Source organism: Streptomyces sp. NPDC005820, from assembly GCF_040630255.1.
Lineage (GTDB): Bacteria > Actinomycetota > Actinomycetes > Streptomycetales > Streptomycetaceae > Streptomyces.
Genome location: NZ_JBEXXE010000011.1, coordinates 13,791 through 68,844, shown reverse-complemented (window position 1 = coordinate 68,844; position 55,054 = coordinate 13,791). Strand labels below are relative to the sequence as shown.

54 protein-coding genes, 1 pseudogene and 1 riboswitch (1 of these 56 running past the window's edge) are annotated in these 55,054 nt (G+C 73.0%); of the genes and pseudogenes, 27 read left to right on the top strand and 28 right to left on the bottom strand.

Features of this window, described 5'->3' with window-relative positions:
- Window positions 1-532, bottom strand: partial view of a helix-turn-helix transcriptional regulator gene (locus ABZ464_RS15510; RefSeq protein WP_359276384.1) — the 5' portion only. Its footprint begins 329 nt before the window's first position; the window shows 532 of its 861 coding nt (coding positions 1-532); its start codon is at window positions 530-532; its stop codon lies beyond the left edge, outside the window.
- Window positions 533-747: 215 nt separating this feature from the next.
- On the opposite strand from ABZ464_RS15510, the gene ABZ464_RS15505 reads away from it, so the two are divergent.
- On the top strand, window positions 748-1,227 hold the full coding sequence (locus tag ABZ464_RS15505; protein WP_359276381.1) for an ATP-binding protein: 480 nt from the start codon (window positions 748-750) through the stop codon (window positions 1,225-1,227).
- Window positions 1,228-1,281: 54 nt separating this feature from the next.
- Here the strand turns inward: ABZ464_RS15505 and ABZ464_RS15500 are convergent, their stop codons facing one another.
- From ABZ464_RS15500 to ABZ464_RS15490, 3 genes are all read right to left on the bottom strand, one after another.
- Window positions 1,282-1,755, bottom strand: a complete 474-nt coding sequence (locus ABZ464_RS15500; RefSeq protein ID WP_359276378.1) for a C40 family peptidase — start codon at window positions 1,753-1,755, stop codon at window positions 1,282-1,284.
- A 3-nt stretch (window positions 1,756-1,758) separates the two neighbouring features.
- A riboswitch (cyclic di-AMP (ydaO/yuaA leader) is annotated at window positions 1,759-1,941 on the bottom strand.
- Window positions 1,942-2,310: 369 nt separating this feature from the next.
- Window positions 2,311-2,616, bottom strand: coding sequence for a hypothetical protein (locus ABZ464_RS15495; protein ID WP_359276376.1), 306 nt, complete (start codon window positions 2,614-2,616; stop codon window positions 2,311-2,313).
- Between the two features lie 6 nt (window positions 2,617-2,622).
- Window positions 2,623-3,246, bottom strand: a complete 624-nt coding sequence (locus tag ABZ464_RS15490; RefSeq protein ID WP_359276374.1) for an ATP-dependent Clp protease proteolytic subunit — start codon at window positions 3,244-3,246, stop codon at window positions 2,623-2,625.
- 73 nt (window positions 3,247-3,319) lie between these two features.
- On the opposite strand from ABZ464_RS15490, the gene ABZ464_RS15485 reads away from it, so the two are divergent.
- Window positions 3,320-3,619 carry a type II toxin-antitoxin system Phd/YefM family antitoxin gene (locus ABZ464_RS15485; RefSeq protein WP_359276372.1) on the top strand — a complete coding sequence of 100 codons (300 nt, stop codon included), beginning with the start codon at window positions 3,320-3,322 and terminating at the stop codon, window positions 3,617-3,619.
- A gap of 60 nt (window positions 3,620-3,679) precedes the next feature.
- Here ABZ464_RS15485 and ABZ464_RS15480 read toward each other — a convergent pair whose 3' ends face one another.
- Window positions 3,680-4,669 (bottom strand): ABC transporter permease, encoded by a 990-nt coding sequence (locus tag ABZ464_RS15480; RefSeq protein ID WP_359276370.1) that lies wholly within the window; start codon window positions 4,667-4,669, stop codon window positions 3,680-3,682.
- Between the two features lie 148 nt (window positions 4,670-4,817).
- Here ABZ464_RS15480 and ABZ464_RS15475 point away from each other — a divergent pair, with 148 nt between their 5' ends.
- The 8 genes from ABZ464_RS15475 to ABZ464_RS15440 all read left to right on the top strand — a co-directional run bounded on the left by ABZ464_RS15475 (window position 4,818) and on the right by ABZ464_RS15440 (window position 11,830).
- Window positions 4,818-5,465, top strand: coding sequence for a TetR/AcrR family transcriptional regulator (locus ABZ464_RS15475; RefSeq protein WP_359276367.1), 648 nt, complete (start codon window positions 4,818-4,820; stop codon window positions 5,463-5,465).
- Between the two features lie 111 nt (window positions 5,466-5,576).
- Window positions 5,577-5,879, top strand: a complete 303-nt coding sequence (locus ABZ464_RS15470; RefSeq protein ID WP_010355509.1) for an urease subunit gamma — start codon at window positions 5,577-5,579, stop codon at window positions 5,877-5,879.
- Between the two features lie 14 nt (window positions 5,880-5,893).
- On the top strand, window positions 5,894-6,205 hold the full coding sequence (locus ABZ464_RS15465) for an urease subunit beta (protein ID WP_359276364.1): 312 nt from the start codon (window positions 5,894-5,896) through the stop codon (window positions 6,203-6,205).
- Complete coding sequence (locus ABZ464_RS15460; RefSeq protein WP_359276361.1) at window positions 6,198-7,919, top strand: urease subunit alpha; 1,722 nt, start codon at window positions 6,198-6,200, stop codon at window positions 7,917-7,919. Before ABZ464_RS15465 ends, ABZ464_RS15460 begins: the two co-directional genes overlap by 8 nt.
- 13 nt (window positions 7,920-7,932) lie before the next feature.
- Window positions 7,933-8,607, top strand: coding sequence for an urease accessory UreF family protein (locus ABZ464_RS15455; protein ID WP_359276358.1), 675 nt, complete (start codon window positions 7,933-7,935; stop codon window positions 8,605-8,607).
- Between the two features lie 51 nt (window positions 8,608-8,658).
- Window positions 8,659-9,336: an urease accessory protein UreG gene (gene ureG, locus ABZ464_RS15450; RefSeq protein WP_359276355.1), complete on the top strand. Its 678-nt coding sequence runs from the start codon at window positions 8,659-8,661 to the stop codon at window positions 9,334-9,336.
- A gap of 2 nt (window positions 9,337-9,338) precedes the next feature.
- Window positions 9,339-10,097: an urease accessory protein UreD gene (locus ABZ464_RS15445; RefSeq protein ID WP_359276825.1), complete on the top strand. Its 759-nt coding sequence runs from the start codon at window positions 9,339-9,341 to the stop codon at window positions 10,095-10,097.
- Between the two features lie 134 nt (window positions 10,098-10,231).
- Window positions 10,232-11,830, top strand: coding sequence for an alpha/beta hydrolase (locus ABZ464_RS15440; protein ID WP_359276352.1), 1,599 nt, complete (start codon window positions 10,232-10,234; stop codon window positions 11,828-11,830).
- Window positions 11,831-11,895: 65 nt separating this feature from the next.
- On the opposite strand, the gene ABZ464_RS15435 is transcribed toward ABZ464_RS15440, so the two are convergent.
- From ABZ464_RS15435 to ABZ464_RS15410, 6 genes are all read right to left on the bottom strand, one after another.
- A complete protein-coding gene (locus tag ABZ464_RS15435) occupies window positions 11,896-12,618 on the bottom strand; it encodes a lysophospholipid acyltransferase family protein (protein ID WP_359276349.1) in 723 nt (240 codons plus the stop codon).
- A gap of 106 nt (window positions 12,619-12,724) precedes the next feature.
- Window positions 12,725-13,984, bottom strand: coding sequence for a SpoIIE family protein phosphatase (locus tag ABZ464_RS15430; protein WP_359276346.1), 1,260 nt, complete (start codon window positions 13,982-13,984; stop codon window positions 12,725-12,727).
- A 66-nt stretch (window positions 13,985-14,050) separates the two neighbouring features.
- Window positions 14,051-16,531: a SpoIIE family protein phosphatase gene (locus ABZ464_RS15425; protein ID WP_359276344.1), complete on the bottom strand. Its 2,481-nt coding sequence runs from the start codon at window positions 16,529-16,531 to the stop codon at window positions 14,051-14,053.
- Between the two features lie 121 nt (window positions 16,532-16,652).
- Window positions 16,653-17,936, bottom strand: coding sequence for an ornithine--oxo-acid transaminase (gene rocD / locus ABZ464_RS15420; protein ID WP_359276337.1), 1,284 nt, complete (start codon window positions 17,934-17,936; stop codon window positions 16,653-16,655).
- Window positions 17,933-18,757, bottom strand: a complete 825-nt coding sequence (ddaH, locus tag ABZ464_RS15415; RefSeq protein ID WP_359276334.1) for a dimethylargininase — start codon at window positions 18,755-18,757, stop codon at window positions 17,933-17,935. The genes rocD and ddaH overlap by 4 nt, the downstream gene beginning before the upstream one ends.
- 75 nt (window positions 18,758-18,832) lie before the next feature.
- The gene (locus ABZ464_RS15410; RefSeq protein ID WP_359276331.1) at window positions 18,833-19,345 is read right to left on the bottom strand and encodes an Lrp/AsnC family transcriptional regulator; all 513 of its coding nucleotides are present in this window, start codon (window positions 19,343-19,345) and stop codon (window positions 18,833-18,835) included.
- Between the two features lie 78 nt (window positions 19,346-19,423).
- On the opposite strand from ABZ464_RS15410, the gene ABZ464_RS15405 reads away from it, so the two are divergent.
- From ABZ464_RS15405 to ABZ464_RS15390, 4 genes are read left to right on the top strand one after another with little or no spacing between them, the layout of a single operon-like run.
- Complete coding sequence (locus ABZ464_RS15405; protein ID WP_359276328.1) at window positions 19,424-20,173, top strand: LytTR family DNA-binding domain-containing protein; 750 nt, start codon at window positions 19,424-19,426, stop codon at window positions 20,171-20,173.
- A gap of 2 nt (window positions 20,174-20,175) precedes the next feature.
- Window positions 20,176-20,538 carry a hypothetical protein gene (locus ABZ464_RS15400; protein WP_359276325.1) on the top strand — a complete coding sequence of 121 codons (363 nt, stop codon included), beginning with the start codon at window positions 20,176-20,178 and terminating at the stop codon, window positions 20,536-20,538.
- Window positions 20,539-20,549: 11 nt separating this feature from the next.
- Window positions 20,550-22,298 (top strand): cation acetate symporter, encoded by a 1,749-nt coding sequence (locus tag ABZ464_RS15395; protein ID WP_359276322.1) that lies wholly within the window; start codon window positions 20,550-20,552, stop codon window positions 22,296-22,298.
- Window positions 22,299-22,320: 22 nt separating this feature from the next.
- Complete coding sequence (locus ABZ464_RS15390) at window positions 22,321-23,526, top strand: histidine kinase (protein WP_359276320.1); 1,206 nt, start codon at window positions 22,321-22,323, stop codon at window positions 23,524-23,526.
- Here ABZ464_RS15390 and ABZ464_RS15385 read toward each other — a convergent pair whose 3' ends face one another.
- From ABZ464_RS15385 to ABZ464_RS15365, 5 genes are all read right to left on the bottom strand, one after another.
- The gene (locus ABZ464_RS15385; RefSeq protein WP_359276317.1) at window positions 23,527-23,697 is read right to left on the bottom strand and encodes a hypothetical protein; all 171 of its coding nucleotides are present in this window, start codon (window positions 23,695-23,697) and stop codon (window positions 23,527-23,529) included.
- 113 nt (window positions 23,698-23,810) lie between these two features.
- On the bottom strand, window positions 23,811-24,761 hold the full coding sequence (locus ABZ464_RS15380) for a cytochrome c oxidase assembly protein (RefSeq protein WP_359276314.1): 951 nt from the start codon (window positions 24,759-24,761) through the stop codon (window positions 23,811-23,813).
- 159 nt (window positions 24,762-24,920) lie between these two features.
- Window positions 24,921-25,946 carry a 6-phosphofructokinase gene (locus ABZ464_RS15375; protein ID WP_359276311.1) on the bottom strand — a complete coding sequence of 342 codons (1,026 nt, stop codon included), beginning with the start codon at window positions 25,944-25,946 and terminating at the stop codon, window positions 24,921-24,923.
- A gap of 189 nt (window positions 25,947-26,135) precedes the next feature.
- Entirely contained in the window at window positions 26,136-26,864 is a 729-nt protein-coding gene (locus tag ABZ464_RS15370; RefSeq protein ID WP_359276308.1) for a glutamine amidotransferase, read from the bottom strand.
- Between the two features lie 20 nt (window positions 26,865-26,884).
- Window positions 26,885-28,123, bottom strand: coding sequence for a MurT ligase domain-containing protein (locus tag ABZ464_RS15365; protein ID WP_359276305.1), 1,239 nt, complete (start codon window positions 28,121-28,123; stop codon window positions 26,885-26,887).
- 156 nt (window positions 28,124-28,279) lie between these two features.
- Between ABZ464_RS15365 and def the strand changes: the two genes are divergently transcribed.
- On the top strand, window positions 28,280-28,819 hold the full coding sequence (gene def / locus ABZ464_RS15360) for a peptide deformylase (protein WP_359276302.1): 540 nt from the start codon (window positions 28,280-28,282) through the stop codon (window positions 28,817-28,819).
- Between the two features lie 95 nt (window positions 28,820-28,914).
- Here def and ABZ464_RS15355 read toward each other — a convergent pair whose 3' ends face one another.
- Complete coding sequence (locus ABZ464_RS15355; RefSeq protein ID WP_359002054.1) at window positions 28,915-29,559, bottom strand: TetR family transcriptional regulator; 645 nt, start codon at window positions 29,557-29,559, stop codon at window positions 28,915-28,917.
- A 178-nt stretch (window positions 29,560-29,737) separates the two neighbouring features.
- Between ABZ464_RS15355 and ABZ464_RS15350 the strand changes: the two genes are divergently transcribed.
- On the top strand, window positions 29,738-30,964 hold the full coding sequence (locus ABZ464_RS15350) for an acyl-CoA dehydrogenase family protein (protein ID WP_359276299.1): 1,227 nt from the start codon (window positions 29,738-29,740) through the stop codon (window positions 30,962-30,964).
- 71 nt (window positions 30,965-31,035) lie between these two features.
- Here ABZ464_RS15350 and ABZ464_RS15345 read toward each other — a convergent pair whose 3' ends face one another.
- From ABZ464_RS15345 to ABZ464_RS15325, 5 genes are all read right to left on the bottom strand, one after another.
- Window positions 31,036-31,272, bottom strand: coding sequence for a DUF6213 family protein (locus ABZ464_RS15345; RefSeq protein WP_359002050.1), 237 nt, complete (start codon window positions 31,270-31,272; stop codon window positions 31,036-31,038).
- A 25-nt stretch (window positions 31,273-31,297) separates the two neighbouring features.
- Complete coding sequence (locus ABZ464_RS15340) at window positions 31,298-32,683, bottom strand: NADP-dependent succinic semialdehyde dehydrogenase (protein ID WP_359276296.1); 1,386 nt, start codon at window positions 32,681-32,683, stop codon at window positions 31,298-31,300.
- Between the two features lie 69 nt (window positions 32,684-32,752).
- Window positions 32,753-33,214: an NUDIX domain-containing protein gene (locus ABZ464_RS15335; RefSeq protein WP_359276295.1), complete on the bottom strand. Its 462-nt coding sequence runs from the start codon at window positions 33,212-33,214 to the stop codon at window positions 32,753-32,755.
- A complete protein-coding gene (locus tag ABZ464_RS15330) occupies window positions 33,214-34,752 on the bottom strand; it encodes an ATP-dependent DNA ligase (RefSeq protein ID WP_359276292.1) in 1,539 nt (512 codons plus the stop codon). Before ABZ464_RS15330 ends, ABZ464_RS15335 begins: the two co-directional genes overlap by 1 nt.
- A 29-nt stretch (window positions 34,753-34,781) precedes the next feature.
- On the bottom strand, window positions 34,782-35,708 hold the full coding sequence (locus tag ABZ464_RS15325; RefSeq protein WP_359276289.1) for an NAD(P)/FAD-dependent oxidoreductase: 927 nt from the start codon (window positions 35,706-35,708) through the stop codon (window positions 34,782-34,784).
- 78 nt (window positions 35,709-35,786) lie between these two features.
- Here ABZ464_RS15325 and ABZ464_RS15320 point away from each other — a divergent pair, with 78 nt between their 5' ends.
- The 6 genes from ABZ464_RS15320 to ABZ464_RS15295 all read left to right on the top strand — a co-directional run bounded on the left by ABZ464_RS15320 (window position 35,787) and on the right by ABZ464_RS15295 (window position 41,116).
- The gene (locus tag ABZ464_RS15320) at window positions 35,787-36,359 is read left to right on the top strand and encodes an XRE family transcriptional regulator (RefSeq protein ID WP_359276287.1); all 573 of its coding nucleotides are present in this window, start codon (window positions 35,787-35,789) and stop codon (window positions 36,357-36,359) included.
- Window positions 36,360-36,449: 90 nt separating this feature from the next.
- Window positions 36,450-37,427 carry an NADPH:quinone oxidoreductase family protein gene (locus ABZ464_RS15315; RefSeq protein WP_359276284.1) on the top strand — a complete coding sequence of 326 codons (978 nt, stop codon included), beginning with the start codon at window positions 36,450-36,452 and terminating at the stop codon, window positions 37,425-37,427.
- Window positions 37,424-38,605, top strand: coding sequence for an acyl-CoA dehydrogenase family protein (locus tag ABZ464_RS15310; RefSeq protein ID WP_359276281.1), 1,182 nt, complete (start codon window positions 37,424-37,426; stop codon window positions 38,603-38,605). The genes ABZ464_RS15315 and ABZ464_RS15310 overlap by 4 nt, the downstream gene beginning before the upstream one ends.
- The gene (locus ABZ464_RS15305; protein ID WP_359276278.1) at window positions 38,602-39,693 is read left to right on the top strand and encodes an acyl-CoA dehydrogenase family protein; all 1,092 of its coding nucleotides are present in this window, start codon (window positions 38,602-38,604) and stop codon (window positions 39,691-39,693) included. The genes ABZ464_RS15310 and ABZ464_RS15305 overlap by 4 nt, the downstream gene beginning before the upstream one ends.
- 182 nt (window positions 39,694-39,875) lie before the next feature.
- Window positions 39,876-40,730 (top strand): phosphatidylinositol-specific phospholipase C/glycerophosphodiester phosphodiesterase family protein, encoded by an 855-nt coding sequence (locus tag ABZ464_RS15300; RefSeq protein ID WP_359276275.1) that lies wholly within the window; start codon window positions 39,876-39,878, stop codon window positions 40,728-40,730.
- Between the two features lie 191 nt (window positions 40,731-40,921).
- A complete protein-coding gene (locus ABZ464_RS15295; protein WP_055632977.1) occupies window positions 40,922-41,116 on the top strand; it encodes a hypothetical protein in 195 nt (64 codons plus the stop codon).
- A gap of 30 nt (window positions 41,117-41,146) precedes the next feature.
- On the opposite strand, the gene ABZ464_RS15290 is transcribed toward ABZ464_RS15295, so the two are convergent.
- The 3 genes from ABZ464_RS15290 to ABZ464_RS15280 form a co-directional block, all read right to left on the bottom strand.
- On the bottom strand, window positions 41,147-42,376 hold the full coding sequence (locus tag ABZ464_RS15290) for a phosphodiester glycosidase family protein (RefSeq protein ID WP_359276272.1): 1,230 nt from the start codon (window positions 42,374-42,376) through the stop codon (window positions 41,147-41,149).
- 153 nt (window positions 42,377-42,529) lie between these two features.
- A complete protein-coding gene (locus tag ABZ464_RS15285) occupies window positions 42,530-44,875 on the bottom strand; it encodes an ABC transporter permease (protein WP_359276270.1) in 2,346 nt (781 codons plus the stop codon).
- Window positions 44,872-45,588 (bottom strand): ABC transporter ATP-binding protein, encoded by a 717-nt coding sequence (locus tag ABZ464_RS15280; protein WP_359276267.1) that lies wholly within the window; start codon window positions 45,586-45,588, stop codon window positions 44,872-44,874. The genes ABZ464_RS15285 and ABZ464_RS15280 overlap by 4 nt, the downstream gene beginning before the upstream one ends.
- A gap of 229 nt (window positions 45,589-45,817) precedes the next feature.
- Here ABZ464_RS15280 and ABZ464_RS15275 point away from each other — a divergent pair, with 229 nt between their 5' ends.
- Both ABZ464_RS15275 and ABZ464_RS15270 read left to right on the top strand, forming a co-directional pair.
- Window positions 45,818-47,185 (top strand): histidine kinase, encoded by a 1,368-nt coding sequence (locus ABZ464_RS15275; protein ID WP_359276822.1) that lies wholly within the window; start codon window positions 45,818-45,820, stop codon window positions 47,183-47,185.
- Window positions 47,182-47,880 carry a response regulator transcription factor gene (locus tag ABZ464_RS15270; protein WP_359276264.1) on the top strand — a complete coding sequence of 233 codons (699 nt, stop codon included), beginning with the start codon at window positions 47,182-47,184 and terminating at the stop codon, window positions 47,878-47,880. Before ABZ464_RS15275 ends, ABZ464_RS15270 begins: the two co-directional genes overlap by 4 nt.
- On the opposite strand, the gene ABZ464_RS15265 is transcribed toward ABZ464_RS15270, so the two are convergent.
- Complete coding sequence (locus tag ABZ464_RS15265; protein ID WP_359276261.1) at window positions 47,855-49,057, bottom strand: bifunctional class I SAM-dependent methyltransferase/NUDIX hydrolase; 1,203 nt, start codon at window positions 49,055-49,057, stop codon at window positions 47,855-47,857. The genes ABZ464_RS15270 and ABZ464_RS15265 overlap by 26 nt on opposite strands.
- A 240-nt stretch (window positions 49,058-49,297) precedes the next feature.
- On the opposite strand from ABZ464_RS15265, the gene ABZ464_RS15260 reads away from it, so the two are divergent.
- Window positions 49,298-50,653, top strand: coding sequence for an NAD(P)/FAD-dependent oxidoreductase (locus ABZ464_RS15260; protein WP_359276259.1), 1,356 nt, complete (start codon window positions 49,298-49,300; stop codon window positions 50,651-50,653).
- Window positions 50,654-50,663: 10 nt separating this feature from the next.
- On the opposite strand, the gene ABZ464_RS15255 is transcribed toward ABZ464_RS15260, so the two are convergent.
- Complete coding sequence (locus ABZ464_RS15255) at window positions 50,664-51,113, bottom strand: carboxymuconolactone decarboxylase family protein (protein WP_359276257.1); 450 nt, start codon at window positions 51,111-51,113, stop codon at window positions 50,664-50,666.
- A 6-nt stretch (window positions 51,114-51,119) separates the two neighbouring features.
- Between ABZ464_RS15255 and ABZ464_RS15250 the strand changes: the two are divergent.
- Window positions 51,120-51,383, top strand: a pseudogene (locus tag ABZ464_RS15250) (pirin family protein); the annotation flags it as partial.
- Window positions 51,384-51,702: 319 nt separating this feature from the next.
- Here the strand turns inward: ABZ464_RS15250 and ABZ464_RS15245 are convergent.
- Window positions 51,703-54,030: an MMPL family transporter gene (locus ABZ464_RS15245; protein ID WP_359276255.1), complete on the bottom strand. Its 2,328-nt coding sequence runs from the start codon at window positions 54,028-54,030 to the stop codon at window positions 51,703-51,705.
- A gap of 103 nt (window positions 54,031-54,133) precedes the next feature.
- Here ABZ464_RS15245 and ABZ464_RS15240 point away from each other — a divergent pair, with 103 nt between their 5' ends.
- The gene (locus ABZ464_RS15240) at window positions 54,134-54,772 is read left to right on the top strand and encodes a helix-turn-helix domain-containing protein (protein ID WP_359276252.1); all 639 of its coding nucleotides are present in this window, start codon (window positions 54,134-54,136) and stop codon (window positions 54,770-54,772) included.
- Window positions 54,773-55,054 lie beyond the last annotated feature (282 nt).

Here is a 55,054-nt window from a genome sequence, read left to right as displayed (position 1 = left end):
CCGCCTCGTCCAGCACCGCGCTCAGCCTCAGCGGCGGCTGCCGGCGCAGCACGTCCTGGCGGGCGAGCCGCACCTCCACCAGCGTGTCCAACTGGTCCTCGTCGGCCCCCTCCACCGCCGCCCGGGTCACCGCGCGTGCGTACTCGGCCGTCTGGAGCAGTCCCGGGACCACCGTCGTCTCCAGCGTGCGCATCGCCCCGGCCTGCGACTCCAGGCTGATGAAGTCCCGGTACGCGGCCGGCAGGACCCCGCGATAGGCGTGCCACCAGTGGTCCCGGCCACCGCTCTCCTCCGAGCCGGCCAACGCCGTCATCAGCTCCCGCAGTTGCGGGTCGGTCACGCCGTAGGCGTCGAGAAGTAACCGCACATCGGCCGGTTTCGTACCGCTGGTGCCGGTCTCGATGCGGCTCACCTTGGACTGGTGCCAGCCGACGAGCCGGGCCGCCTCACCGCTCGTGAGCCCCGCCCCGGCGCGCAGACTGCGCAGTTCGGCACCCAGCTTCCGGCGGCGCACCGCGGGACCGTGCTGCATGGGCCCTCCTCCTTATTCCTGACGGGCCGTCCAAAAACGCTCTGCCGTGGCAGAGTTCACCGCATTGGGCGACAGATATATGCATATCTTGGTGGATCGCCACCCGTGACCGGTGTGCTGATGGCAGTCTGGCGAAGAAGCACCAGTCCGGGACCGTACTCGAACCATCCGCAGCGTGTCGGACTCCGGTCCCGTGGGAAAGGGACGAGGTCGCCATGGCAGACCATCTGGAAGCATCCGTCACTCTGCCGAGCGATCCCGCCTCGGTCTCCACGGCCCGCGGATTCGTGGCCGACACGCTCGGTGAATGGGGATTGCCGGCGGACTCGGAGGCGGCCGACACCATCCGGCTGATCGTCTCCGAACTCGCCACCAACGCCGTGCAGCACACCCTCGGTCAGTCGCCCACCTTCACGGTGGCCCTGGCGCTCGACCGCGACGAGCGGCTGCGCATCGGCGTCACCGACAGCCATCCGCGCTTCCCCAGACGACTGCCGGCCGCCGTCCAGCAGGACAACGGCCGAGGCATGGTGATCATTCGCTGGCTGACCGCCGAGCGCGGCGGCAGGCTCGGAGTACGCCCCACACGGGAGGGCGGCAAGACGGTCACGGTCGAGCTGCCGTGGACCGTCCCGGCGGAGCAGGCGGCCCGCGCCGCGGTGCCCCCGCGGGCGGGAGAGCTCCCGGGGCGGTGAGGGCGCGTCAGGGACGCCGCCACCACCCCGGGAAGCGGTGCTCGGGCCGGGGCCCTAGCGGACCCGGCCGTACCAGACGCTCTTGGTCCAGATCTTCTCCAGCTTGACCCAGCTGCCGGTCTTCGGCGAGTGCCAGATCTTGCCGTGCCCGGCGTAGATCCCGACGTGGTACACGTTCGACCCCGAGTGGAAGAACACCAGGTCGCCGGCCTTACGGCTGGAGGCCGAGATGTGGCGGGTCTTGTTGTACTGCTGCGCCGCCGTGCGCGGCAGGGTCTTGCCCGCCTTCTTGAACGAGTACATCGTGAGACCTGAGCAGTCGAACCTCTTCGGTCCGGCGGCCCCGTACTTGTACGGTGCACCCTTCTTGGACGCCGCGACCTGGAGCGCCTTCGTCGCCGGCGTGGCGGCCGCGGCGTCGGCGGCGACACCGGGGATCACGATCGAGCCGCCCACGGCGGCGATGGCGAACGCGGAGGCCGTACCGGCCCGGGCCATGAGCGACGGGACACGATTGAGCGCAGTCATGCGCAACCCTTCGTCAACCGCCTGTGAAGGATGACCTGTCGGATTCGGGCTGACAAAGGTGCCCGGCCGCTCTCGCGGCTTCACCCCAAGGGCTGCTCGGCCCGGTCATGGCGTGACCGTTCCGGCGACCCGTCGTGCTTGGGTCCTCCACTCCTGCCGATGCACTCCTGTCGACGGGTCAATCCGGGCAGCGGCAGGACTCGGCGTCCGCCCGGACCGCCCCGCCGCTTGTGGCGGGGACTTGTCGTCAGACACGGATCTTGACTCACCGTTGACCGAAAATCCCAATGGAACCGGTGATTTGTGGGGTTACTCACCACTCACCCGTTCGGGTGGACACCCTGATGGGGGATCAGGTGTCAAGGGCGCCAAAGGCCCCCCGACCTGCGCCGCTACCCCTTGTGCCGCCCCGGAAAACAGCGCCTTCGGCACAATGCGCGCGCTCGCAAGAGGAGCCGCCGCTACGCCGAACGGGGGTAACCCGTCTGGTGCGTTTCAGGTCCGGCCGGGACGTCGCGGTCGCCGCGGCGGCGCTCCGGACCGGACGAGCGTGCGTCAACTGTCGGAGAGCGGCGGGACCGTGACCCGCGCGGTGCGGCGCTCCCCGTCCAGGACGCGCAGCGCCCGCGCGAGGGTCGGCGCGTGCAGCTCGCTCTCGCCCCGCTGATGCATCAGCGTCAGCGCGTCGCGCAGCTCCGCCGCCCTCGCCACCAGCGCCTGGGCGGCCCTGAGGCCCCGGTAGGTGTCACCGTCGTGCGCGGGATTGATCCGCCCGAGCAGATCCACGACGTCCAGGTAACGGTCGATCAACTCGGCCTCGGCGCGGGTGAGCGCGGGCAGCGGCGGCAGATCGGGAACCATCGTCGCTCACCTCGTCCCGGAGAGGTCGCGCCGGCTCGGGACCACCCCGTCCACCAGGCCGTACTCCTTGGCCTGCGGCGCGGTCAGGATCAGATCCCGCTCGATGTCCTCGGTCACCTGTTCGGGGCTGCGCCCGGTGTGCCGTACGAGCATCTCCTCCAGCAGATCCCGGGTGCGCGCCAGCTCCTCGGCCTGGATCGCCAGGTCGCTGGCCTGGCCTTCGACAGGCTCCAGGGCCGGCTGCCGGATGATCATCCGCGCGCCCGGCAGCGCGAACCGCTTGCCGGGGGTGCCCGCCGCCAGCAGTACCGCCGCCGACGAGCCGGCCTGGCCGAGGCAGGTCGTCTCCACGTCACAGGTGACGTACCGGACGGTGTCGTAGATCGCGGTCATCGCCTGGAACGAGCCGCCGGGGGAGTTGATGTACAGCGCGATGTCCCGGTCCGGGTCCTTGTGCTCCAGGTACATGAACTGGGCCATCACGTCGTTCGCCGCGATGTCGTCGATCGGCGTCCCGAGGAAGACGATCCGCTCCTCCAGCAGCTTCGAGTACGGATCCATCGTGCGGTGTCCGAAGCTCGTGCGCTCCGTGAACTCGGGCAGGACGTGGCGGGCGGACGGTCGGGTCATCGGGAACCCCTCCTCGGGCGTCTGGCGCATCTGTAAAAAATGTACAGGACGTACGTGACGTTAGAATGGGGTCATGGCCTACGAGATTCCGGTGACGCAAGCCAGGGCTGAACTCGCCGACCTGATCAACCGGGTGGTGTACGGCGGTGAGCGTGTCGTCGTGACGCGGCACGGCAAGCCCCTCGTCGCCCTTGTCTCCGCCGCCGACCTGGAGCGACTCGATGAACTGGACCGGTCGCCGGAGGAGCTGGAGCGGCCCGTCGAGGAGCCGGTGATCGGCTCGGTCTCCGCCGTGCGCGAGGTCGCGTCCGCTCGCCGCGAACAGCACCGGTTCGGGATCGTGGCGGAACACCGCGGGCCGAACCCGTCGTAGACACGGCGAAGGCCGCGCACCACCGGGGTGCACGGCCTTCCAGGGGGCGGAGGGCTCCGGTCAGGCGACCAGGGCCGGCTCCCACTGCTCGGCGGCCGGCCCGGCTGGCGTCCTGCGCGCCTTCAGCCGGGTGCCCAGCAGCACCGCGCCGAGACCGAGGGCGGCCCACCACACCAGGGTGAGGGCGGGGCCGGTCGCCGCCGCGCCGTCGAAGAACGACACCGAGCGCAGCAGGGTCGTGCCCGCGCCCGGCGGCAGCCACTGGCCGATCGCCCCGGCCGGCTCGGGCAGCATCCGCGGGGCCGAGGGCGCCCCGGAGAACGGGTTGCCGAGGAACATCACCAGGAACGACACGAGACCGATGCCCGCCGGGCCGGCCAGGGCGGCGCAGCCGGCCACCGCCGCGGCCACCGCGAGCGTCGACAGCGCGAACACCGAGGCCTCCGCCCACCAGTCGCCGGTGAGCACGCCCAGCCAGCTGTCCGCCAGCGCCGCCGCGACCAGGCCGACCAGGGCCGCCGCGCCGACCAGGGCGAGCGCCGCGCGCAGGCCGCGCAGCCCCAGGACGGTCACCACCGCGCCCGCGACGATCCCGGCCAGCGCCAGCGGCAGCACACTCGCGTTCAACGCCGCGCCGCGCGGGTCGGTCGACGGGGCCGGCACCACGTCAACCGTCTTCACCCCGGTGCCCTCGGCGGCCGTCCGCCCGGCCACCGCCTGCTGGAGCAGCTGGGCCACGACCGGGCTCGCGGCCGAGGCGGTCAGCAGCTCGGCACCCCGGGCGGTGACGACCACCGCGCCGTATACGGTCCGGTCCTCGATCGCGTCGCGGGCGGCGGCCTCGTCCCGGTAGCGGTGGATCTCGAAGGCGCCCTCGTGCCGGGCGAGCTCCTTCTCCACCTGGGCCGTCGCGGCGGCCGGGCCCGCCACGCCGAGCGGCAGATCGCGGGGCGCGGTGCGGGCGGCGGGCCAGGCGAAGGCCCACAGTGCCACGGCGGCGAGGGTCGGGACGAGCAGGACGACGGCGATCAGACGCCGGGTGGCGGACATGGCTTCCCCCTGGGGGAGTAGACGAGAGAGCAGTGGGATCTAAAGAGTGGGATCTAAAAAAGAAGGATCGTTCGTTTTACTTGCGTTCCGAGCGTGCGCCTGTCGGTCGCGCCTTGTCAAGAAGGAATGTTCGTTTTACGTTTGCGGCATGGCACGCGTATCCCAGGCCCACCTCGACGCACGCCGCCGGCAGATTCTCGACGGCGCCGCGGTCTGCTTCGCCCGCAACGGCTTCCACGCCACGTCCATGCAGGACGTGCTGAAGGAGGTCGACCTGTCGGCCGGCGCGGTGTACCGCTACTTCAGCGGCAAGGAGGAGCTGATCGCCGCGATCGTCTCCGAGGTGCTCGGCCAGGTCCGGACCTCCTTCGAGGAGGCGGCCCGGCTCGACCCGCCGCCGCCCCCGGACGTCCTGGTGACCGAGGTCCTAGGCCGCACCCTCGCGGCCCGCGCCTCCCTGACCGTCGACGGGAAGCCGGCCTTTCCCCGTCTGGTCGTCCAGGTGTGGACGGAGACCCTCCGCAACGACGAGCTGGCGGCGATCCTGCGGGAGGGGTACTGCGCGGTGCGCGCGGCGTGGGGGCGGATCGTCGAGGTGTACCAGGCCGCCGGGACGATGCGCGCGGACGTCCCCCCGGACCATGTGGCGCGCACGATGATCGCGGTCGTCCTGGGCTTCCTCGCCCAGCAGTCGCTGTTCGGGCCCGCGCCGGTGGAGGTGCTGGGCGACGGCCTGCGCGCCCTGATGAGCGTGTCGGAGGCCGAGGGGCGGCCGGTTCGGTCACAGCTCGGTTAACGTGCTCGAAATGCACCCCAACTAGCCTGCCCCTCCACGCCACCAGGGCTTTTCCTCGTGGCTGCGGCAACCGGGCCCCGCACGGTCCGGAGCGAGGATGTGAGGTGGGACGTGCAACTGACCCCGCACGAGCAGGAGAGGCTGCTGATCCATGTCGCGGCCGACGTCGCCGAGAAGCGCCGGGCCCGCGGACTGAAGCTCAACCACCCCGAGGCCGTCGCCCTCATCACCTCGCACATTCTCGAGGGCGCGCGGGACGGACGCACGGTCGCCGAGCTGATGGCCTCCGGACGCAAGCTGCTCACCCGGGACGACGTCATGGAGGGCATCCCCGAGATGATCCACGACGTCCAGGTCGAGGCCACCTTCCCCGACGGCACCAAGCTCGTCACCGTCCACGACCCGATCGTCTGACGGGGGAGGCCGCCATGATTCCCGGAGAGATCCTCTTCGCCGAGGACCCGATCGTCTGCAACGAGGGCCGCGAGATCACCCGGCTCACCGTCCTCAACGCCGCCGACCGGCCCGTCCAGGTCGGTTCCCACTACCACTTCGCCGAGGCCAACCCCGGTCTGGAGTTCGACCGCGCCGCCGCCCGCGGCAAGCGGCTGAACGTCGCCGCCGGTACCGCCGTGCGCTTCGAGCCCGGCATCCCCGCCGAGGTGGAACTCGTCCCGCTGGCCGGTGCCCGGGTGGTGCCCGGACTGCGCGGGGAGACCGGAGGTGCCCTCGATGCCTGAGATCTCGCGTGCCGCGTACGCCGACCTGTTCGGCCCGACCACCGGCGACCGCATCCGCCTCGCCGACACCGATCTGCTGATCGAGATCGAGGAGGACCGCTCCGGCGGCCCCGGGCTCGCCGGTGACGAGGCGGTCTTCGGCGGCGGCAAGGTCATCCGGGAGTCCATGGGCCAGTCGCGTGCCACGCGCGCCGACGGCACCCCGGACACCGTCATCACCGGCGCCGTCGTCGTCGACCACTGGGGGATCGTCAAGGCCGACGTCGGCATCCGCGACGGGCGCATCACCGCGCTCGGCAAGGCGGGCAACCCCGACACCATGGACGGCGTCCACCCCGATCTGGTGCTGGGCCCCGAGACCGAGGTCATCGCGGGCAACGGACGCATCCTCACGGCCGGCGCGGTCGACGCGCACGTCCACTTCATCTGCCCGCAGATCGCCGACGAGGCGCTGGCGGCGGGCGTGACGACACTGGTCGGCGGCGGTACCGGCCCCGCCGAGGGCTCCAAGGCCACCACCGTCACCCCGGGCCCCTGGCACCTCGCCCGCATGCTGGAGGCGATGGAGCAGTACCCGCTCAACATCGGCTTCCTCGGCAAGGGCAACACCGTCTCCCAGGAGGCGATGCTCTCCCAGATCCGGGGCGGCGCGCTGGGCCTGAAGCTGCACGAGGACTGGGGCTCGACCCCGGCCGTCATCGACGCCTCGCTGACCGTCGCGGAGCGCACCGGCATCCAGGTCGCCATCCACACGGACACCCTGAACGAGGCCGGGTTCGTGGGCGACACGCTCGCCGCGATCGCCGGGCGGGGCATCCACGCCTACCACACCGAGGGTGCGGGCGGCGGGCACGCGCCGGACATCATGACGGTGGTCTCCGAGCCGCACGTCCTGCCCAGCTCCACCAACCCGACCCGCCCGTACACGGTGAACACCGCCGAGGAACACCTCGACATGCTCATGGTGTGCCACCACCTCAACCCGGCGGTCCCCGAGGACCTGGCCTTCGCCGAGTCCCGGATCCGGCCGTCCACCATCGGCGCCGAGGACATACTCCACGACCTCGGCGCCATCTCGATCATCTCCTCCGACTCCCAGGCCATGGGCCGGGTCGGCGAGGTGATCCTGCGGACCTGGCAGACCGCGCACGTCATGAAGCGCCGGCGGGGCGCCCTGCCCGGCGACGGCCGGGCCGACAACCGTCGCGTACGGCGCTATGTCGCCAAGTACACGATCAACCCGGCGCTGGCCCAGGGGCTGGCCAGGGAGATCGGGTCCGTCGAGACGGGCAAGCTCGCCGACCTCGTCCTGTGGGAGCCGGCGTTCTTCGGTGTCAAACCGCACCTCGTGCTCAAGGGGGGCCAGATCGCCTACGCCCAGATGGGTGATGCGAACGCGTCCATCCCGACCCCGCAGCCGATCCTGCCGCGGCCGATGTACGGGGCGATCGGCCGGGCCCCTGCCTCGAACTCCTTCAACTTCGTGGCACCGCTCGCCATCGAGGACGGGCTGCCGGAGCGGCTCCAGCTCGGCAAGAGGTTCGTCGCCATCGAGTCCACCCGTGCGGTCACCAAGGCGGACATGCGGGAGAACGACGCCCGGCCGCGCGTCGAGGTCGACCCCGACAGCTTCGCCGTGCACATCGACGGCGAACTGGTCGAGGCGACCCCGGCGGCCGAGCTGCCCATGGCCCAGCGTTACTTCCTGTTCTGATGGGCGGGACGTGATGGGCACGGCAGCACTGCTGGTCCTCGCCGACGGCCGCTTCCCCGCCGGAGGGCACGCGCACTCCGGCGGGGCGGAGGAGGCGGTCAAGGCGGGGCGGATCACCGGAGCGGCGGACCTGGAGGCATTCTGCCGGGGCCGGCTGCACACGGCCGGACTCGTCGCCGCCGCCCTCGCCGCCGCGGCGGCGGACGGCGCGGACCCGGCCGCGCTGGACGCGGCGGCGGACGCCCGCACCCCGTCCCCTGCGCTGCGGCTGGCCGCGCGCAGGCTGGGCCGCCAGCTGATGCGGGCCGCCCGCGCGACCTGGCCGAGCCCCGAGCTGGACGCCCTGGCCCGGGAGTTCCCCAAGGGCGCCCACCAGCCGGTGGTGCTGGGACTGACGGCGCGCGCGGCCGGACTGGGGCCCGAGGACGCGGCGTACTGCGCGGCGTACGAGAGCATGAGCGGCCCGGCGACGGCCGTGGTACGGCTCCTGAGCCTCGACCCGTTCGAGGCGACGGCGGTCCTGGCCCGGCTGGCACCGGAACTGGACCGGGTCGTCGACCGGGCGACGGTCGCCGGGGCCGCCGTACGGACCGCCGGCGTCGACGCCCTGCCGTCGGCGTCCGCGCCGCTGCTGGAGATCGGCGCGCAGGCGCACGCGGCCTGGCCGGTGCGGCTGTTCGCCTCGTAGGGCTCAAACGCCGGACGCGCTGAAAGACTTCCACTGAAGGAGAGTTGTCCCATGCACCTCGACCACTCCCACCCCGGTCCCGCCGCCGTCGGCGCCGATGCGCGTCGGCCCGACGGTGCGCGGCGGGCCCTGCGGATCGGGCTCGGCGGGCCCGTCGGCTCGGGCAAGACCGCCACCGTCGCCGCGCTCTGCCGGGCGCTGCGCGACGAGCTGTCCCTCGCCGTCGTCACCAACGACATCTACACCCGCGAGGACGCCGAGTTCCTGCTGCGGGAGGCCGTGCTGCCGCCCGAGCGGATCACGGCCGTGGAGACCGGGGCCTGCCCGCACACCGCGATCCGGGACGACATCTCCGCCAACCTCGAAGCCGTGGAGGACCTCGAGGACGCCGTCGGGCCGCTGGACCTCGTGCTCGTCGAGTCCGGCGGGGACAACCTCACCGCCACCTTCTCCAAGGGGCTCGTCGACGCGCAGATCTTCGTCATCGACGTCGCGGGCGGCGACGACATCCCGAGGAAGGGCGGCCCGGGCGTCACCACCGCCGACCTGCTCGTCGTCAACAAGACCGACCTCGCCCCGTACGTCGGCTCCGACCTCGCCCGGATGGCCGCCGACGCCAAGGCGCAGCGCGCCGAACTGCCGGTGGTGTTCCAGTCGTTGCGCGGCGGGAGCGGGGTGGCGGACGTCGCCGCCTGGGTGCGGGCGCAGCTCGGCGCCTGGACGGCGTGACGATGGGCGGAGTGCGGGCCGTCGCGCGGATCGGGGCGACGGCCGACGGGCGCGGCGGCACCGCCCTGCCCGTCCTGGAGAGCGACGGGCCGCTCGCGCTGCGCCGCACCCGGGGCGCCGGCGACGAGGCCCGGGTCGTGCTCGTGGGCGCGATGAGCGGACCCCTCGGCGGGGACCGGTTCGCCGTCGAGGCGGAGGTCGGCGGCGGGGCCCGGCTGAGGGTGGGCTCGGCCGCGGCCACCATCGCCCTGCCCGGGCAGATCAAGGACGCCGCCCACTACGACGTACGGCTCGACGTCGCCGACGGGGGCGAACTCCACTGGCTGCCCGAGCCGTTGATCTCCGCACGCGGCAGCGACCTGTACGTCACCACCCGGGCCGACCTCGCGCCCGGGGCCCGTCTGGTGCTGCGCGAGGAACAGGTCCTCGGCCGGGTGGGGGAGGAGCCCGGGCGGCTCACCAGCCGGCTCGTCGTCCGCGTGGACGGCCGGGCCGTCCTCGACCAGGAACTGGCCTGCGGACCCGGCGCACCCGGCGGCTGGGACGGCCCCGCCGTCCTCGCCGGACATCGCGCCATCGGTCAACTCGTCGTCGTACGGCCGGAGTTCACGACCCGTCCGGTCACCGCGCAGGCCCTCGGCGAGCACGCCTTTCTGGCGCCGCTCGCCGGGCCCGCCGCCCTGGTGAGCGCCGTCGCGCCGGACGGGCTTCGGCTGCGGCGGGTGCTGGACGAGGCCCTGGCCGTCCTCCACCCCCGCTGAGCGGGGCTTTCCTCTCCGGTTATCGGATTGGCAAAGAAGGTCAACGACACCTGTTCTCAGGTACCTCACAGCCGCAAGGATCCCCATACCGCCGTATCGCTGTACCGCCATAACAAGGTAGGGGAGAAGCCCACTTGAGGGACATACGACCGAACAGAAGGACCGCAGTGCTCGGTTCGGCCGGCGCGCTCGTCGCCGCCACGCTGATGGCCACGGCGGTCGCGGCGCCGACCGCGAACGCGGCCGGCGGCCGTTCGGGACAGGACAGGGAGCAGCGGGGTGCTGCGATCGCCGCGGAGCGCGCCGCCAAGGCCGGCATCGACTGGCAGGACTGCCCGGCCGACTGGGGCCTGGAGAAGCCGATCCAGTGCGGCTGGGTCAGCGTGCCGCTCGACTACGCGCGCCCCAACGGCAAGCAGATCAAGATCGCCGTCGACCACATCGGCAACACGGGCACGCCGCAGGAGCGCCAGGGCGCGCTCGTCTACAACCCGGGCGGCCCCGGCGGCTCCGGCATGCGCTTCCCGCGCCGCGTCACCACCAAGAACGCGATCTGGGCGAACGCGGCCAAGGCCTACGACTTCGTCGGCTTCGACCCGCGCGGCGTCGGTCACTCCGCGCCCATCTCGTGCGCCGACCCGCAGGAGTTCGTCAAGGCGCCCAAGGCCGACCCGGTCCCGGACAACGAGGCCGACAAGCTCGCGCAGATCAAGCTCGCCCGTGAGTACGCCGACGGCTGCTACGAGCGCAGCGGCGAGATGCTGCCGTACATGACCACGCCGAACACCGTGCGCGACCTGGACGTCATCCGGGCCGCCCTCGGTGAGAAGAAGCTCAACTACCTGGGCGTCTCGTACGGCACCTACATCGGCGCCGTCTACGGCACCCTCTTCCCGGGCCACGTCCGCCGCATGGTGGTCGACAGCGTGGTCAACCCCTCCCGCGAGAAGATCTGGTACGAGGCCAACCTCGACCAGGACGTCGCCTTCGAGGGCCGCTGGAAGGACTGGCAGGACTGGGTCGCCGCCAACGACGCGACCTTCCACCTCGGCACCACCCGCGCCGCCGTCCAGGCGAAGTGGCTGGAGCTGCGCGCCACCGCCAAGAAGCACCCCATCGGCGGTCTGGTCGGCCCGGCCGAGCTGATCTCCTTCTTCCAGGGCGCCCCGTACTACGACTCCTCGTGGATCCCGGTGGCGACCGTCTTCAGCAAGTACTTCGCCGGGGACACCCAGGCCCTCGTCGACGCGGCCGCCCCGGACCTGACCGACACGGCCGGCAACATCGCCTCGGAGAACGGCAACGCGGTCTACACGGCCGTCGAGTGCACCGACGCCAAGTGGCCCACCAGCTGGCGGAAGTGGAACGCCGACAACACCCGGCTCAACAAGGACTACCCGTTCCTGACCTGGGCCAACGCCTGGATGAACCTGCCGTGCGCCTACTGGTCGGTCAAGCAGCAGACCCCGGTGGAGGTCAAGACCCACAAGGGCCTGCCGGGCGTACTGATCGTGCAGTCCGAGCGGGACGCGGCCACCCCGTACGACGGCGCCGTCTCCCTGCACAAGCGCTTCAAGGGCTCCCGTCTGATCACCGAGAAGGACGCCGGCTCCCACGGTGTGACGAACCTCGTCAACTCCTGCATCAACCCCCGGGTGGAAAGCTACCTGCTCACCGGGAAGCTGGACGCCAAGGACGTGACCTGCGCCCCGCACGCCACGCCCAAGCCGTAGCCACCGGCTGACAGCGAGGGGCGGCCGGATCGACTCCGGCCGCCCCTTCGTGCTGTGCCGCGACGTCAGCTCAGCGGTATCCGGGGGAACTTGCGCTGCTTCTCCGTCGCCGCGGCCTGCTGCGCCTTCACCACCGCCGCGTACTCGTCGACGTACTCCTGGTCGGACAGCTTCAGGATCGCGTACATGATCTCGTCGGTGATCGCGCGCAGGATCGCCTTCTCGCTCTCCATCCCGGCATAGCGGGAGAAGTCCAGCGGCTTGCCGAAGCGGATGACCACCGGGTGGAGGTTGGGGATCAGCTTGCCCGGCGGCTGCGCCTCGAAAGTGCCGATCATCGCGCAGGGGATCACCGGCACCCCGGCCCTCAGCGCCATCACCGCGACGCCCACCTTGCCCTTGTACAGCCGCCCGTCGTGCGAACGGGTGCCCTCGGGGTAGATGCCCAGCAGCTCGTCCTTGCTCAGCACCCCGAGGCCCTCGCGGATCGCCGCCTGGCCCGCCTCCTTGCCCGAACGGTCCACCGGGATCTGTCCCGCGCTGCGGAAGAAGGTGGCCGTGAGTCTGCCCTTGAGGCCCGGCCCGGTGAAGTACTCGGCCTTCGCGAGGAAGGTGATGCGCCGCTTGAGGACCGCCGGCATCAGGAAGTGGTCCGAGAACGACAGATGATTGCCGGCGACGATCGCCGCCCCCGACTCCGGTACGTGCTCCAGTCCCTCGATGCGCGGGCGGAAGACCAGCTTCAGCAAAGGGCCCAGCAAGACGTACTTGAGCACGTAGTAGAACAAGGGGTAGCTCCTCACTCCGGTGGATCCGCGACGATCGGCCGCGCCACCAGGTTCCTGCCGCCGGTGGCCGCTCAGCAAGTCCGCGTCGGGCGTTGTCGCCGGTCCCTCACAGCCGTACGACGACCAGAGCCGTGTCGTCCGTCGCGCCGCCCGGGGGGAGCAGTTCGAGGAGAACGGAGTCGGCGAGGGATTCCGGGTCGTCGTTCCGGTGCCGGGACAGGGCCTCGGCGAGCCGGTTCAGGCCGGTGTCGATGTCCTCGTGCCGGCGCTCCACCAGCCCGTCCGTGTAGAGCACCAGAGTGGCGCCGTGGTCATAGGCGGCGCACTCCTGCGGCCGGGGCCCGGGGTCCGGCGGAGCGTCCAGCGGCGGGTCGGTGGCCCGGTCCAGGAACTCCACCCGGCCACCCGGGTGGACGAGCGCGGGCGGGGGATGGCCGGCGCTGCTGTAGGTGATGGTCTGCCGGTCGAAGTCGATGAACGTGGTGACCACGGTGGCCGATTCCGCGCCGTCCACGACATGCGCGTACCGCCCGAGCACGTTGAGGGCCTCGGCGGGCCCCTCCGCGACCCTGGAGGCGGCGCTGAGCGCGCTGCGCAGCTGGCCCATCACCCCGGCGGCCTCCAGACCGTGCCCCACGACGTCCCCGACCGACACGCCGATGCGGTCGCCGCCGACCAGGTCGACCAGGTCGTACCAGTCCCCGCACACGTTCAGCGAGCCGACCGCCGGGCGGTAGCGCACGGCCGCGTGATGGTGGCCGACCTGACGGCGGGCGGGCAGCATCGCCTCCTGCAGGGCGAGAGCCACCTCGCGCTCCCGGGCGTGCGCCTGCCGCAGCCGTTCGTTGACCTCCTGCAGCTCACGGGCGCGGGTGTACAGCTCGGCCTCCAGCACCCGGGTCCGGCTGCCGGGCTCGCCCGGGCCGCGCGACCCGCGGGCCCGGATCAGCTCGGTGACCTCCTCGACCCGGTGGACGACGAGCACCACCGACCCGTCGGGGCCGAACACGGGCGCGTTGACCGGGCTCCAGTACCGCTCGTCCCACTCCCCGGGCCGCCCGGGGTCCTCGACGTCGTAGCGCTGCAGGGCCATCGCGTCCCGCTCGCCGGTGGCCAGCACCCGGCGCAGCGAGGCCTCCAGATTGCGGACCCCGCTCGCGCCCGGGTCGTTGGGGTTGTCCGGGAACACCTCGAACAGATGGCGGCCGACCACCTGCTCGCGCTTGCGGCCCCCGACGCGCAGGTACTCCTCGTTGGCGTCCGCGTACCGGAGCTCGGCCGTCAGCAGCGCCACCATGCCGGGCAGGGACTGGAACACCGCCGCGTAGTCGATCGCTGCCGCGTGGTCGATCGCCGTGTCGTTCATGGCTCGCGCCCCATCCGCCGGTTTTGGGTAATTTTCGCACGCGAGGTGACGGAGGAGGTCCGCGCGTCACACGCCCGGGTCGGAGAGCGACTGCTCCGCCCAGATGATCTTCCCCTCGCCCAGGAAGCGCGTGCCCCAGCGCTCGGTGACCTGGGAGACCAGCAGCAGACCGCGGCCGCCCTCGTCCGTGGTGCGCGGATGGCGCAGATGCGGGGCGGTGGCGCCGCCGTCGAAGACCTCGCAGACCAGGGAGCGCTCTCGGATCAGTCGCAGCCGGATCGGGCCGGTGGCGTACCGGATGGCGTTGGTGACCAGCTCGCTCACCACCAGCTCGGTGGTGAACGACAGCTCCGGCAGACCCCACTCCGCCAGCCGCCGGCTCGCGGTCCTGCGCGCCTCGGCGACCGCGGCCGGGTCGGCCGGCAGCTCCCAGTCCGCGACCCGGTCCGGGGACAGCCGGCGGGTACGGGCCATCAGCAGGGCCACGTCGTCGTACGGCCGCGCCGGGACGAGCGCGTCGATCACGGTCCGGCACGCCAGGTCCAGGCCCGCCGCCGGACGCTCCAGGGCCCGCCGCAGCCGGGCGCGGTCGGTGTCCAGCGCCCACTCGGCGCCCTGGGCGAGCAGACCGTCGGTGTGCAGCGCGAGCGTGCTGCCCTCCGGCAGGGTCAGCTGCGCCGACTCGAACGGCGGCCCGCCCAGGCCCAGCGCCGACCCCTGCGGCAGGTCCACGAACCTGACCTCCCCGTCGGGCAGCACGACCGCCGGGGCCGGATGCCCGGCGGCGGCCATCGCGCACCGGCCGTCGACGGGGTCGTAGACGACGTACACGCACCCCGCCCCCTGTGCCTGGGTGCCCGCGTCCAGCCCCTCCTCCCGGGCCATACGGACGACCAGGTCGTCCAGGTGGGCGAGGACCTCCTCCGGAGGCAGATCCAGGGCGGCGAGGGTGCGTACGGCGGTCCGTACGCGCCCCATGGCCGCGGCGGCGTCGATGCCGTGCCCGGGCACCTCGCCCACCACCAGCGCCACCCGTGCCGCCGACAGCGGGATCAGGTCGTACCAGTCGCCGCCGAGGCCGGTCAGCTCGTCGGCGGGCCGGTAGCAGGCGGCCACCTCGACCGCGTCCTGCTCGGGCAGCCGGTGGGGGAGCAGATTGCGCTGGAGCACCAGTGCCGCGTCGCGCTCCCGGGTATAGCGGCGGGCGTTGTCCACGCACACGGCCGCCCGCGAGACCAGGTCCTCCGCGAGCGCCAGATCGTCGGCGTCGAAGGGTTCCCGCAGCCCGCGGCGCAGAAAGCAGGTCACCCCCAGGGTGGCCCCGCGGGCCCGCACCGGGACGATCAGCACGCTGACCGATTCACCCGGGGCGGGGGCGCCGGGCAGGTTCCGCAGCCATTTCTCCGCCGACGGATCGAGACGCTCGCCGTACCAGGGGCTGCCGGTGAGGAGACAGCGGACGGGCGGCGAGTCGGCCTGGTGGGCGACGGTGGGGGTGGAGGCGTGGGGCGGCGTGGCGATGCCTGGGGCGGAGGCGTGAGGAGGCGTGGCGATGCCGGGGGTGGCCGCGTGGGGCGGCTTCGCGCTGTCGGCGATCCTCTGTCCCGCCCGGTGCAGGGGGACCGTGCCGGACGGGTCCGGTGCGGGTTCCGCGCCGGACAGGACCGGGGCCGGCAGGTCCACGGCGACCGCGTCGGCGAACCCGGGGACGGCCACGTCGGCCAGCTCCTGCGCGGTGCGGGCGATGTCCAGGCTGCTGCCGATGGACCGGCCCGCCCGGTCGAGGAGGGCGAGCCGCTGCCGGGCGCGGTGGCGGTCGGTGATGTCGACGACCGTGTAGTAGACGCCCACCGGGTTCCCGTGGTCGTCGTCCAACCGGGTGAACGACAGCATGTGCGCCGTCTCCCGGTGCGGCGCGGCCCGTACGTGCCCGACGTGCTCGTAGCCGACCACGGTCACGCCGTCGGCCAGCACCCGCCGCATCTGCGCCTCCGCCGCCTCGGCGTCCAGCCCCGGCTGCACATCCCCGAGCCGCAGCCCCAGCCGCTCCTCGGGCCGGCCGCCGCCGAACCGGGCGAGCGCGTCGTTGGACCACACGAACCGCAGATCCGTGTCCACGATGGCGATGCCGATCGGCGAGTCCGACACCATCCGCTCCAGGACCGAGCGGCTCATCGTCCAGCCGGGCGCGTCCCCCGTCTCGCTCAGCAGCACCAGCCGGCGGTCGGCGCCGCCCGGCTCGTCGGCACAGGTGATCCGGGCCATCACCGGGACCGGCCGGCCGTCCCGGCGCCGGGCGGACAGCAGCCCGCTCCAGCCGCCCTCCCGACGGCACCGCTCGAGGATCTCCGCCACCCGGCCCGCGTCCCCGTGGGTCAGCAGCCCGGCCAGGTCCCTGCCCACCGCCTCGGAGGCCGGATACCCGAGCAGCCGCTCGGCGTCCCTGGTCCAACTCGTCACCACGCCCCGCCCGTCGAGCAGCAGGGGCGCGGCATCCGCCACGTCGAACCGCCGGCGGGCAACGCCGTCCTCGTCGTGTGTGCCCACGGTCGACCTCTCTGTCGCTGAGAGTGGTCTACCACCTCCTGACCCAATCTTCACCCTGCCTGCACGAGCCCGACCGAGCCACCCGGGAGCCCCGGCTCACCCCCGCGTGCGGCCCGTCCGCTCAGGCCCCCTGGACGAGCACCCTGCCCAATGCCTCCAGCGCCGACCCCAGTTCCTCGCCCGTGATCGTCAGCGGCGGCGCCAGCCGGACGGTGGAGCCATGGGTGTCCTTGACCAGCACGCCCTCCCGCATCAGCCGCTCGCTCACCTCGCGGCCGGTGCCGAGGGCCGGATCGATGTCGACGCCGGCCCACAGCCCCCGGGCCCGGAAGCCGACGACGCCCTTGCCGACCAGAGCGGTCAGACCGTCCCGCAGCACGCTCCCCAGCTCCGCCGCCCGCCGCTGGAACTCACCGGTCTCCAGCAGCTCCACCACCGCCGTGCCGACCGCCGCCGCCAGCGGATTGCCGCCGAAGGTCGACCCGTGCTCGCCCGGCCGCAGCACCGACAGCACCTCGCGCCGCCCCACCACCGCAGACACCGGCACGATCCCGCCGCCGAGCGCCTTGCCGAGCAGGACGACGTCGGGGACGACCCCCTCGTGCTCCACCGCGAGGGTCCGGCCCGTGCGGCCCAGCCCGGACTGGATCTCGTCCGCGACGAACAGGCAGTTCGCCCGGCGGGTCAGCTCCCGCACCCCGGCCAGATAGCCCTCGTCGGGGATGACCACCCCCGCCTCGCCCTGGATCGGCTCGATCAGCACCGCGGCCGTGGTCTCGTCGACCGCCGCCTCCAGCGCCGCCAGGTCGTTGTACGGCACGATCCGGAAGCCCGGCGTGAACGGGCCGAAGCCCGTCCGGGCGGTCTCGTCCGTCGAGAAGCTCACGATCGTCGTCGTACGGCCGTGGAAGTTCTCCGCCGCGACCACGATCGTGGCCCGGTCGGCGGGGACGCCCTTCACCTCGTAGGCCCACTTGCGGGCCACCTTGATGCCGCTCTCCACCGCCTCCGCGCCGGTGTTCATCGGCAGCACCATGTCCAGGCCGGTCAACTCCGCGAGCCGTTCGGCGAACTGCGCGAGCCGGTCGTTGTGGAAGGCGCGGGAGGTCAGCGTGAGCCGGTCGAGCTGGCGGTGCGCCGCCTCGATCAACAGGGGGTGGCGGTGGCCGAAGTTGAGGGCCGAGTAACCGGCCAGCATGTCGAGGTAGCGGCGGCCCTCGACGTCCTCCACCCAGGTGCCCTCGGCGCGCGCGACGACCACGGGCAGCGGATGGTAGTTGTGCGCGAGGACGGGCTCCTCGGCGCGGATCAGCTCGGCGGAGGACCGCGCGGGTGCGACCCCGGCCTCGGACGAGCCGGCGGGGACTGCCTCGGGCGAGCGCGCGGGAACGACGGGTGCGGTCATGAACGGATCTCCTGAGTGCAGCACTTGATGCCACCGCCGGCCTTCTGGAACTCCGACAGGTCGACGGGGACGGGGACATAACCGCGCTCGGTCAGCCGGGCCGCGAGGGCCTCGGCCCGGGGCGCGATGAACACATGACGGCCGTCGGAGACGGAGTTGAGGCCGAAGGCCATCGCGTCGTCACGGGTGGCCAGTACCGCGTCCGGGTACAGCCGGGCCAGCACCTGGCGGCTGCCCGGCGAGAACGCCTCCGGGTAGTAGGAGACGTTGTCGTCGTCCAGCACGAACAGCGCCGTGTCCAGGTGGTAGAAGTGCGGGTCCACCAGCGTCAGGCTGATCACCGGGTGACCGAAGAACTCCTGCACCTCGCGGTGCGCCTCGCGCGTCGTGCGGAACCCGGTGCCGGCCAGCACGTACCGGCCGGTCCACACCAGATCTCCCTCGCCCTCGCAGATGTGCTCCGGGCGGTGCACCTCGTAGCCGGCGGTCTTGAACCAGGTGTCGTACAGCGCGGACTCGGGACGCCGCTCGGGCGCGTGGAAGAGCGAGCCGAACACCCGGCCGGCCACGACGACCGCGGAGTTCGCGGCGAAGACCATGTCCGGCAGGCCGGGGGCCGGATCCACGGTGTCGACCGTGTGCCCGTGCGAGCGGTAGGCGCGGATCAGCGTCTGCCACTGCTCCCGGGCGAGATCGACGTCGACGGGGCTGTCGGGATGCATCCAGGGATTGATCGCGTACTGCACGGCGAAGTGTCTGGGCTCGCAGACCAGGAAGCGCCGGGCACTCGGCCTCCGGCCGGTGGTCACACTGTCGGACATGTCCCCAAGGTAAGAACCGACAGCGGAGCGCTACAAGGAACGAACGCTGCGTGTTCACGCAGGAATGCTGCGTGTTCAGCCCGCGCCGCGCACGTTCCCTGCGTCATCGGGGGCCACTTGTGTGGCTCCCGCCTCCGGACTGTCCGGCAGCAGATGCGACAGCACCATCACGCTGATCGTCTTGCGGATGAACGGCTCCACCCGGATGCGCTCCAGCACCTCCTCGAAGTGCTCCACGTCCCGTGCCCGCACATGCAGCAGCGCGTCCGCCCCGCCCGTCACCGTCATCGCCGCGGTGATCTCCGGATGGTTGCGCACCACCTCCGCGAGCCGCCGCGGCGGGGCCGCGCCCTCGCAGTACACCTCCACGTACGCCTCCGTGCGCCAGCCCAGTGCCGCCGGCTTCACCGTCGCCGTGAACCCCGTGATCACCCCGGTGTCCCGCAACCGGTCCACCCGGCGTTTGACCGCCGTCGCCGACAGACCGATCGCCGACCCGATCTCCGCGAAACTCGTCCTGGCGTTCGCCATCAGAGCGGTGACGATCTTCCGGTCGAGATCGTCGAAAGGGGCAGTGCCGCTGTTCATGCGGGCACTGTATCCAGCGGATACGTCCACACCTCGGCACATGTCCAGCCGTGCCGATCGCCCCTACACTCCACGTTCATGCTGCGCGCCCTCGCCGTCGACGACGAACGCCCCTCGCTCGAGGAACTGCTGTACCTGCTGAACGCCGATCCCCGCGTCGGCAGCGTGGAGGGCGCCGGCGACGCGACCGAGGCGCTGCGCCGCATCAACCGCGCCCTGGAGTCCGGCCCGCACGGCCCCGAGGCCATCGACGTCGTCTTCCTCGACATCCAGATGCCCGGCCTCGACGGCCTCGACCTGGCCCGCCTGCTCACCGGCTTCGCCCGGCCCCCGCTGGTCGTGTTCGTCACCGCCCACGAGGACTTCGCCGTCCAGGCCTTCGACCTCAAGGCCGTCGACTACGTCCTCAAGCCCGTCCGCAAGGAACGCCTCGCCGAAGCCGTCCGCCGGGCCGTCGAACTGCGCGGCGCCGCGCCCCGCATCCCCGTCCACGAGCCCGACCCCGACCACATACCCGTCGAGCTCGGCGGCGTGACCCGGTTCGTCGCCGTGGACGACATCACCCATGTCGAGGCCCACGGCGACTACGCCCGACTGCACACCGACCGCGGCAACCACCTCGTCCGCATCCCCCTGTCCACCCTCGAGGAACGCTGGCGGGCCCGCGGATTCGTCCGCATCCACCGCCGCCACCTCGTCGCCCTGCGCCACATAGGGGAACTCCGCCTGGACGCCGGCACGGTCAGCGTCCTGGTCGGCGGCGAGGAACTCCAGGTCAGCCGCCGCCACGCCCGCGAACTGCGGGACCTGCTGATGAGGAGGCCGTGAGCATGCCGCAGGACCCCGCCGAGCGCCGCGTCGTCGTCAGCGGCCCGCCCCGCCGCACCGGCGGCCGCGCCTCCGGCTACTACCGCCCCCGCACCGAGATCGACGAGCAGACCACCCTCGGCCACACCTACGTCCGCTCCCTCATGCGCTCCCAGCTGCGCGCCGCCCTCGTGGTGTTCGCCGTCCTCGCCCTCCTCGTCGGCCCGCTGCCGCTGCTGTTCGCGGCGATGCCCGACGCCCACCGCCTGGAATGGGCGGTTCTCGGCTTCTGCCTCTACCTCCCGCTCGTCCTGCTGGCCCGCTGGTACGTCCGCCGCGCCGAACGCAACGAACGGGACTTCGTCCGACTGGTCGAAGACCGATAGGGGCCGGACACATGAACTCGGCGTACGCCGTGCCCGCCGTCGCCCTGGTGGTGGTCGCGACCGTCCTCGTCGGCGCCTTCGGCCTGAGGATCTCCCGCACCACCTCCGACTTCTACGTCGCCTCGCGCACCGTCGGCCCCCGCCTCAACGCGGCCGCCATCAGCGGCGAGTACCTCTCCGCCGCCTCCTTCCTCGGCATAGCGGGACTGGTCCTGGTCCAGGGCCCGGACATGCTCTGGTACCCGGTCGGCTACACCGCCGGCTATCTCGTCCTGCTCCTCTTCGTCGCCGCCCCGCTGCGCCGCTCCGGCGCCTACACGCTGCCCGACTTCGCCGAGGCCCGGCTCGCCTCCCACACCGTCCGCCGGCTCGCGGGCACCCTCGTCGTCGGCGTCGGCTGGCTCTACCTGCTGCCCCAACTCCAGGGCGCGGGCCTGACGTTGACGGTCCTCACCGGTGCGCCGGACTCCCTCGGCGGGCTGATCGTCGCGGTCGTCGTCGCCGCGACCGTCGCCGCGGGCGGGATGCGCAGCATCACCTTCGTGCAGGCGTTCCAGTACTGGCTCAAGCTCACCGCCCTGCTCGTCCCCGCCCTATTCCTGGTCCTCGCCTGGCAGGGCGACGGAGGCCCCCGGCACGCCTTCGCGGAACCGGCCGCCTTCCGGGACCAGCGCACGGTCCGCGTGGACGACACCCTCGACCTGCGGCTCGACCGCCCCCTGACCGTGACGGTGGACGGCACGGTCGACGGCCGCCGGCACTCCGGCACCGCTCTGAACCTGCCCGCCGGCACCCACCGCATCGAGCGGGGCGCCCGGCTCACCTTCGCCGAGGGCAGCCCCGTCCCCACCGCCGAGCGCGGCAGCACCGGCGGCATGTCCACCTCCCTCGCCGCGGGCCGTCAGGAACGCCCGCTGTACGCCACGTACGGCCTGATCCTCGCCACCTTCCTCGGCACGATGGGCCTGCCGCACGTCGTCGTCCGCTTCTACACCAGCCCGCACGGGGTCGCCGCCCGCCGCACCACGGTCGCCGTCCTCGCCCTGATCGGCGTCTTCTACCTGCTCCCGCCCCTCTACGGCGCGCTCGGCCGCCTGTACGCCCCCGAGCTCGCCCTCACCGGCGACGCCGACGCGGCCGTCCTGCTGCTGCCGGACCGGATGATCGGCGGCGTCGGCGGCGACCTGCTCGGCGCGCTGGTCGCCGGGGGAGCCTTCGCCGCGTTCCTGTCCACGGCGTCCGGGCTGACCATGGCCGTCGCGGGCGTCCTCACCCAGGACGTGCTGCCGACCCGGGGCGTACGGCACTTCCGGCTGGGCACCGCGCTCGCCATGGCCGTACCGCTCGCCGCCAGCCTGCTGGTGGGCGGGCTGCCGGTGGCCGACGCGGTGGGCCTCGCCTTCGCGGTGTCGGCGTCCTCCTTCTGCCCCCTGCTCGTCCTCGGCATCTGGTGGCGCCGGCTGACCCCGCCGGGGGCGGTCGCCGGGATGGTGGTGGGCGGCGGATCGGCGTTCCTCGCGGTCGCCGCCACCATGGCGGGCCTGCCGGTCACCGGCGGACTGCACGCGCTCCTCGCCTGGCCGGCCCTGTGGTCGGTGCCGCTGGGCTTCCTCACCATGATCCTGGTCTCCCTGGCCACCCCGGGCCGCGTCCCGGCCGGCACCGCGACGATCCTGGCCCGCTTCCACCTGCCGGAGGAACTGCGCACGGAGGAGCTCAGGACACCGGAGGAGTTCAGGGCGCCGGAGGCCAAGGCATGAGCGCGACGGCGGGGGAGCGGGCATGAGCGGTTTCCTGGCGGGCGTGTGCATCGCCATCCTCCCCTTCCTCGCCCTCGGCTTCTGGCTCGGCCGCCGCACCGCCCACCCCGACAGCCGGGGCGGCCTCGGCACCCCCGTCGAGCACGCCACCTTCCAGACCCTGCACACCGCCTCGCTCGCCGCACCCCCGCTGCGGGCGGGCCTCACCGAGGAGACGGCCCGCAGGTCCGCCCGCAGACTGCGCACCCTGCTCGGCACGGACGCCCTCTGCCTCACCGACCGCGAGCAGGTCCTCGCCTGGGACGGCGTGGGCGCCCACCACCGCACCGAGATCATGGAACGCATCGCCGCCCCCCTGGACAGCGGCCGGGGCGAGGCCTTCCGCCTGACCTGCGACCACGCCGACTGCCCGGTCCGCTGGGCCGTGGTCGCCCCGCTCACCGTCGACGACCGGGTGCACGGCGCCCTCGTCGCCTGCGCGCCCCGCGAGTCGGCCGTCCTGGTCCGGGCGGCGGGCGAGGTGGCCCGCTGGGTCAGCGTCCAGCTGGAGCTCGCCGATCTCGACCAGTCCCGTACGCGACTGATCGAGGCGGAGATCAAGGCCCTGCGCGCCCAGATCTCCCCCCATTTCGTCTTCAACTCGCTCGCCGTGATCGCGTCCTTCGTCCGCACCGACCCCGAACGCGCCCGCGAGCTGCTCCTGGAGTTCGCCGACTTCACCCGCTACTCGTTCCGCCGGCACGGCGACTTCACCACCCTCGCCGACGAGCTGCACGCCATCGACCACTATCTGGCCCTGGTCCGCGCCCGCTTCGGCGACCGCCTCGCCGTCACCCTCCAGATCGCCCCCGAGGTCCTCCCGGTCGCCCTCCCCTTCCTCTGCCTCCAGCCCCTCGTCGAGAACGCCGTCAAACACGGCCTGGAGGGCAAGGCGGAGAAGTGCCACATACAGATCACGGCCCAGGACGCGGGCGCCGAGGCCCTCGTCGTCATCGAGGACGACGGCGCCGGCATGGACCCGGTCCTGCTGCGCCGCATCCTGGCCGGCGAGGTCAGCCCGTCCGGCGGCATCGGCCTGTCCAACGTCGACGACCGGCTCCGCCAGGTGTACGGCGACGACTACGGCCTCGTCATCGAGACGGCCGTAGGGGCGGGCATGAAGATCACCACCCGGCTGCCGAAGTACCAGCCGGGCGTCCACTCGGCGGCCCGCCTCGGCCCCGGCTGATCAGCCGGTCTTCAGCACGATCATCGCCAGGGTGATCAGACCGAGCACGACCCAGCCGAACCACAGCCAGCCGTTGCTGCCCAGCGCCACCGTGTAGGCGGTCACCGCGACCAGCCCGCCCAGGGTGAGCACCCCCATGGTCTTCGTGGAACTGTCCGTGGAACCTGCCATCGCGACACCCTCCTCAGGGCCGCCCACCGCCGGGCGTGTCCACCTCCATGGTGCCCCGGCTCACGCGCGAGCGCCCCGGATTCGCCACCCCCGGCGCCCGCGCCCCGGACCGTCTAGCGTCCCCGGGCGTTCAGCGAGGCGAGATAGGCGTTGTACGCCTCCAGCTCCTTGTCGCCGTCCCGGTCGGCGGCGCGGTCCTGGCGCTTGGCCTGGCGCTGCTCGGAGCCGTACCACTGGAACAGCAGCGCGATCAGCACCAGCACGGACGGAATCTCGCTGAACGCCCACGCGATCCCGCCCGCGACGCCCTGATCGGACAGCGCGTCGATGCCCAGCGAGGCAGACGGATTGCGGAACGTGTCGACCATCGGCTCGGACGCCATCATCAGCGCGATCCCGAAGAACGCGTGGAACGGCATCCCGGCGAACAGCTCCAGCATCCGCATCAGATGCCCGGGCCGCTGCGGCCCCGGGTCCACCCCGATGATCGGCCAGAAGAACACCACGCCCACCGCGAGGAAGTGCACCATCATCGCGATGTGCCCGACCTTGGAGCCCATCAGGAAGTCGAAGAGGGGACTGAAGTACAGCGCGTACAGCGAGGCGATGAACATCGGAATGGTGAACGCCGGATGCGTGATGATCCGCATGTACCGGCTGTGCAGCAGCATGAGCAGCAGCTCACGCGGCCCCTTGCGCCCTCCGCCGGCCGTCGGCAGCGCCCGCAGCGCCAGCGTCACGGGCGCGCCCAGCAGGATCAGGATCGGCGACAGCATGCTGATCACCATGTGCTGCACCATGTGCACGCTGAACATGACCATCCCGTAGTCGTTCAGCCCGGTGCACATCACCAGCATGATCGTCAGCACCCCGACGACGTACGACACGGTCCGCCCGACCGGCCAGGCGTCCCCCCGCCGCCGCAGCCGCACCACACCCCACCCGTACAACCCGAGCCCGGCCAGACAGGCCACGAGAAAGAACGGATCAGCCGACCACTGCAGCCCCCGCCCCAGCGTGAACGGCAGTAGATCCATATGCGTGCCGTGCCCGCTGTGCTCCATGGTGGGCGGCTCCTGATTCGTGGGGGGTTGTGCGTTTCCTGCCGCCCCAAGACTAGAACCGCCCCCGGCGATCTCTGTCACCGGGGGCAACCGGTCCCACCCGAAAGGGGCGCGGGGAACTGCGCGACAAGCCACAACGCACCCGCACCCGCCGGACGGCTATAGCACGCACTCCGCTTCCGCGTACCGCTCAGCCGGCACGGTCTTGAGCGTCTCCACGGCCTCGGCCAGCGGCACCATCACGATGTCCGTCCCCCGCAGGGCCGTCATCTTCCCGAACTCCCCCCGATGCGCCGCCTCCACCGCATGCCACCCGAACCGGGTCGCCAGCACCCGGTCGTACGCGGTCGGCGTGCCACCCCGCTGCACATGCCCGAGGATCACCGGCCGGGCTTCCTTCCCCAGCCGCTCCTCCAGCTCGATGGACAGCTGACGGGCGATCCCGGCGAACCGCTCGTGCCCGTAGATGTCCTTGCCGCCCTCGTCGAAGTCCATGGTCCCGGCGCGCGGCTTGGCGCCCTCCGCGGCGACGACGATCGCGAACCGCTTGCCCGCCTCGAACCGCTCACCGACCCGCCGCGCCAGCTCCTCGATGTCGAAGGGCCGCTCCGGTACGACGATGGCGTGGGCGCCCGCCGCCATGCCCGACTGAAGCGCTATCCAGCCGGTGTGCCGCCCCATCACCTCGACGACCAGCACCCGCTGGTGCGACTCGGCGGTGGTCTTCAGCCGGTCGAGCGCCTCGGTCGCGACCCCGACGGCCGTGTCGAAGCCGAAGGTGACGTCGGTGACCGCGATGTCGTTGTCGATGGTCTTCGGCACGCCGACGATCGGCAGTCCGGCGTCGGACATCAGCCGGGCCGCCTTGAGGGTGCCCTCACCGCCGATCGGGATGATGGCGTCGAGGCCGAGCTCCTCGACATGCCCCCTGGCCCGCTCCACGCCGTCCCGCAGATGCGAGGGCTGGACCCGGGAGGAGCCGAGGATGGTGCCGCCGCGGGCCAGGATGCCGGCCACCGCGTCGAGGTCGAGCTTGAGGTAGTCGCACTCCAGGAGGCCCTTCCAGCCGTCCCGGAAGCCGATGACCTCGTCGCCGTGGTCGGCGACGGCACGGTGCACGACGGACCGGATGACGGCGTTCAGGCCGGGGCAGTCGCCGCCGGACGTGAGGACACCAATGCGCATAGCCCGAAAAACCTTCTCCACGAGGGCCGGATCCGGACCCCGTCGTCCGGCTCGATCCCCGCCACCCTAGCGGCAGGAGGGGGCGGGGCCGAAGCATGCGTCCGCCTACTGGACGTGCCTGCTCACCTGTGCGGACGCACCGTCAGACGGGCTGCTGACGGTGCTCTGAAAAGCAGGTGAACACACAGATCACGCGGGCTGCTGTGCGGAGGCGATGCGCTCGCCCCGCAGCGCCTCGTACCAGCGGTCGTCGGTCGGCGGCAGCGCGTTCACATCGAGCGCCAGCTTCAGCAGCAGGTCCGCGATGAGCGGGTTCCTGGCCAGCACCGGCCCGTGCATGTACGTACCGAACACGGTGTCGTTGTACGCGCCCTCCGTGCCGTCGCCGGTGCCGTTGCCCCTGCCCATGCTGACGCGGGCGAACGGGCGGGCGGTCGGGCCGAGATGGGTGACGCCCTGGTGGTTCTCGAAGCCCGTCAGGGACGGCAGTCCGAGCCGGGGGTCGATGTCGGCGAGGACGTCACCGACGCACCGCTCGCCCTCGCCGCGCACCGTGGTGACGTCGAGGAGGCCGAGGCCCGGCTGGCGCTGGCCGACGTCGTTGACGAACTCGTGGCCGAGGATCTGGTAGCCGGCGCAGACCGCGAAGACGATCGCGCCGTTGTTCACCGCCTGGAACAGGTGCCCGTCGCGCAGCAGCCGCTCCGCTGCGAGCCGCTGGGGCCGGTCCTCGCCGCCGCCGATGAGGTAGATGTCGCCGGAGGTGGGGATCGGCTGGTCGCTGCGCACGTCGAGGCGGGCCACGTCGAGGCCGCGCTGCCGGGCCCGGCGCTCCACGACCAGGACGTTGCCCTGGTCGCCGTAGGTGCTGAGCAGGTCCGGGTAGACCCAGACGATCCGCAGTTGGTTGTCGCTCATGAACTGGTCGTCCTTCGTGGTCAGTTGCCGACGCGGCGGCGCAGGTCCTGGAACGCGGTGTAGTTCGCGATGACCTCGATCCGGCCCGGCGGGCACTGCTGCACGGCCTGGTCGACGGTGTCGCACACCTGGAAGTGCTGGTTGGCCACCTCGAGGCGCACCGCGAGGTCCAGCTTGCGGTCACCGATGACGAAGATCGGGTGGCCGGTCAGCCGCGTGTAGTCGACGTCCCACAGCCAGGAGGTGTCGGTGCCGTCGGCGCCGCGCGCGTTCACGGAGAGGATCACCGGGGCGGGTGCAGGATCGATCAGGCTGAACGTCTCGAGCCAGCCCGCCGGGTTCTTGGCGAGCAGCAGCCTGAGGTCACGGCCCTGGAACTGGACGACGTCATAGCGTCCGGCGACGGCCTGCACCTGGTACATGCGCTCCAGCGCGACCTGCGGCGGCACCCCGAACACGGCGGCGACGGCGGCGGAGGAGGCGGCGTTGGCCTTGTTGGCCCGCCCGGGGAGCTGCAGATGGATGGGCCAGGCGGACCCGTGCGGGTCGAGGACGTGGTCCCCGGAGAGCGCCCAGCTCGGCTGCGGCCGGCGGAACCCGCACTCGCCGCAGAACCAGTCGTCGCCGGGCCGCTGCATGACACCGCCGCAGGACGGGCACGACCAGGCGTCGTCCTTCCACATCTGCCCGGCGGCGACCCACACCACGTTGGGGGAGGAGGACGCGGCCCACACCACCAGCGGGTCGTCGGCGTTGGCGACGACGACGGCCTTGGAGCCGGCGAGGCCCTCGCGCCAGTTCTCCGCGAGCATCCGGGTCTCGGCGGCGCGGTCCAGCTGGTCGCGGGAGAGGTTCAGCAGGGCGATGCACTTCGGGGCGGTGTCCCGGGCGACGCCGGCGAGGTACTTCTCGTCGACCTCGATGACGCCGTACTTGGAGTCCGAGCCGCCCGCGAGCGCCGAGGTGATGCCGGCCGGCATGTTGGCGCCGAGCGCGTTGGACACGACGGGTCCGGCGGCCCTGAGCGCCTCGGCGATGAGCCGGGTGGTGGTGGTCTTGCCGTTCGTCGCCGAGACGAGGACGACGTCCAGGTTCTGGGCGAGCCGGGCGAGGAGATCGGGGTCGAGTTTGAGTGCCACCCGGCCACCGATCACCGATCCGCTGCCGCGTCCGGCCGCGCGCGATGCCGCAGCGACCGCCTTGCCCGCGGTCACGGCGATCTTGGCCCGCGGCGTGAGCGGGTCCGAGTTGCCTGCCATCAGTTCTCGATCCTCCTTGCGTACGCGCCGCGCCTCTGCCGTACGGCAACGTGGTAGGTGGTCAGCCTATCGAGATCCCCTCGCAGCCCCGAATCGCGGCACCACCTCACACCCGTACGGCATGCGCGTGTCAGAAGGGACCGTACCCTTGCCGCCATGCGACACGGCTCCATCCCGGGCGCGCACGGACGCGTCCGGCCCCTCACCCTCCTCGGCGACCCCGTCCTGGCACAGCCCTGCCGGGAGGTCACCGACTTCGGCCCCGAACTCGCCCGGCTCGTCGAGGACATGTTCGCCACGATGTACGCGGCCGAGGGCGTCGGCCTCGCCGCCAACCAGGTCGGCGAACCGCTGCGGGTCTTCGTCTACGACTGCCCCGACGACGATGACGTCCGCCACCTGGGCCATGTCGTGAACCCGAGGCTGGTGGAGGCGGACGGAATCGTCCTGCGCGGCCCGGAGGGCTGTCTCTCCCTCCCGGGCCTGGAGGCGGGAACGGAACGCCACGACCACGCGGTCGTCGAGGGCCGCACCGTGACCGGCGAGCCGATCACGGTCCACGGCACGGGATTCTTTGCCAGATGCTTGCAACACGAGTGCGACCACCTGGAGGGCATGGTGTATGCGGACCGGGTGGAGGGCTGGCGCAAGCGGAGGCTGATGAGGCAGGTGAGCCGAGCTTCGTGGCACCGGTGAGTGCAGGTTTTTCAGGGGCGCGGGGCTGTATCGATCTGCGGCTCCGCCGCGTGGGCGCGACCGGCCACGACCGGCCCGCAGGCCGCACACGACCGTCAGAACCCCGGACCTCCGATCTTGTCCCCCGCGGCAGCGAGCCGCCCCCACAAAAGATCCGCCAAACTCCGCACCAGCTCAGCTCGAGAACACGGCCGCTCCCCCAGCCACCAGTCCCCCGCCGCATGCATCATCCCGACGATCCCATGCCCCCACACCCGGGCCAGCCGCTGACTCTCGGGCCCGAGATCCAGCCGGTCCTCGATCACCTGCGCCAGCTCCTCGCCCATCCTGCGGAGCAGCGGCGCACTGTGCTTGCCCACGTCGAACCCCGCCTCCGCGCCCTGCCCGCCCTCGGAAGGGTGCATCAGGAACCGGTAGACCTGGGGCCGCGCCTCGATGGCGGCGAGGTAGGTGTCGAGGGTCGCCTCCACCCGCTCCCGCCGCTCGGCGGGGGCGTCCAGCGCGGCGCGCAGGGAATCCAGCAGGGCGTCCGTGTGCCGTTTGGCGAGGGCGGCGTACAGTCCGCCCTTGTCGCCGAAGTGGCGATAGAGGATCGGCTTGGTGATGCCGGCCTCCGCGGCGATCGCGTTCATCGACGCCTGGGGGCCGTCCCGGAGCACCACCCGGTCCGCGGCCTCCAGCAACTCGCGCCGTCGGCGGTCGGCGGACCGCTGCTGCTCGGTCCGCTGCGTGGTGTCCATGTGCTCTCCCCACCCGTGATGTTTCGGTGACGCCTGCGCAAACTAACACCTGACAGCAGCCTGACAGCGAACGGGCCTGAAGGCTCCCTGGCCGTCGTCAGGAGTTGACTTTTCCTACCCACGAGTAACAGACTCGGGGTTACCGCTAGTAACACGCACGCCCGCCGCTGGAGGGGACATGGCCGAGTTCACCATGGAGCTCAACGACGAACAGAAGGAGGTCCGGGACTGGCTGCACGGTTTCGCCGCAGACGTCATCCGCCCCGCGGCCGCCGAATGGGACGAGCGTGAGGAGACTCCCTGGCCGGTCATCCAGGAGGCCGCGAAGGTCGGCATCTACTCCCTCGACTTCTATGCGCAGCAGTACTTCGACCCCACCGGCCTCGGTATCCCGATGGCCATGGAGGAGCTGTTCTGGGGCGACGCGGGCATCGCCCTGTCGATCGTAGGCACGGGTCTGGCCGCCGTGGGAGTCCTCGCGAACGGAACCGAGGAACAGATCGGCACCTGGATCCCCCAGATGTACGGTGACGCCAACGACGTCAAGGTCGCCGCGTTCTGCTCCTCCGAGCCCGACGCCGGCTCCGACGTCGCCTCCATGCGCACGCGTGCCGTGTACGACGAGGCCAAGGACGAGTGGGTGATCAACGGCACGAAGACCTGGGCGACCAACGGCGGCATCGCCAACGTCCATGTCGTGGTGGCCGTCGTCGACCCGGAGCTGGGCTCCAAGGGCCACGCCTCCTTCATCGTCCCGGCGGGCACGCCCGGTCTCGCCCAGGGCCAGAAGTTCAAGAAGCACGGCATCCGTGCCTCGCACACCGCCGAGGTCGTCCTGGACGGTGTGCGCGTCCCCGGCTCCTGCCTGCTCGGCGGCAAGGAGAAGCTGGACGAGCGGCTCGCGCGGGCCCGGGAGCGGGCGAAGGCGGGCGGCGAGCGCGTGAAGAACGCGGCGATGGCCACGTTCGAGGCCTCGCGCCCGGCGGTCGGTGCGATGGCCGTGGGCACCGCCCGCGCCGCGTACGAGGTCGCCCTCGACTACGCCATGACCCGGGAGCAGTTCGGGCGGCCGATCATCGACAACCAGGGCGTGGCCTTCCAGCTCGCGGACATGCGGACGCAGATCGACGCGGCGCGGCTGCTGGTGTGGCGGGCTTCCTGGATGGCGATCAGCGGGAAGCCGTTCACCGCGGCCGAGGGCTCGATGTCGAAGCTGTTCGCGAGTGAGACGGCGAAGAAGGTCACGGCGCAGGCCGTGCAGATCCTCGGGGGCAACGGGTACACCCGTGAGTACCCGGTGGAGCGGATGCACCGCGATGCCGCGATCTACACCATCTTCGAGGGGACGAGCGAGATCCAGCGCCTGGTGATCGCGAGGACGCTCTCCGGGATGTCCATCCGGTAGTACGCGGCCTGCGGGCGCGCGGGGGCTGGTCGCACAGTTCCCCGCGCCCGGCAGGGAAACGCAAATCCCCCTTACGACGTACCGCCGCTGCTGTGCGCGATGCACGCCACGTCGATCCGGTCGGCCAGCTTCGCCAGTTCGATCGTCAGCGCGGCCACCGTGTCCTCGTCGAGATCCTCCGCGCCCGCCTCGACGAGGTGCAGCCACCTCCCGCCCAACGTGCGGAGCAGCTTGCTCACATCGGCGGCAGCCACCTGCAGGGTCCCGCGGTCGTCGACGATCAGGGGCAGGGTCACTTCGCGGTTCACACCCGGGATCGTAACCGCGCCGCGCTCAGGCACCGTGCCAAACCGTGGTGATGTTGCAGAACTCGCGGATTCCGTGCCCGGACAGCTCACGTCCGTACCCGGACCGCTTCACCCCGCCGAAGGGGAACGCCGGATGGGACGCGGTCATCCCGTTCACGAACACGCCGCCCGCCTCCAGGTCCCGGGCGAAACGGTCCACCTCGGCCTCGTCCTGCGTCCATACGTTCGAACTCAGGCCGAACGGCGAGTCATTGGCGATGAGCACCGCCTCGTCCAGGTCGGCCGCCCGGTACAGCGTCGCGACCGGCCCGAACGCCTCCTCGCGGTGGATGCGCATCTCGCGGGTGATGCCCGTGAGGACGGTCGGCGGGTAGTACCAGCCGGGCCAGTCGGGGCGTTCGCCACCGCACAGCACCTCGGCGCCGCCGCGCCGCGCGTCGTCGACGAGTTCCTCGAGATCGGCCCGGCCCCGTTCGCTCGCCAGCGGGCCGACCTCGGTGTCCTCCTCCAGCGGGTCGCCGACCTTCAGCGCCTTCATCCCTTCGGTGAACCGCTCCGCGAACGCGTTGTACACGTCCGAGTGGACGATGAACCGCTTGGCGGCGATACAGGACTGACCGTTGTTCTGCACCCGGGCCGTCACCGCGACCCGCGCGGCCCGGTCGAGGTCGGCGGAGGGCATGACCACGAACGGGTCGCTGCCGCCCAGCTCCAGGACCGTCTTCTTGACCATCGCCCCGGAGGTGGAGGCGACCGCCCGGCCGGCCGGCTCGCTGCCCGTCAGGGTCGCGGCCTTGACGCGCTCGTCGCGCAGGATCTCGTCCACCGCGCCCGACCCGATCAGCAGGGTCTGGAAGCAGCCCTCGGTGAAGCCCGCGCGGTGGAAGAGGTCCTCCAGGTACAGGGCGGTCTGCGGGACGTTGGAGGCGTGCTTGAGCAGGCCCACGTTGCCCGCCATCAGCGCGGGCGCGGCGAACCGGATCACCTGCCAGAGGGGGAAGTTCCACGGCATCACCGCGAGCACCGGGCCCAGCGGACGGTAGCGGACCAGGGCCCGCGCGCCCCCGGAGTCCGTCACGTCGGCGTCGGCGGGCCGCTCGTCCGCGAGCAGGCCCTCCGCGCGCTCGGCGTACCAGCGCATCGCCTTGGCGCACTTCGCGGCCTCGGCACGCGCCTGCTTGATCGGCTTGCCCATCTCGGTGGTCATCACCCGGGCGATGTCCCGCTGGTCCTCCTCCAGCAGGTTCGCCGCCTGGAGCAGCAGGCGGGAGCGGTCGGTGAAGCTGCTCAGCCGGTACGTACGGAACGTGGCCTCCGCGAGCTGGAGCCGGCGCTCCAGCTCCTCCTCGCCCATGGGCTCGTACATCTTGAGCGTCTCGCCGTCCGCCGGGTTCACCGTCGCGATGGGCATGACCGACCTCCTGGAGAGCTGCCTGCTTCGACCTTCCCGCGCCGCACCGGAGCGCGCAACGCGTGCACGTCAGGGCGAGTGCTCCGCCAGACGGTCGAGAAACGCGGCCTGCGCCGTGACGATCACCTCACGCGCCCGCCGCACGCCGCACCACGCCACCCGGTCCAGCTCCGGGAACTCCTGGACGCGCCCGGACCTCGGCGGCCACTCCATCGTGAAGGTGCCCGGATCGACGGTCGCGGGGTCCAGGTCCGCCTCGATCGCCCAGACGGTGACGATCTTGCCGTTGGTCTGCCGGACCTCCCCGAGCGCGAGCGCCTCGCCGTCGGGCGGCTCCAGCCCCAGCTCCTCCCGGAACTCGCGGCGGGCCGCGTCCCAGGCGCTCTCGTCGGGTTCGTACTCGCCCTTGGGGACGGTCCAGGCCCCGGCGTCCTTCTTCGCGAAGTAGGGGCCGCCCATGTGGCCGAGCAGCACCTCGGTGCCGTCCGCGGTGTGCCGGAACAGCAGCAGGCCCGCGCTGCGCTTCTGCATCAAGGGTGCACCTCCGGGTGGGCGGCGAGCAGGGTCTCCACGGTGTCGGCCTCCTCCGGTCGTTTGTCCTCGCGGTAGCGGACCACGCGGGCGAAGCGCAGGGTGACTCCGGCCGGGTAGCGGGTGGATCGCTGGAGGCCGTCGTAGGCGATCTCGACGACGAGTTCGGGGCGTACGGCCACCACCCAGCCGTCGTCCTTCACCGCGAGCCGCTGCAGACGTTCCGTCTGCCAGCCGAGCATCGCGTCGGTCATGCCCTTGAAGGTCTTGCCGAGCATGGCGAACCCGCCGTCGGCGGTGCGGGCGCCGAGGTGGAGGTTGGAGAGCTTGCCGGTGCGGCGGCCGTGGCCCCACTCGGCGGCCAGGACCACCAGGTCGAGGGTGTGCACGGGCTTGACCTTCAGCCAGGACGCCCCGCGCCGGCCCGCGCCGTAGGGGGCGTCGAGGGACTTCACGACCACGCCCTCGTGACCGCGCCCGAGGGTCCGGGCCAGGAACTCCTCGGCGGCCGGGAGGTCCTGCGGGCCGGCCACCAGCGTCCGCCGGACCCGCATGGGCTCCGGCACCAGCCGGGCCAGCTCCGTGTGCCGTGCGGCGAAGGGCAGGTCCAGCAGGTCCCGGTCCGCCACGGACAGCGCGTCGAAGAACACCGGGGAGACGGGCACGGCCTCGGCGGCCGCCGCCACGTCCACCCGGGAACCGACCCGCCCGGCCGTCTCCTGGAAGGAGCGGGGCCGGCCGTCCTCGTCGAAGGCGATGACCTCGCCGTCCAGGATGAACCGTCCGCCCGCCAACTCCCGCGCCGCCGCCGTCACTTCGGGCAGCCGGTCGGTGATGTCGTCGAGCGTGCGGGTGTAGAGGCGGATGTCGTCGCCGTCCCGGTGCACCTGGACGCGGATGCCGTCCAGCTTCTCCTCCACCGCGCAGCCGCCCAGCTTCTCCACCGCCTCGGCGACGGAGGACGCGGAGTGCGCCAGCATCGGCAGGACCGGACGGCCGACGGTCAGCCGGAACGCCTCCAGCGCCGGGGGGCCGTCCCTGAGCAGGGACTCGGCGACCGTCTGCAGGGACCCCGCGAGCATCACGGCCCGGCGTACGTCCGCCGGGGGCGCCCCGGTCGCCTGCGCCAGGCCTTCGACCGCCACCGCGTCCAGCGCGCCCTGGCGGACCTCGCCGGTGATCAGCCCGAGCAGGAACCGCTGTTCGTCCGCCGTGGCCGCGCCCATCAACTCGCCCACCAGCCGCAGCCGTTCGGCCTGGGAACCGGGGCCGGACACCCGGCCGAGGCCGGTGAGCAGCGCGTCGACCTCGCGCACGGTGAGCGCCGGGGCCGCGGCGGGGTCGACCGGGCGGCTCAGCACCTTCCAGCCGACGCCGAGCCGGCCCTGCGGAAGCCGCCCGGCCAGGTAGGGGATGACGACCGGGACGTCGTCCGCCTCCGCCTCCCGGAAGAGCTCGGCGAGCAGAGCGATCTTGCGGGAGCGCGCCGAGGTGGCCGCGACCTCCCGGGACACATCGGCGAGCCGGGTCAGCAGCATGCAGCCATGGTGCAACGGCGGCCCCGCGACTACACCCCGGCCGCGTCCAGGTCCGCGAAGAGCAGCTCGCCGTTGATCGCCGCTCCGGCCCGGTAGCCACGGCTCGCCGCGTTCACCACCTGCTCGGCGAACCCGCTCGCGTTGCCCGCGGCCCACAGGCCCGGCACGGTCGTCAGGCCCCGCTCGTCGATCACCGGGTAGGCGCCGAAGGGCGTCTCCTTCAGTTCCGCGCCGAGCCGGATCAGCAGGTCGTTCTGCGGGACCGGGCGCGGGGCGACGAAGAGGGCCTCACACGCGTGCACGGCCCCCTCCGCGAGCCGTACCCCGGTCAGCCGGTCGTCCTCGATCCGCAGCCCCGCCACCTCGCCCGGCACCACCCGGACCCCGGCGGCCGCCATGCGGCGCAGGTCGTCGTCGGTCAGCTCCTCCTCGGCGACCCGGTGCAGGAAGAGCGTCACGTCCTTGGACCACTGGGTGACCATCAGCGCCTGGTGCACGCTCATCGGGCTCGTGGCGAGCACGCCGAACGCCTGGTCGCGGACCTCCCAGCCGTGGCAGTACGGGCAGTGCAGCACATCCCGGCCGAAGCGCTCGGCGAGTCCCGCCACCGGGGGCAGCTCGTCCTTGAGGCCGGTCGCGAGGACCAGCTGCCGGGCGCGCACGGTCCGGCCGGACGCCAGCTCGACGGCGAAGACCTCGTCCTTGCGCGCGGCCACGGCCCGGTCCCGGACCAGCTCCACCCCGTACCGGGCGATCTCCGCCCGCCCCTGCGCGAGGAACTCGGCGGGCGGCATCCCGTCCCGGGTCAGATAGCCGTGCATATGGGCGGCGGGCGCGTTGCGCGGCTCGCCCGCGTCGACCACCAGCGTGCGGCGCCGGGCCCGGCCCAGGACCAGAGCCGCGGACAGGCCCGCCGCACCGCCGCCGACGACGATCACTTCGTACGTATCGGTCATGGTGACCACCTCCACCGAGAAGGTGGCCCGGGCGGCACCGGATTGACAAACGTCTTTGCCGATTCTGCAATACGGGGTATGAGTGCCGACGACGTTCTCGCGGAAGTGGGCCCCCGGCTGCGCCGGATCCGGAAGGAGCGGGAGGTGACCCTGGCGGCGCTGTCCGAGGCGACCGGCATCTCGGTCAGCACCCTGTCCCGGCTGGAGTCGGGGCTGCGCAAGCCCAGCCTGGAACTGCTGCTGCCGATCGCCCAGGCCCATCAGGTGCCGCTGGACGAGCTGGTCGGCGCCCCGCCGGTGAGCGACCCCCGGGTGCGGGCCAAGCCGCTGGTGCGGCACGGGCGCACCTTCTGGCCGCTGACCCGGCAGCCCGGCGGCCTCCAGGCGTTCAAGGTGCTGGTGCCGCAGGGCGTCGAGGAGCCGGACCTGCGCACCCACGAGGGCTACGAATGGCTGTATGTGCTGGCCGGGCGGCTGCGGATGGTGCTCGGGGAGCACGACGTGGTGCTGACGGCGGGGGAGGTCGTGGAGTTCGACACCCGCGTGCCGCACTGGTTCGGGTCGACGGGGGAGGGGCCGGTGGAGTTCCTCAGCCTGTTCGGTCCGCAGGGCGAGCGGATGCACGTACGGGCGCGGCCCTCGCGAAGGTGACGTTTCCCGGGGACTGTTTCCAGGTCGACAAGCGACCGCTTAGTATGCGGGAGACCCCGGTCAGACGACGCAGTCCCGTGGAGGCACCGCATGCAGGCATGGCAAGTGCACGAGAACGGCGAGCCGAGTGAGGTGATGCGCCTGGAGGAGGTGGCGCGGCCCACACCCGGCGACGGCCAGGTCCTGCTGAAGGTGCGTGCCGCGAACATCAACTTCCCCGACGTGCTGATGGCGAAGGGCCAGTACCAGGTGCGCCCGCCGCTGCCGTTCACGCCGGGCGTGGAGATCTGCGGGGAGACCGAGGACGGCCGGCGGGTCATCGCCAACCCCGCGCTGCCGTACGGCGGTTTCGCCGAGTACGCCGTCGCGGACGCCGCCGCCCTGCTGCCCGCCCCGGACGCGCTCGACGACGCCGAGGCCGCCGCCCTGCACATCGGCTACCAGACGGGCTGGTTCGGCCTGCACCGCCGAGCCCGCCTGGAGGCCGGGGAGACGCTGCTCGTCCACGCTGCCGCAGGAGGGGTCGGCAGCGCGGCCGTACAGCTCGGCCGGGCGGCCGGCGCGCGGGTCATCGGCGTGGTCGGCGGCGCCGACAAGGCCGTCGTGGCGCGGGAGCTGGGCTGCGACGTCGTCATCGACCGCAAGAGCGAGGACGTGGTCGCCGCGGTCAAGGAGGCGACCGGCGGCCGGGGCGCCGACGTCGTCTACGACCCGGTCGGCGGGGACGCCTACACCCAGTCCACCAAGGTCGTCGCCTTCGAGGGGCGCATCGTGGTCGTCGGCTTCGCCGGCGGGGTCATCCCGCACCCGGGGCTCAACCACGCGCTGGTGAAGAACTACGCGATCCTGGGCCTGCACTGGGGTCTGTACGCCACCAAGAACCCCGGGCTGATCCTGCACTGCCACGAGCAGCTCACCGAGCTGACCGCGAAGGGCGCCATCAAGCCGCTGGTCAGCGAGCGGGTGCCGCTCGGCGGCGCCGCGGACGCGGTGCAGCGGGTCGGTGACGGGCTCACCACGGGCCGTGTGGTCGTCGTCCCGTCCCTGGAGAACGGAGCCGCGGCATGACCGACGCAGCCGAACTGGGGCGCCGCACAGCCGAGTTGCTGGCCGCGCACCCGCCCGCCGGCACCGACCGCCTCGACTTCCTCAAGGCCCGCTTCGACGCGGGACTGGCCTGGGTGCACTACCCGGAGGGCCTCGGCGGCCTCGGCGCCCCGCGCTCGCTGCAGATCGTCGTGGACGCCGAGCTGGAGGCGGCCGGCGCCCCCGACAACGACCCGCGCCGCAACGGCATCGGGCTCGGCATGGCCGCCCCGACGATCCTGAAGTACGGCACCGAGGAGCAGAAGCGCCGCCTGCTGCGGCCGCTGTGGACCGGCGAGGAGGTCTGGTGCCAGCTCTTCAGCGAGCCCGGCGCCGGCTCCGACCTCGCGGCCCTCGGCACCCGGGCCGTGAAGGAGGGCGAAGACTGGGTCGTCAACGGGCAGAAGGTGTGGACGTCCGGCGCGCACAACGCCCGCTGGGCCATCCTCATCGCCCGCACCGACCCGGACGTGCCCAAGCACGCCGGCATCACCTACTTCCTCTGCGACATGACCGACCCCGGCGTCGACGTCCGCCCGCTGCGGCAGATCACCGGCGAGGCCGAGTTCAACGAGGTCTTCCTCACCGACGTCCGCATCCCCGACTCCCGCCGCCTCGGCGAGATCGGCGACGGCTGGCGCGTCGCGCAGACCACCCTCAACAACGAACGCGTCGCCATCGGCGGCATGCGGCTGCCGCGCGAGGGCGGCATGATCGGCCCGGTCGCCAAGACCTGGCGCGAACGCCCCGCACTGCGCACCCACGACCTCCACCAGCGGCTGCTCACGCTGTGGGTGGAGTCCGAGGTCGCCCGCCTCACCGCCGAGCGCCTGCGCCAGCAGCTCGTCGCCGGGCAGCCCGGCCCCGAGGGCGCCGGCATGAAGCTCGCCTTCGCCCGCCTCAACCAGGAGATCAGCGGCCTCGAGGTCGAACTCCGGGGCGAGGAAGGTCTGTTGTACGACGACTGGACCATGCGCCGCCCCGAGCTGGTGGACTTCACCGGGCGGGACGCCGGATACCGCTATCTGCGCTCCAAGGGCAACAGCATCGAGGGCGGGACCAGCGAGGTCCTGCTGAACATCGTCGCCGAGCGCGTCCTGGGCCTCCCCGCCGAGCCGCGCACCGACAAGGACGTCGCCTGGAAGGACCTGGCCCGATGACACAAGCGCCCGACCTGCTGTACTCGGAGGAGGAAGAGGCGCTCAGGGAGGCCGTACGGGACCTGCTCGCCGACCACTGCGACGCGCCCGGCGTGATCGCCCGCACCGAGTCGGACACCCCGCACGACCTGGCCGCCTGGAAGGCCCTCACCGACGGCATGGGGCTCGCGGGCCTGCTGATCCCGGAGGCACAGGGCGGCCAGGGCGCCACCCACCGCGAAGTCGCGGTCGTCCTGGAGGAGCTGGGCCGCGCGGTCGCCCCCGTGCCCTATCTGAGCAGTGCCGTGGTCGCCACCGAGGCCCTGCTGGCCTGCGGCGACGAGGAACTCCTCGGCAGAATGGCGTCCGGCCGCACGATCGGCGCGCTCGCCGTCGGGCTGCACACCGCTCCCGGCGCCGCCTTCACCGCCGTACGCGTCGAAGAGGGCACCCTGCACGGGGAGTTGACCGGTGTCGCGGACGCCATGGCCGCCGATGTGCTGCTGGTGCCCGCCGAGGACGGCGGCCTGTACGCCGTCTCCGTGGCCGACACCGACACGGTGACCGTCACCCCGCAGACCGCCTTCGACCTCACCCGCCCCCTCGCCACCGTCACCCTCGCCGGCGCCCCCGGCCGCCGCGTCGGCGACGCCGGACCCGCCGTACGCCGGGCCCTGCGCGCCGGTGCCGGACTGCTCGCCTCCGAGCAACTGGGCGTCTCCGACTGGCTGCTGACCGAGACCGTGCGCTACCTCAAGGAGCGCAAGCAGTTCAACCGGCCCGTCGGCGGGTTCCAGGCGCTCAAGCACCGGCTCGCCCAGCTGTGGCTGGAGGTCGTCAACCTCCGCGCCGCCGCCCGGGGCGCGGCCGACGCCCTCGCGACCGGCGAGGACACCGATCTCACGGTGGCCGTCGCCCAGGCCTACGCGGCGGGTGTCGCCGTGCACACCGCCGAGGAGGCGCTGCAACTGCACGCCGGCATCGGCATGACCTGGGAACACCCCATCCACCTCTACCTCAAGCGGGCAAAGTCCGACGCGATCGCCTACGGCACGGCAGGCGCCCACCGGTCGGCCGTGGCCGAACTGGTCGATCTGCAGGCCCCCTGACCCCCCGCCGCCGTTCCTCCGGTGAAGCCCGCCCCACCTGGGGCGGGCTTTTCCGTGCGGCGGGACGCAAGGAGTGAACGGACCGAGGCGGTCCGGCCAACTCCTGCCATGTACAGGTTCCTTGGGGGCCGCGCGGCTCCATACTCCCTGTGGTCCGGACCCGCCCCACAGGGAGGAACACCATGGCCCACGTCACCCGCCGCAGAGTGCTCACCGGTCTCGCCGCGACCACCGCCGCGGTCCTCGCGCCGCCCGCCGGCAGCGCGTTCGCCGACGGACGCGAGCACGGCCCCCGCCCGCTCTGGCGCGCCCACGCCCACAACGACTACGAGCACCCCCGCCCCCTCTTCGACGCGCTCGACCACCGCTTCGGCAGCGTCGAGGCCGACATCTTCCTCGTCGACGGCGAACTCCTCATCGCCCACTCGGCGGACGAACTCGACCCCACCCGCACCCTCGAAGGCCTCTACCTCGCCCCGCTCGCCGCGCGCGTCAAGGCCAACCACGGTTCCGTGTACCGGGGTTACCGCCACCCGCTGCAACTGCTCATTGACATCAAGACCGAGGGATCCTCCACCTACCTCGCCCTGGACGAACTGCTCGAGCGCTACCGGCACCTGTTCACCACGTACTCCCACGGCCGGATCCGCCGCGGCCCCGTCACGGCCGTCATCTCCGGCGACCGGGCCGCCCGCATCCCCATGGAGGCGCAGACCGTCCGCCGCGCCTTCTACGACGGCCGGCTCACCGACCTCGGCACCAGCGAGGCCTCCTTCGCCTCGCTGATCAGCGACAACTGGACCCTCAACTTCACCTGGCCCGGCGCCGGCGCCTTCCCCGAGGCCGAGCGGACCAAGCTGCGCACGATCGTGGACACGGCCCACGCCCGCGGACAGCAGGTCCGTTTCTGGGCCACCCCCGACGTGGCCGGACCCGAGCGGGACGCCCTGTGGGCGGAACTCCTCGCGGCCGGCGTCGACTACCTCAACACCGACGACCTGGCCGGCCTGGAGGCCTTCCTCGACGCACACCACTAGGGCCTGTCGTTTGGATCAGGTCGGCTGAGCCGACGTAGCCTCTCGGCCGACGCGCGGCATGATCCAAACGACAGGCCCTAGGCGTCGACACCACCCGTTCGGACGACAGGCCAGCCGCCCGGACGAACCCTCCGTTACGCCACACTTGCCGCCGAACGCCGCGAAAGCGGACGTGATGGAGGAGGTTGGCGATGGCCATTTCCATTTCCGTGGTGCTGTTGCTGTTGATCCTTGCGGTGGTCTTCATGCGCAACAGCGGACTGAAGATCTCGCACGCACTGACCTGTCTGCTGCTCGGCTTCTTCCTGGCCGGCACCAGCATGGCCCCCACCATCCACAGCGGCCTCACGGCGACGGCCGACCTCGTCGGCAGCCTTCGACCGTGAGGCCGCGCGGAACCTGGTGGGGGAGCGGCCCTACGGGGTGAACACCCCGATGCCGTTCGCCACCGACCGCTCCACCCCGTCGGACGGGTGGTTGCGGACGCCGACCCTGGTCGAGCCCGTCGGGCGGGACACCAGGGTCGAGGAGCCGCCGCCGTCCAGACCGAAGCCCTCGGTGGCCCCGAGGTTCCTCAGGGCGGCGGCGACCTCGGCGATCGTCAGCCCCCTGCGGAAGGCGCTCCCGCCGTCCAGGGCGAGCAGGAACACCCTCCTGCCGCCGTCACCGATGCCCACCGCCGTCCGCACGGCCGAGGTACGCGTGTCCAGCCCCGCCAGCGGCTGTCCGCCCGTCAGCAACGGCTGTCCGCCGACGGCGAAGCGGTACGCCGTCCGCGAGCCGGACGTGAGCCCGTACCGCACCGTCACCCGGTCGCCCACCCCGAGCGCCCTGAGCTGCGCCGCGCCCGCCTCCCGGCCGACGAGGACCGTGGTGCCCGCCGCGACGGCGCCGCTGCCGGGCGCCGTGGAGACCGACACGACCCGGTCGTCCCGGACCGTCACCTCGTAGGTGCGCGTACTGCACGGCGCGCCCCGGCTGGTGTCGGTGCCGCAGGTGGCCCGCTTGCGCGAGACGCTGCCCCAGTCCGCGGTGAACGCGCCGACGGAGTTCTCCGGCAGCGCGTACTGGTTGAGCCCGGCCAGCTTCACTTGCCCCGGCGCCGCGGTCACGGTGCCGTCGAGCGTCAGCGTGTCCAGCCGGGCCCTACCGTCCGCGCCGACCCCGAGCACCGCCCGGGTGCTGGTGCCCCGCGACAGGGCGGGCCCGAACCGCTGGCCGTTCGGCACCGCCGACTTGAGCTCCCTGCCGTTCGCGATCGCCGGACCCACGCTCGCGCCCGTCACCGGCACACCGGGGTGCTGGATCTCGGAGACGTTGAAGAAGTCGCCGTTGACACCGGCCACGGCCCGCTGGACGTCGGCCATCGAGGAGACGGCCGCACGGGAGGCGACCTTCCCGGGGTACAGCAGCCCCAGCCGCACCCGGCTGTCGGTGAGGTCCACGTCGAGCACATGGACCCGGGCGACCCCGGCGGCGGCCGACACGTCGTACTGACGGTAGGTCACACCCGGCGCCACGGGGGTCCAGCTCGCGGCACCGGCCGGCGCGGCCCCCGCGAGGGCCGCGCCGGCCAGCGTGCCGAGTACGGTGAGCAGCGTCGACGCCGTTCTGCGTGCCCCGGACCAATTATGACGTCTTGTCACCAAATCCCCCTGACTGGATGGGGCCGCAACCTTCTCACGGGCCGGGGGACCGACCGCCAGAGGGCAAGCGGGCAACACCACGAGAACGGGTGACAGAACCATGAATCCGGGTGCCTTCCCGCGGCATTCGGGCGTGCCGCCGCGCGGTTCGTGCTACTCGGTCCGCAGCGCGGTCGCCGTACGCACCCGTGCGGCCCAGCCGGCCGGCAGCAGCGCGCCCAGGACGGCGACGGCCGTTCCGGCCAGGGCGAGGAGCGCGAGCAGCGGTGCGCCGTGCACGGAGAGCACCGACTCCGGGAGCCGCAGCCCGGCACCACGGCCCATGGCGCGGGCGACCACCCCGTGCACGGACATCCCCAGCGGCACCCCGACGGCCGCCCCCGCCAGCCCGGCCGGCACCACCGACGCCAGGACCAGGACGACCGTCTGCCGGGGTGTCATGCCGAGCGCCTTGTGGACGCCCAGCTCACGGATCCGCTCGTGGGTGTCCAGGACGACCCCGCCGAGCACCCCGAGACCGGCGACGCAGACCAGCATCAGCGTCAGCAGGGCCGTCATCGAGTCCATGACCCGGGCCATGTCGCTGCCGTTGACGTACTTGGCGCTGGTCGCGCCGAGGCCGAGCGGCCGTACCTCGCGGTCGAGGGCGGTGGCATAGGCGTCCGGATCCGTGCCGGGCTTCAGCTCGACGGCCCAACCGCTCACCGTGAGGTCCGGGTCGGCGGCCTCGAGGGTCGACATATCGGTGAGGACGCGCATGCCGCCCTCGCTGGTGTCCAGGACCTCGCCGACGATCCGCACACGCACCGCCGTACCGCGCACGGTCAGCGTGACCGTGTCGCCGACCTCGGCGCCGGCCGCGGTCAGGAACGGGGTCGCCGCCACCGCCTCGCCCCCGGCGCGCAGCCAGCGGCCCGCCACCATGCGGAAGCCGCCCCAGGACGCGTCCCCGGCGTAGGCCAGCACCGGCACCCCGCCGGTCGTCCCCGCGACGGTGGCCTCGGTGAGGGCGGTGCCGTACTGCCTGCGGGTGCCGGGCTGTGCGGCGACCGCCTTCGTGACGGCCGAGGCCGTCGCGGCGGTCACGGTCGGCGCGCCGGGTCCGCGCGCCGCCGGTCCCTGCACGCCCACGGTGACATCGGCCGCGTTGTGGTTCTTGGCGGCCACCACCTCGCCGAGGGACGCGCTCAGCCCGACGCCGAACGTGACGGCCGCGGTGCCGAACACCACCGCCGCGGCCATCGCCGCCGTACGCGCCGGACGCGCGAACGGCCGGGCCAGGCCCAGCCCCACGGACCGGGGCAGCGGCAGCCGGGCCGTCAGGGCCGCCGCCCGGCGCCCCCGGCCGGCCGTCGGGGCCCGCCCCACCGACAGCGCGTCCACCGACCGCAGCCGCCCGGCCCGCCAGGCGCACGCCGCCGCCGTCAGCGCGACGACCCCCAGCATCCCCCCGGCCACCATCACGTCCGTGCCCACCGTCACCCCGAGCCCCGCGCTGCCGTACACCTCCGCCGTCTCGGCCAGCAACGGCACGGCCAGCAGCCGGCCGGCCACCAGGCCCACGACGGTGGCGACCGCGGCGGGCAGCAGCGCCTGGGCCGCGTACGCCCGCACCACCTGCCCGGGGGTGCAGCCGAGCGCCTTCAGCACACCGATCCGCCGCAGCCCCGTACCGACCGCGCCGACCACCACACTGCCGACGACCAGCACCGACATGAACAGGCCCAGCACCCCGAACGCGACCAGGAACGGCACGAACAGCGCGGTGTCCCGCGTCGCCGTCTCCTTGACGGAGAGCCAGGAGCGGGCGCCGGCGAGGGCGCCGGCGGGCAGCCCGGACGTGACCGCCGTCCGGCCCCGGGCCACCCCGGCCGCGGTGCCCGCGTCGGCGAACCGGTACAGCATCTGCTCGTCGGCCGCCCGGCCCGTCCCGGTCAGCCGCGCGACCTGCGCCGGAACCACCCAGGCGTCGGCGCTGCGACCCACCGAACGGGCGGTGCCCACCACCCTCAGCGTCGGGCCGCCCGGCAGGTCCGGGAACTCCAGCCTCAGGCCGAGCCGTACGGGAGGACCGTCGGCGCCGGCCGCCACGACGATCTCACCGGGGGCCCGGACCCAGCGGCCCTCGGTGAGGGTGAGCGCGTCGACCGGCCCGTCCGGATCCGCCCGGCCGACGACCGACAGCGGGGGCACGGTCCGGCCCCCGAGGCTCGGGGTGACGGACACGACCGCGAACGGGCCGGACGCGGCCGTGACCCCGTCCGCCCGCGCGGTCTCCCGCAGCCGGGCCTCCGTGACCCGGCCGGCCGCGAACTGCGCGGTGAGATGGGCCCCGTGCTGCCGGGCGAACGCGTGGTCGAACGGCGCGTCCGACGCCACCAGCAGCGCCCCGCCCAGCACCGACGAGGTCACCGCCAGCAGTGTCGCGAGGCCGACCACCAGCGACTGCACCCGCCGCCGCGCCGCACCGGCGCGCACGAAACCGCCGAGCGCGCTCATCGGACGGGCTCCGCAGGGGAGTCGACGTCCGAGGTGATCCGGCCGTCCGCGAGACGGATCGTGCGCCGGGTGCAGGCGCCGGCCAGGGCCTCGTCGTGGGTGACCACCAGGAGGGTCTGGCCCTCGTCGTTCAGCTCCTTCAGCAGTCTGCCGACCTCGTCCCCGGCCGCCGAGTCCAGCGCGCCGGTCGGCTCGTCGGCCAGGAGCAGCGGCGGACGGTTCATCAGCGCCCGGGCCACGGCCACCCGCTGCCGCTCGCCGCCCGACAGCAGCGCGGGGTGCGTCGCGGCGTGCCGGGCGATGCCCAGCGACTCCAGCAGCGTGTCGGCCCGCCGACGGGCCTCGCGCCGGCCGAGGCCCGCCAGCCGGGCGGGCAGCACCACGTTCTCGGCGACCGTCAGATCGTCCAGCAGATGGAAGAACTGGAAGACCATGCCGATCGTCGCCCGCCGGTAGCGGGCCGCCCCCGCCTCGCCCAGCCGGTCCACCCGCACCCCCGCCACGGTGACCGCGCCCGAGTCGGGCCGGTCCAGGCCGGCGATCAGGTTCAGCAGCGTCGACTTCCCGCTGCCCGAAGGGCCGAGCACGGCGACGGCCTCACCCGGCCGCACCGTCAGCGAGGCCTCGGACAGCGCCGGCGGCCCGCTGTCGTAGCGGCGGACGACGTCCCGCAGCTCGATCAACGGGGCGGCGGCGACCGGTGGTCGGTCCATAAACGGTCTCCCTCGGGGTCCTGGAACGGATGCCCCCGACGCTAGGAACAAGGCACCGGAACCCACGACGGTCTGCCGGGGTAAACCCCGTACCGCGTACGGCCCATGGCCCGCCGGATCATCCTCCGGATGTAGTCGACGGATGTACCCGGACCGCGGGGGTTGTCCGCCAGAGGGATGCCGGGCGGGCCACGGGGCCGCAAGAATGGGCCGGGTGACGAAGCCGCTCATGGGGGAGAGCCCGGAGATCGCGGAGGGCCTGCGCCGGATCGCCGCCGCCCTCGTCCGTCCCACCGGACCGGTGCCGCGGCCCGGACGCGCGAACCTGGCCTTCGACGCCCTGCTCGCCCTGGTGGTGTGCGCGAGCCTCGTGTCGTACGTCGTCCAGGACCTGGGAGGCGAACCGCCCCCCTACCTCGTGCCGGCGCAGGGGTCGGGGCCGGTCCCGGTGTCGGCCCCCGAGCGGGCACCGGTGGTGGTGCTGGCCGTCCTGGCCTCGCTGCCCCTGGCGCTGCGCCGCCGGTTCCCGCTGGCGGTGCTGTGGATCGTGCTGGCCGCGACCGCGCTGACCCCGGCCGGCGCCACCCGGGCGACCTTCTACGGCTGTGTCATCGCGGCGTACTCCGCCGCGGCCTACAGCCCCTACCGGGTGGCGACCCTCGCCAGCCTGCCGCTGGCCCTGCCGCTGCTCGGGCGGGGCGTCGGCGACGTACCGATGGGGGTGTTCACGGGCGCGGATCCCACCGTGCCGCTCAAGTGGGCGCCGCTGCTGGTGGCGGTGCCGGTCGTGGTCGCGGCCGTCGGGTTGCGGCGGTGGAAGCTGCGGGCGGCCGAGAGCGCGGCCCGGCTCGCTGCGGTGGAGCGGGAGCAGGCCGAGGCGCTGCGCCGGGCCGTCGACCAGGAACGGGCCCGCATCGCACGGGAGTTGCACGACGTCGTCACGCACAACGTCAGCGTGATGGTCATCCAGGCCGGGGCCGCCCGCACGATCATGGAGGCCTCGCCCGGCCAGGCCCGCGAGGCGTTGCTCGCGGTGGAGGCGGGCGGCCGGGCGGCGATGGGCGAACTCCGCCATGTGATGGGCCTGCTGGCGCCCGACACCGCTTCGGGCGAGGGTGCGCAGAGCCTCGAACCGCAGCCGGGGCTGGGCCAGTTGGCGGGGCTGGTGGACCGGATGCGGGCGGCCGGGACTCCGGTCGAGCTGACCTTCTCCGGCACGCCCGGGCGGTCCCTCAGCCCCGGGGTGGAGCTCGCCGCCTACCGCGTGGTGCAGGAGGCGCTCACCAACACCGTGAAACACGCGGCGGGCGCCCGCGCCACCGTGACGGTGACCCATGCCCCCGACGCGCTGCGCATCGAGGTCACCGACACCGGGGGCACGCCGGGCCCGGCCGCCGCCGCGGGCAACGGCCGCGGTCTGCTCGGCCTGCGCGAACGCCTCGCCGTCTACGGCGGCACCCTGCACACCGGCACCCGCCCCCTCGGCGGCTACCGCGTCCGGGCCGTCATCCCGCTGGAGCCCGTGTGTCCCCCGATGCCCGCTCAGCCGCCGCCCCCGCGGCCGGCCGGGCCCCCGATCCCCTTGGAGCATCTGTGAACCCACCGCCGCGGGTCGTGGTCGTCGACGACCAGGCCCTGGTGCGCACCGGTTTCCGGCTCATCCTCGGCGCCGACGGCATCGAGGTGGTCGCCGAGGCCGCCGACGGGGCCGAGGCCGTGGACGCGGTCCGGCGTACCCGGCCCGACGTGGTGCTGATGGACATCCGGATGCCGGGCACGGACGGCCTGGAGGCCACCCGCCGGATCCTCGCCGCCGCACCGGACGCGCCCGACGCGTCCCGCGCGGCCCTGCCCCGCGTGGTCATGCTCACCACCTTCGACCTCGACCACTACGTCTACGCGGCCCTGTCCGCCGGGGCCAGCGGCTTCCTGCTGAAGGACGTCACGCCCGAACACCTCACCGCCGCCGTGCGCACGGTCCGCGCGGGTGACGCGCTGCTGGCCCCCGCCATCACCCGCCGCCTCGTCGAACGGTTCGCCCGCACCGGCGCCGAGACCGCCGCCCTCCACCGGGACCTGGCCGCGCTGACCCCCCGTGAGCTCGACGTGCTGCGGCTCCTCGCCCGGGGCCTGAGCAACGCGGAGCTCGCCGAGCGGCTCCACCTCTCCGAGGCGACCGTCAAGACGCATGTCTCCCGGGTCCTCACCAAGCTCGGCCTGCGCGACCGGGCCCAGGCGGTGGTGGTGGCGTACGAGACGGGACTGGTCAGCCCACGGGCGGGGGAGCCGTGACGGGGGCCGCGTAGGGCGTGAAGCGGACCGGGGCGTGATCGATCGGCAGATCGGGACGCCAGGCGGTCAGGGACTGGGCGCTGCACTCGAACAGGGACGGCGGCAGCCGGTCCAGCGGATACCAGCGCCAGTCGCCGACGCTCTCGCCCGGGTGGTCGGCCGGATCCCCCGTCCACCTCTGCACGACGGCGCCGACCGTCATCCGCACCACCCCTTCGACCCGGTCCAGGCTGGTGCCGAGCAGCCGTACGTCAGACGGGTCCGCGCGCAGCCCGGTCTCCTCGCGCAGCTCCCGCACGACCGTCTCCTCCAGGGACTCCCCGGGTTCCACCGTGCCCCCGGGCAGCTCCCAGGTGCCCCGGCGGTGGCGGCCGAGGAGCAGGCCCCGGGGCCCGTGCACGATGGCGCCGACGCCGAGGGCCGCGTGGGGGACGGGCGGGAGCGCGGTACGGGGGCGGGCGGAGGTCCGCAGCGGGCGGCGGGCCCGGAACACGCGGTACGAGGCCTGGTTGACGGCGGGATCGGGTGCGGTGACCGTCTCCACCCGCTCGACGCGCAGACCGTGACCGGTGAGGAGTTCCGCCCACCGCTCGGTGTCCAGCACCCACATCCGGACCGCCGTCTCGCCGCCGCCCGCGAACCGCAGGATCTCGGGGCGGGGGACGGGCTCCGAAGTCGGGCCGTCCCCACGGGAGTTGGTGTGCAGCACGCTGAAGCACAGCGTCCCGCCGGGCCGCAGCGCGGTCGCCAGCGCGGGCAGCAGCCGGCCGGGATCGACGTACGGGACGGCGTTGACGGCGTAGATCACGTCGTACGGCTCCGCGGCGCGCAGATGGGCGACGACGTCCGCGAGGAACAGACGCAGGCCGGGCAGGGAGCCGTACCGGGCGCGGGCCCTGTCGATCTGGCCCGGTGCGGAGTCGACCGCGTCCACCTCCGCGCCGTACGTCCGCACCAGACGGGCGGCGTGCCGGGCCGTGCCGCAGCCGAGATCCAGCACGCGCCGCCCCTTCAGCTCCCCGAGGAACGTCTCGTCCGGCCCGGCGCCGGGGAACCCCCAGTCGATCCGCTCCGCCTCCGCCAGGACGGTGCCGCGCCGCAGGTGGTGGACGGCGTACGCCTGCCAGGCCTCGGCGTTGACGGACTCGGGTCCGGGCGGCGTGACGGGCTCGGGCATCGGCGGGCCTCCAAGGGGCGACGGTCGGCTGACCGGGCGATTCTTACCGGGCCGGAGGGCGGGCAACCACCCGGTGACCCCGGGGGTGTCCGTGGGCGCGGCGTGCGCTGTGGGGTCGGTGCCCGTGCGCGCAGGGACACGAGCGGGGCCCCCGGCGGCTCTAGCGTCGGGGTGCGGTGGGCCGGGCGGTCGGACGTGCGGCCGTACCCGCGAGGGCAAGGGCACAGGAAGGGCAGGGGCGTGGACGAGCAGGTGGACGTGGTCGTCGTGGGCCTGGGGCCGGGCGGCGAGCATGTCGCGGGCACCCTGGCCGAGGGCGGTCTGGAGGTCGTGGGCGTCGAGGCGGAGCTGGTGGGCGGGGAGTGCCCGTACTGGGGCTGTGTGCCCAGCAAGATGATGATCCGGGCCGCGAACCTGGTCGCCGAGGCGTGCCGGGCGCCCGCGCTGGCGGGTCCGGCGAGCGTGACGCCCGACTGGTCACGGGTCGCCGACCGCATCCGGCGCGAGGCCACCGACGACTGGAACGACCAGGTGGCGGTGGAGCGGCTGGAGGGCAAGGGCGGCCGGCTGGTCCGGGGCACCGGACGCCTCGCCGGGGCGCGCCGGGTGGCCGTCGGCGACCGCGTCCTCGAGGCCCGCCGGGGGGTCGTGCTCGCCACGGGCGGCCGGCCCCGGATCCCCTCCGTGCCGGGGCTGGCCGGGACCCCGTACTGGACCAACCGGGACGCGATGGCCACCAAGGAGCTGCCGACGTCGATGATCGTGCTGGGCGGGGGCGCGGTGGGCGCCGAAGTGGCCCAGGTCTTCGCCCGGTTCGGCTGCCGGGTCACCGTACTGGAGGGCGGGGAAAGGCTGTTGTCGCGGGAGGAGCCGGAGGCGGGCGAGCTGGCGGCGAAGGCGCTGCGGGCGGACGGGGTGACGGTCCTGACCGGGGTGACGGCCCGTCGGATCGCCTACGGCGAAGCCGGTTTCGGCGTCCATGTCGAGGACGAGGTGCTGCGCGCCGAGCGCCTGCTGGTGGCGGCCGGCCGGTACGCCGATCTCGGCGGCCTCGGCCTGGAGACGGTCGGGCTCGACCCCGCGGCCCCGGCGGTCCCGACGGACGGCCGGATGCGGGCGGCGGACGGCCTCTGGGCGGTCGGCGACCTCACCGGACGCGGGGCCTTCACCCATGTCTCCATGTACCAGGCGCAGATCGCCGTCCGCGACATCCTCGGCGAGCCGGGCCCCGAGGCCGACTACCGCGCCCTGCCCCGGGTCACCTTCACCGACCCCGAGATCGCGGCCGTGGGCCTCACCGAGCGGCAGGCCCGCGAGCGGGGTCTGCGGGTGCGTACGTCATCGGTCCCGCTGTCCGCCTCGACCCGCGGCTGGATCCACGGACCGGGCGGCGAGGGCTTCCTCAAGCTGGTCGAGGACGCCGACCGGGGCGTCCTGGTCGGCGCGACGTCGGCCGGCCCCGCGGGCGGTGAACTGCTGTACGGCCTGAACGTGGCCGTGCACGCGGAGGTCCCGGTGGAGCGGCTGCGGCACATGATCTACACGTACCCGACGTTCCACCGCGCGGTGGAACCTGCGCTGGCGGGGCTGCGCTGACCGGACGGGGTCAGCGCACGGGGTGCTTGCTGAGGATGGACACGCGGTTGAAGGCGTTGATGGTGACCGCGACCCAGACGACCGCCGAGATCTGATCCTCGGTGAGCACCTCCCGGGCCTCGGCGTACGCGGCCTCCTGGGCGTCGGCGTCGGTCGGGTGGGTGGTCGCCTCGGCGAGCGCCAGGGCCGCGCGCTCCAGCGGGGAGAAGAGCTCGGTGTCCCGCCAGGCGGCGAGGACGCCGAGCCGCCGGGTGTCCTCGCCGGCCCGCACGGCGGCCTTGGTGTGCACGTCCAGGCAGAACGCGCAGCCGTTGAGCTGCGAGACGCGCAGGTTGACGAGCTCCACGACGGTCCGTTCCAGACCCGCGTCGGCGGCGGTCGCCCGTACGGCCTCGGAGGTCTGCACCAGCGCGTGGTAGGCCTTGGGGCTCTGCTTGTCTATGAAGATCCGACGAGTCATAGTTGAATATCAAACCATTTCTTAAGGGGGTCCGGTACGAGCGAGCCGGACAAGGTGGAGGTTCTCACGCCGCGAGACGTGCCCCTGGGCGGACCCCGGGCCATGACCGTCCGCCGTACGCTCCCGCAGCGGCAGCGCAGCCTGATCGGCGCCTGCTGCTTCGCCGACCACTACGACCCCGACGACGTCGCCCCGCACCCGCACACCGGACTCCGGACCGTCAGCCGGCTGTTCAGCGGCGAGATCGAACACCGCGACAGCCTTGGCACCCGTGTCGGCGCGACCCCCCGGTCCGCACCTTCACGCCCCTCCTCGGTGCCGAGCTGCTCCTCGACCCGGGGGCGGATCACACCCGGCTGCGCCGACCCGGCCCCGACCACCTCACCCTCACCAACGACTCGGACACCGCCCCGCCCCGCCGTTGCCCGCGCCCGAGCTGCCCACGGTCGCGCTGACGCCGCGGCGCAGGGCCGGCTGATCCGCCGCCGTCACGGGTGGGCGCCGTCGACCGCCGTAGGCCTCGGCGATGTTCTCCGGCGGACGGCCGCCCGCCGAGCCCGACCGCCGTGGGCGGGCTCGGCGGGCTCGGTCAGCGCAGGGACGGTTCGGGGGAGGGCTCCGGGCGGGGGATCCGGCGGGTGAGCCGGTCGCCCTCCACGTCCAGGTCGGGCAGGAGGCGGTCCAGCCAGGAGGGGATCCACCACGCCTTCTCCCGGGCGAGGGCCATGGTGGCCGGGATGAACGTCATACGGATGACGAAGGCGTCCAGCAGGATTCCCGCGGCCAGGGCGAAACCGGCCTGCTTGATCATGGGCTGGGCGTTGAAGACGAACCCGGCGAACACGGAGACCATGATGGTCGCGGCCGCCAGGACGACCGAGCTCGCCCGGGCGAAGCCGGTGACGGTGGCGTCGCGGGCGCTCGCGCCGTGGACATGGGCCTCGCGCATCGAGCTGACCAGGAACATCTGGTAGTCCATGGCGAGCCCGTACAGGACGCCGGTGATGATGACGGGCAGGAGGCTCACCACCGGCGCGGTGGCGTCGAGCCCGATCAGGCCCTGGAGCCAGCCCCACTGGAAGACGGCGGTGGTGAGGCCGAAGGTGGCGGCGATGCTGAGGAGGAAGCCGAGGGTGGCCGTCACGGGGACCAGCAGGGAACGGAAGACCAGGAGCAGGATGATCAGCGAGAGCCCGAGCACGGTCGCCAGGTAGACGGGCAGGGCGTCGGCGAGCCGGTCGGAGACGTCGATCGCGAGCGCGGTGAAGCCGGTGACGCCGATGACCGCGCCCCGGGCCTCGCCGATCCGCGCGCTCCGGTCCCGTACGGCCGTGACCAGGTCCTTGGTCACGTCGTCGTTCGGGCCGCCCGCGGGGACGAGGCTCAGGACCGCCGTGGTGCCGGCGCCGTTCGTCCCGGCCAGCGAGATCGAGGTGACGCCGTCGATCTCCCGGAGGTCCGAGGTCACCGCGGCGAGGGTGGCGGGGGCGAGGGGCGCACCGCTCGTGGCGGAGTCGACGGCGACCAGGAGGGGGCCGTTGTAGCCGGGCCCGTACGCGTCGCCGACCAGCTCGTAGCCACGGCGTTGCCCGGTGTCGGGGTTGTAGCTTGCGCCCGAGGGCAGGCCCAGTCTCATGTCGGCGGCGGGCACGGCGAGGATCACCGGGACCAGGACCGAGGCGGCGAGGGCGGCGTACCGGTGGCGGACCAGGTGTGTCCCCCAGCGAACGGCGCGGGCACGGGTGGGGGCGGATTCCCGCCGCTGTGCCCGGCGCCGGGTCCGGGCGGGGCAGATGCGTTCCCCGACCAGGCCCAGCAGGGCCGGCAGCAGGGTCAGGGAGAGCAGGACGGCGACCACGATCGTGGCGGCGGCGACCAGTGCCATGGTGGAGAGCAGGGTGATCCTGATGACCAGCAGGCCGGCCAGGGCGATGACGACGGTGCCGCCGGCGAAGAACACCGCGCTGCCGGCGGTGCCGACGGCGCGGCCGGTCGCCTCGTGCGCGTCCAGTGCGTCGTCCAGGATCATCCGGCGCTCCCGGTTGACGATGAACAGCGCGTAGTCGATGCCGACGGCCAGTCCCAGCATCAGCGCCAGCACCGCGGCGAGGGAGTGGATCTCGAAGACGGTGGAGAGGGTGAAGGCACCGCCGACCCCGACCGTCACCCCCGTCAGGGCGATGACCAGCGGCAGGCCGGCCGCCACGGCCGACCCCAGCGTGATCAGCAGGACCACGGCCGCCACGGACACGCCGACGATCTCCCCGACGCCGACGATCTCGGGGACCTCCATCATCGCCGCCGACGGCAGGACCTCCAGGCCTCCGTGCGCGGCTCGGCGCTCGGCGGCCCGGACGGTGCTGTCGATCGTCCCGGAGGGAAGCTCGAAGGTCTGCTCGTCGAACTGGAACTGCATCAGTGCGGTCGAGCCGTCGGCGGAGACGATCACTCCCGGCACCGGCAGACCGTCCGCCTGCAACGGCACGGGTGCCCGGCCGGACTCGGGGCGGCCCGCGGCGCCCGCCACCGCCGCCTGGGCGCGCAGCAGCGCACTGTGCTCGCCCTTGGCGGCCTCCCGGGCCAGGACCTCGCGCGCGTCGACGACGTGGTCGTGGCCATAGACGGCGTCCACGGCCGCGAGCAGGGCGGAGCGGACCTTCTCGTCGCCGATCCGGGTGCCGTCAGGGGCCCGGAAGAGCAGCATGCCCTGGCCTCCGGACGCCTCCGGGAGGGACCGGGCCAGATCGTCGATCACCTTCTGGGACGGGGTGCCGTCGATCCGCACCTCGTTGCTGAGCCGGACGGGCTGGACCACCAGCAGCGCCACGACGGACGCCACCACCGCCAGCCAGCCTCCGACGACGTACCAGGGTTTGCCGTAGGCGAACCTTCCCAGCCGGTACAGCAGAACGGACACGGATCTCTCCCCGGTGCACTAAGTGAGGGTGTTCTATCAAAACGATAGGACACTATCAATGCGGTAGGGTGCTATCGACGAAGAGGGCAGAGGAGAGCCACGGATGGTGAGCACGAGGGACCGCGCCGCCCGGCGCAGGGTCGACGCCCGATCGAGCGTGGAGCGCATCATCGTCGCGGGACGGACCGTGCTGGGCGAGGGCGAGGCGTCCCTGGAGCGGATCGCGGCGGAGGCCGGCGTGGGCATCGCCACGCTCTACCGGCACTTCCCCAACCGGGAGGCCGTCGTCCGGGCCGTCCTGGAGGACATCCTGGAGACCGATCTGCTCCCGCTCGTCGAGCGGGCCGCCGACGCCGACCACACGCGGCGGGCGCTCCAGGACATCGCCACCCGGCTGCTCGACCTCATCACCGAGGAACGGGGGCTGGTCACCTTCGCCGGCAACTTCGCCGACGTCGCCGTGGACGTCCTCCAGCGGTTCAGCGCCTCGCTCCGACCGCTCCTGGCGCGCGCCCAGGAGGCCGGTGAGATCCGCTCCGATCTCACCGCCGAGGACATCCCGCACTTCCTCGTCATGGCGGTCGCGGGGCTCGCGCTCCCCGGCACCACCCCTTCGCTGCGCGCCCGGTACATCGCCCTGCTCTTCGACTCGCTCAACCCGGCGGACGCGACCGCCCTGCCGCCGCTGAGCGCGGAGGAGGGCGATCTGCGCACCGCGATCGGCAACGTCACCCGCACCTGATGCGCGAGCAGGCAGCGGGACAGCGGGCAGCGGGCCGCGGGCCGTCCGGCGCGTGGGCCCACGTGCGCACGTCGACGCGCGGCGCCGGACGCGCGGCGCCGGACGCGCGGCGCCGGACGCGCGGCGCCGGACGCGCGGCGCCGGACGCGGTCACGGTCATGGCTGGGTCCTGGCACCCGAGGTCCGGCACCCGAGGTCCGGCACCCGAGGTCCGGCACCCGAGGTCCGGCACCCGAGGTCCGGCACCCGAGGTCCGGCACCCGAGGTCCGGCACCCGAGGTC

Excerpts from the sequence above, each read along its gene's own strand:
- ABZ464_RS15505 (WP_359276381.1), top strand. The coding sequence starts at position 748 with ATGGCAGACCATCTGGAAGCATCCGTCACTCTGCCGAGCGATCCCGCC.
- ABZ464_RS15500 (WP_359276378.1), bottom strand. The coding sequence starts at position 1,755 with ATGACTGCGCTCAATCGTGTCCCGTCGCTCATGGCCCGGGCCGGTACG.
- ABZ464_RS15495 (WP_359276376.1), bottom strand. The coding sequence starts at position 2,616 with ATGGTTCCCGATCTGCCGCCGCTGCCCGCGCTCACCCGCGCCGAGGCC.
- ABZ464_RS15490 (WP_359276374.1), bottom strand. The coding sequence starts at position 3,246 with ATGACCCGACCGTCCGCCCGCCACGTCCTGCCCGAGTTCACGGAGCGC.
- ABZ464_RS15485 (WP_359276372.1), top strand. The coding sequence starts at position 3,320 with ATGGCCTACGAGATTCCGGTGACGCAAGCCAGGGCTGAACTCGCCGAC.
- ABZ464_RS15480 (WP_359276370.1), bottom strand. The coding sequence starts at position 4,669 with ATGTCCGCCACCCGGCGTCTGATCGCCGTCGTCCTGCTCGTCCCGACC.
- ABZ464_RS15475 (WP_359276367.1), top strand. The coding sequence starts at position 4,818 with ATGGCACGCGTATCCCAGGCCCACCTCGACGCACGCCGCCGGCAGATT.
- ABZ464_RS15465 (WP_359276364.1), top strand. The coding sequence starts at position 5,894 with ATGATTCCCGGAGAGATCCTCTTCGCCGAGGACCCGATCGTCTGCAAC.
- ABZ464_RS15460 (WP_359276361.1), top strand. The coding sequence starts at position 6,198 with ATGCCTGAGATCTCGCGTGCCGCGTACGCCGACCTGTTCGGCCCGACC.
- ABZ464_RS15455 (WP_359276358.1), top strand. The coding sequence starts at position 7,933 with ATGGGCACGGCAGCACTGCTGGTCCTCGCCGACGGCCGCTTCCCCGCC.
- ureG (WP_359276355.1), top strand. The coding sequence starts at position 8,659 with ATGCACCTCGACCACTCCCACCCCGGTCCCGCCGCCGTCGGCGCCGAT.
- ABZ464_RS15445 (WP_359276825.1), top strand. The coding sequence starts at position 9,339 with ATGGGCGGAGTGCGGGCCGTCGCGCGGATCGGGGCGACGGCCGACGGG.
- ABZ464_RS15430 (WP_359276346.1), bottom strand. The coding sequence starts at position 13,984 with ATGAACGACACGGCGATCGACCACGCGGCAGCGATCGACTACGCGGCG.
- rocD (WP_359276337.1), bottom strand. The coding sequence starts at position 17,936 with ATGACCGCACCCGTCGTTCCCGCGCGCTCGCCCGAGGCAGTCCCCGCC.
- ddaH (WP_359276334.1), bottom strand. The coding sequence starts at position 18,757 with ATGTCCGACAGTGTGACCACCGGCCGGAGGCCGAGTGCCCGGCGCTTC.
- ABZ464_RS15410 (WP_359276331.1), bottom strand. The coding sequence starts at position 19,345 with ATGAACAGCGGCACTGCCCCTTTCGACGATCTCGACCGGAAGATCGTC.
- ABZ464_RS15405 (WP_359276328.1), top strand. The coding sequence starts at position 19,424 with ATGCTGCGCGCCCTCGCCGTCGACGACGAACGCCCCTCGCTCGAGGAA.
- ABZ464_RS15400 (WP_359276325.1), top strand. The coding sequence starts at position 20,176 with ATGCCGCAGGACCCCGCCGAGCGCCGCGTCGTCGTCAGCGGCCCGCCC.
- ABZ464_RS15395 (WP_359276322.1), top strand. The coding sequence starts at position 20,550 with ATGAACTCGGCGTACGCCGTGCCCGCCGTCGCCCTGGTGGTGGTCGCG.
- ABZ464_RS15390 (WP_359276320.1), top strand. The coding sequence starts at position 22,321 with ATGAGCGGTTTCCTGGCGGGCGTGTGCATCGCCATCCTCCCCTTCCTC.
- ABZ464_RS15385 (WP_359276317.1), bottom strand. The coding sequence starts at position 23,697 with ATGGCAGGTTCCACGGACAGTTCCACGAAGACCATGGGGGTGCTCACC.
- ABZ464_RS15380 (WP_359276314.1), bottom strand. The coding sequence starts at position 24,761 with ATGGAGCACAGCGGGCACGGCACGCATATGGATCTACTGCCGTTCACG.
- ABZ464_RS15375 (WP_359276311.1), bottom strand. The coding sequence starts at position 25,946 with ATGCGCATTGGTGTCCTCACGTCCGGCGGCGACTGCCCCGGCCTGAAC.
- ABZ464_RS15370 (WP_359276308.1), bottom strand. The coding sequence starts at position 26,864 with ATGAGCGACAACCAACTGCGGATCGTCTGGGTCTACCCGGACCTGCTC.
- ABZ464_RS15365 (WP_359276305.1), bottom strand. The coding sequence starts at position 28,123 with ATGGCAGGCAACTCGGACCCGCTCACGCCGCGGGCCAAGATCGCCGTG.
- def (WP_359276302.1), top strand. The coding sequence starts at position 28,280 with ATGCGACACGGCTCCATCCCGGGCGCGCACGGACGCGTCCGGCCCCTC.
- ABZ464_RS15355 (WP_359002054.1), bottom strand. The coding sequence starts at position 29,559 with ATGGACACCACGCAGCGGACCGAGCAGCAGCGGTCCGCCGACCGCCGA.
- ABZ464_RS15350 (WP_359276299.1), top strand. The coding sequence starts at position 29,738 with ATGGCCGAGTTCACCATGGAGCTCAACGACGAACAGAAGGAGGTCCGG.
- ABZ464_RS15340 (WP_359276296.1), bottom strand. The coding sequence starts at position 32,683 with ATGCCCATCGCGACGGTGAACCCGGCGGACGGCGAGACGCTCAAGATG.
- ABZ464_RS15335 (WP_359276295.1), bottom strand. The coding sequence starts at position 33,214 with ATGCAGAAGCGCAGCGCGGGCCTGCTGCTGTTCCGGCACACCGCGGAC.
- ABZ464_RS15330 (WP_359276292.1), bottom strand. The coding sequence starts at position 34,752 with ATGCTGCTGACCCGGCTCGCCGATGTGTCCCGGGAGGTCGCGGCCACC.
- ABZ464_RS15325 (WP_359276289.1), bottom strand. The coding sequence starts at position 35,708 with ATGACCGATACGTACGAAGTGATCGTCGTCGGCGGCGGTGCGGCGGGC.
- ABZ464_RS15320 (WP_359276287.1), top strand. The coding sequence starts at position 35,787 with ATGAGTGCCGACGACGTTCTCGCGGAAGTGGGCCCCCGGCTGCGCCGG.
- ABZ464_RS15315 (WP_359276284.1), top strand. The coding sequence starts at position 36,450 with ATGCAGGCATGGCAAGTGCACGAGAACGGCGAGCCGAGTGAGGTGATG.
- ABZ464_RS15310 (WP_359276281.1), top strand. The coding sequence starts at position 37,424 with ATGACCGACGCAGCCGAACTGGGGCGCCGCACAGCCGAGTTGCTGGCC.
- ABZ464_RS15305 (WP_359276278.1), top strand. The coding sequence starts at position 38,602 with ATGACACAAGCGCCCGACCTGCTGTACTCGGAGGAGGAAGAGGCGCTC.
- ABZ464_RS15300 (WP_359276275.1), top strand. The coding sequence starts at position 39,876 with ATGGCCCACGTCACCCGCCGCAGAGTGCTCACCGGTCTCGCCGCGACC.
- ABZ464_RS15295 (WP_055632977.1), top strand. The coding sequence starts at position 40,922 with ATGGCCATTTCCATTTCCGTGGTGCTGTTGCTGTTGATCCTTGCGGTG.
- ABZ464_RS15285 (WP_359276270.1), bottom strand. The coding sequence starts at position 44,875 with ATGAGCGCGCTCGGCGGTTTCGTGCGCGCCGGTGCGGCGCGGCGGCGG.
- ABZ464_RS15280 (WP_359276267.1), bottom strand. The coding sequence starts at position 45,588 with ATGGACCGACCACCGGTCGCCGCCGCCCCGTTGATCGAGCTGCGGGAC.
- ABZ464_RS15275 (WP_359276822.1), top strand. The coding sequence starts at position 45,818 with ATGGGGGAGAGCCCGGAGATCGCGGAGGGCCTGCGCCGGATCGCCGCC.
- ABZ464_RS15265 (WP_359276261.1), bottom strand. The coding sequence starts at position 49,057 with ATGCCCGAGCCCGTCACGCCGCCCGGACCCGAGTCCGTCAACGCCGAG.
- ABZ464_RS15255 (WP_359276257.1), bottom strand. The coding sequence starts at position 51,113 with ATGACTCGTCGGATCTTCATAGACAAGCAGAGCCCCAAGGCCTACCAC.
- ABZ464_RS15240 (WP_359276252.1), top strand. The coding sequence starts at position 54,134 with ATGGTGAGCACGAGGGACCGCGCCGCCCGGCGCAGGGTCGACGCCCGA.